General features: G+C 48.2%; 50 protein-coding genes, 1 tRNA gene, 1 pseudogene and 1 riboswitch (1 of these 53 running past the window's edge). Of the genes and pseudogenes, 22 read left to right on the top strand and 30 right to left on the bottom strand.

What is annotated here, in order from left to right:
* Positions 1 to 316: the final stretch of an FUSC family protein gene (locus Q4Q54_RS16340; protein WP_311988993.1), read on the top strand. The gene continues 803 nt to the left of window position 1, outside the view; 316 of the gene's 1119 nt are visible here — the last part of the coding sequence; its start codon lies off the left edge, out of view; the stop codon is at positions 314 to 316.
* 133 nt (positions 317 to 449) lie between these two features.
* The gene (locus Q4Q54_RS16335; RefSeq protein WP_311988992.1) at positions 450 to 2504 is read left to right on the top strand and encodes a M14 family metallopeptidase; all 2055 of its coding nucleotides are present in this window, start codon (positions 450 to 452) and stop codon (positions 2502 to 2504) included.
* Positions 2505 to 2529: 25 nt separating this feature from the next.
* On the opposite strand, the gene Q4Q54_RS16330 is transcribed toward Q4Q54_RS16335, so the two are convergent.
* Positions 2530 to 3297: a class I SAM-dependent methyltransferase gene (locus tag Q4Q54_RS16330; protein ID WP_311988991.1), complete on the bottom strand. Its 768-nt coding sequence runs from the start codon at positions 3295 to 3297 to the stop codon at positions 2530 to 2532.
* A 285-nt stretch (positions 3298 to 3582) separates the two neighbouring features.
* Between Q4Q54_RS16330 and Q4Q54_RS16325 the strand changes: the two genes are divergently transcribed.
* Positions 3583 to 4368, top strand: coding sequence for a hypothetical protein (locus Q4Q54_RS16325; RefSeq protein WP_311988990.1), 786 nt, complete (start codon positions 3583 to 3585; stop codon positions 4366 to 4368).
* Between the two features lie 543 nt (positions 4369 to 4911).
* Here Q4Q54_RS16325 and Q4Q54_RS16320 read toward each other — a convergent pair.
* The 5 genes from Q4Q54_RS16320 to Q4Q54_RS16300 form a co-directional block, all read right to left on the bottom strand.
* Positions 4912 to 5466, bottom strand: coding sequence for a transglycosylase domain-containing protein (locus Q4Q54_RS16320; protein WP_259214517.1), 555 nt, complete (start codon positions 5464 to 5466; stop codon positions 4912 to 4914).
* Between the two features lie 94 nt (positions 5467 to 5560).
* Positions 5561 to 6049, bottom strand: a complete 489-nt coding sequence (locus Q4Q54_RS16315) for a DUF3806 domain-containing protein (protein WP_011982082.1) — start codon at positions 6047 to 6049, stop codon at positions 5561 to 5563.
* An 83-nt stretch (positions 6050 to 6132) separates the two neighbouring features.
* The gene (locus tag Q4Q54_RS16310) at positions 6133 to 6561 is read right to left on the bottom strand and encodes an SPOR domain-containing protein (protein WP_311988989.1); all 429 of its coding nucleotides are present in this window, start codon (positions 6559 to 6561) and stop codon (positions 6133 to 6135) included.
* A gap of 308 nt (positions 6562 to 6869) precedes the next feature.
* Positions 6870 to 7328, bottom strand: a complete 459-nt coding sequence (locus Q4Q54_RS16305) for a GIY-YIG nuclease family protein (protein WP_311988988.1) — start codon at positions 7326 to 7328, stop codon at positions 6870 to 6872.
* A gap of 11 nt (positions 7329 to 7339) precedes the next feature.
* Entirely contained in the window at positions 7340 to 9475 is a 2136-nt protein-coding gene (locus Q4Q54_RS16300; protein WP_311988987.1) for a S9 family peptidase, read from the bottom strand.
* A gap of 167 nt (positions 9476 to 9642) precedes the next feature.
* A riboswitch (FMN riboswitch) is annotated at positions 9643 to 9872 on the top strand.
* 189 nt (positions 9873 to 10061) lie between these two features.
* On the opposite strand from Q4Q54_RS16300, the gene ribB reads away from it, so the two are divergent.
* Positions 10062 to 10715, top strand: coding sequence for a 3,4-dihydroxy-2-butanone-4-phosphate synthase (ribB, locus tag Q4Q54_RS16295; RefSeq protein ID WP_311988986.1), 654 nt, complete (start codon positions 10062 to 10064; stop codon positions 10713 to 10715).
* A gap of 440 nt (positions 10716 to 11155) precedes the next feature.
* On the top strand, positions 11156 to 14380 hold the full coding sequence (locus tag Q4Q54_RS16290; RefSeq protein WP_311988985.1) for an EAL domain-containing protein: 3225 nt from the start codon (positions 11156 to 11158) through the stop codon (positions 14378 to 14380).
* Between the two features lie 94 nt (positions 14381 to 14474).
* Here the strand turns inward: Q4Q54_RS16290 and ftnA are convergent, their stop codons facing one another.
* A complete protein-coding gene (gene ftnA / locus Q4Q54_RS16285; protein WP_006083664.1) occupies positions 14475 to 15011 on the bottom strand; it encodes a non-heme ferritin in 537 nt (178 codons plus the stop codon).
* Between the two features lie 349 nt (positions 15012 to 15360).
* Here ftnA and moeA point away from each other — a divergent pair, with 349 nt between their 5' ends.
* From moeA to Q4Q54_RS16265, 4 genes are all read left to right on the top strand, one after another.
* Complete coding sequence (gene moeA / locus Q4Q54_RS16280; protein ID WP_311988984.1) at positions 15361 to 16614, top strand: molybdopterin molybdotransferase MoeA; 1254 nt, start codon at positions 15361 to 15363, stop codon at positions 16612 to 16614.
* A gap of 10 nt (positions 16615 to 16624) precedes the next feature.
* Complete coding sequence (gene moeB, locus Q4Q54_RS16275; protein ID WP_311988983.1) at positions 16625 to 17392, top strand: molybdopterin-synthase adenylyltransferase MoeB; 768 nt, start codon at positions 16625 to 16627, stop codon at positions 17390 to 17392.
* Between the two features lie 99 nt (positions 17393 to 17491).
* A complete protein-coding gene (locus tag Q4Q54_RS16270) occupies positions 17492 to 18154 on the top strand; it encodes a Bax inhibitor-1 family protein (RefSeq protein WP_115335965.1) in 663 nt (220 codons plus the stop codon).
* A gap of 17 nt (positions 18155 to 18171) precedes the next feature.
* Positions 18172 to 18429, top strand: coding sequence for a DUF333 domain-containing protein (locus Q4Q54_RS16265; protein WP_259582584.1), 258 nt, complete (start codon positions 18172 to 18174; stop codon positions 18427 to 18429).
* Between the two features lie 73 nt (positions 18430 to 18502).
* On the opposite strand, the gene rlmF is transcribed toward Q4Q54_RS16265, so the two are convergent.
* Positions 18503 to 19594 (bottom strand): 23S rRNA (adenine(1618)-N(6))-methyltransferase RlmF, encoded by a 1092-nt coding sequence (gene rlmF / locus Q4Q54_RS16260; RefSeq protein ID WP_311988982.1) that lies wholly within the window; start codon positions 19592 to 19594, stop codon positions 18503 to 18505.
* A gap of 58 nt (positions 19595 to 19652) precedes the next feature.
* On the bottom strand, positions 19653 to 20075 hold the full coding sequence (locus Q4Q54_RS16255) for a flagellar basal body-associated protein FliL (protein WP_012586415.1): 423 nt from the start codon (positions 20073 to 20075) through the stop codon (positions 19653 to 19655).
* A gap of 116 nt (positions 20076 to 20191) precedes the next feature.
* Between Q4Q54_RS16255 and Q4Q54_RS16250 the strand changes: the two genes are divergently transcribed.
* Positions 20192 to 20767 carry a chorismate lyase gene (locus tag Q4Q54_RS16250; protein WP_311988981.1) on the top strand — a complete coding sequence of 192 codons (576 nt, stop codon included), beginning with the start codon at positions 20192 to 20194 and terminating at the stop codon, positions 20765 to 20767.
* Positions 20768 to 20848: 81 nt separating this feature from the next.
* Here the strand turns inward: Q4Q54_RS16250 and Q4Q54_RS16245 are convergent, their stop codons facing one another.
* Together Q4Q54_RS16245 and Q4Q54_RS16240 are read right to left on the bottom strand one after the other, a co-directional pair.
* Complete coding sequence (locus Q4Q54_RS16245; protein WP_311988980.1) at positions 20849 to 23446, bottom strand: immune inhibitor A domain-containing protein; 2598 nt, start codon at positions 23444 to 23446, stop codon at positions 20849 to 20851.
* A gap of 316 nt (positions 23447 to 23762) precedes the next feature.
* The gene (locus tag Q4Q54_RS16240) at positions 23763 to 24356 is read right to left on the bottom strand and encodes a YhgN family NAAT transporter (RefSeq protein WP_011848195.1); all 594 of its coding nucleotides are present in this window, start codon (positions 24354 to 24356) and stop codon (positions 23763 to 23765) included.
* Positions 24357 to 24838: 482 nt separating this feature from the next.
* Here Q4Q54_RS16240 and Q4Q54_RS16235 point away from each other — a divergent pair, with 482 nt between their 5' ends.
* Both Q4Q54_RS16235 and Q4Q54_RS16230 read left to right on the top strand, forming a co-directional pair.
* Entirely contained in the window at positions 24839 to 26503 is a 1665-nt protein-coding gene (locus tag Q4Q54_RS16235; protein ID WP_311989002.1) for a metal transporter, read from the top strand.
* 61 nt (positions 26504 to 26564) lie between these two features.
* The gene (locus Q4Q54_RS16230) at positions 26565 to 27362 is read left to right on the top strand and encodes an NRDE family protein (RefSeq protein ID WP_311988979.1); all 798 of its coding nucleotides are present in this window, start codon (positions 26565 to 26567) and stop codon (positions 27360 to 27362) included.
* A 67-nt stretch (positions 27363 to 27429) separates the two neighbouring features.
* Here Q4Q54_RS16230 and Q4Q54_RS16225 read toward each other — a convergent pair whose 3' ends face one another.
* Positions 27430 to 27882 carry a YybH family protein gene (locus Q4Q54_RS16225; protein ID WP_012586411.1) on the bottom strand — a complete coding sequence of 151 codons (453 nt, stop codon included), beginning with the start codon at positions 27880 to 27882 and terminating at the stop codon, positions 27430 to 27432.
* Positions 27883 to 28011: 129 nt separating this feature from the next.
* Between Q4Q54_RS16225 and Q4Q54_RS16220 the strand changes: the two genes are divergently transcribed.
* Both Q4Q54_RS16220 and Q4Q54_RS16215 read left to right on the top strand, forming a co-directional pair.
* Positions 28012 to 28575 carry a lysophospholipid acyltransferase family protein gene (locus Q4Q54_RS16220; protein ID WP_311988978.1) on the top strand — a complete coding sequence of 188 codons (564 nt, stop codon included), beginning with the start codon at positions 28012 to 28014 and terminating at the stop codon, positions 28573 to 28575.
* Positions 28576 to 28602: 27 nt separating this feature from the next.
* Positions 28603 to 29226, top strand: coding sequence for a LysE family translocator (locus Q4Q54_RS16215; RefSeq protein WP_311988977.1), 624 nt, complete (start codon positions 28603 to 28605; stop codon positions 29224 to 29226).
* Here the strand turns inward: Q4Q54_RS16215 and Q4Q54_RS16210 are convergent.
* Positions 29223 to 30491 carry a mechanosensitive ion channel domain-containing protein gene (locus Q4Q54_RS16210; protein ID WP_311988976.1) on the bottom strand — a complete coding sequence of 423 codons (1269 nt, stop codon included), beginning with the start codon at positions 30489 to 30491 and terminating at the stop codon, positions 29223 to 29225. The genes Q4Q54_RS16215 and Q4Q54_RS16210 overlap by 4 nt on opposite strands.
* Positions 30492 to 30699: 208 nt before the next feature.
* On the opposite strand from Q4Q54_RS16210, the gene Q4Q54_RS16205 reads away from it, so the two are divergent.
* Entirely contained in the window at positions 30700 to 31278 is a 579-nt protein-coding gene (locus Q4Q54_RS16205; RefSeq protein ID WP_311988975.1) for a TonB-dependent receptor, read from the top strand.
* A gap of 36 nt (positions 31279 to 31314) precedes the next feature.
* On the opposite strand, the gene Q4Q54_RS16200 is transcribed toward Q4Q54_RS16205, so the two are convergent.
* Positions 31315 to 31707, bottom strand: a complete 393-nt coding sequence (locus tag Q4Q54_RS16200; RefSeq protein ID WP_311988974.1) for a DUF1090 domain-containing protein — start codon at positions 31705 to 31707, stop codon at positions 31315 to 31317.
* A 233-nt stretch (positions 31708 to 31940) separates the two neighbouring features.
* Here Q4Q54_RS16200 and Q4Q54_RS16195 point away from each other — a divergent pair, with 233 nt between their 5' ends.
* Positions 31941 to 32567, top strand: coding sequence for a DUF3157 family protein (locus tag Q4Q54_RS16195; protein WP_311988973.1), 627 nt, complete (start codon positions 31941 to 31943; stop codon positions 32565 to 32567).
* A 138-nt stretch (positions 32568 to 32705) separates the two neighbouring features.
* On the top strand, positions 32706 to 33701 hold the full coding sequence (locus tag Q4Q54_RS16190; protein ID WP_311905780.1) for a DUF481 domain-containing protein: 996 nt from the start codon (positions 32706 to 32708) through the stop codon (positions 33699 to 33701).
* On the opposite strand, the gene Q4Q54_RS16185 is transcribed toward Q4Q54_RS16190, so the two are convergent.
* Together Q4Q54_RS16185 and Q4Q54_RS16180 are read right to left on the bottom strand one after the other, a co-directional pair.
* Positions 33684 to 34136: a VOC family protein gene (locus Q4Q54_RS16185; protein WP_311905779.1), complete on the bottom strand. Its 453-nt coding sequence runs from the start codon at positions 34134 to 34136 to the stop codon at positions 33684 to 33686. The two genes, Q4Q54_RS16190 and Q4Q54_RS16185, sit on opposite strands and share 18 nt — an antisense overlap.
* A gap of 18 nt (positions 34137 to 34154) precedes the next feature.
* Complete coding sequence (locus Q4Q54_RS16180; protein WP_311988972.1) at positions 34155 to 34793, bottom strand: MliC family protein; 639 nt, start codon at positions 34791 to 34793, stop codon at positions 34155 to 34157.
* A gap of 402 nt (positions 34794 to 35195) precedes the next feature.
* Between Q4Q54_RS16180 and Q4Q54_RS16175 the strand changes: the two genes are divergently transcribed.
* Both Q4Q54_RS16175 and Q4Q54_RS16170 read left to right on the top strand, forming a co-directional pair.
* The gene (locus Q4Q54_RS16175; RefSeq protein ID WP_311905777.1) at positions 35196 to 35831 is read left to right on the top strand and encodes a hypothetical protein; all 636 of its coding nucleotides are present in this window, start codon (positions 35196 to 35198) and stop codon (positions 35829 to 35831) included.
* Between the two features lie 206 nt (positions 35832 to 36037).
* The gene (locus Q4Q54_RS16170; RefSeq protein WP_311988971.1) at positions 36038 to 37372 is read left to right on the top strand and encodes a M48 family metallopeptidase; all 1335 of its coding nucleotides are present in this window, start codon (positions 36038 to 36040) and stop codon (positions 37370 to 37372) included.
* Positions 37373 to 37510: 138 nt separating this feature from the next.
* On the opposite strand, the gene yedF is transcribed toward Q4Q54_RS16170, so the two are convergent.
* From yedF to fdhD, 3 genes are all read right to left on the bottom strand, one after another.
* Entirely contained in the window at positions 37511 to 37744 is a 234-nt protein-coding gene (gene yedF, locus Q4Q54_RS16165; RefSeq protein ID WP_006084883.1) for a sulfurtransferase-like selenium metabolism protein YedF, read from the bottom strand.
* Complete coding sequence (yedE, locus tag Q4Q54_RS16160) at positions 37744 to 38958, bottom strand: selenium metabolism membrane protein YedE/FdhT (RefSeq protein WP_311988970.1); 1215 nt, start codon at positions 38956 to 38958, stop codon at positions 37744 to 37746. Before yedE ends, yedF begins: the two co-directional genes overlap by 1 nt.
* Before the next feature lie 113 nt (positions 38959 to 39071).
* Positions 39072 to 39908: a formate dehydrogenase accessory sulfurtransferase FdhD gene (gene fdhD, locus Q4Q54_RS16155; protein ID WP_311988969.1), complete on the bottom strand. Its 837-nt coding sequence runs from the start codon at positions 39906 to 39908 to the stop codon at positions 39072 to 39074.
* Positions 39909 to 40049: 141 nt separating this feature from the next.
* Between fdhD and Q4Q54_RS16150 the strand changes: the two genes are divergently transcribed.
* Positions 40050 to 40144, top strand: a tRNA-Sec gene (locus Q4Q54_RS16150).
* A 93-nt stretch (positions 40145 to 40237) separates the two neighbouring features.
* On the opposite strand, the pseudogene selB reads toward Q4Q54_RS16150, so the two are convergent.
* The 9 genes and pseudogenes from selB to hutC form a co-directional block, all read right to left on the bottom strand.
* Positions 40238 to 42031, bottom strand: a pseudogene (selB, locus tag Q4Q54_RS21670) (selenocysteine-specific translation elongation factor); the annotation flags it as partial.
* 2 nt (positions 42032 to 42033) lie between these two features.
* Positions 42034 to 43455 carry an L-seryl-tRNA(Sec) selenium transferase gene (gene selA / locus Q4Q54_RS16135; protein WP_311988967.1) on the bottom strand — a complete coding sequence of 474 codons (1422 nt, stop codon included), beginning with the start codon at positions 43453 to 43455 and terminating at the stop codon, positions 42034 to 42036.
* Positions 43456 to 43512: 57 nt separating this feature from the next.
* Positions 43513 to 44421: a formate dehydrogenase accessory protein FdhE gene (gene fdhE / locus Q4Q54_RS16130; protein ID WP_311988966.1), complete on the bottom strand. Its 909-nt coding sequence runs from the start codon at positions 44419 to 44421 to the stop codon at positions 43513 to 43515.
* Positions 44421 to 45062 (bottom strand): formate dehydrogenase subunit gamma, encoded by a 642-nt coding sequence (locus Q4Q54_RS16125; protein WP_006084873.1) that lies wholly within the window; start codon positions 45060 to 45062, stop codon positions 44421 to 44423. The genes fdhE and Q4Q54_RS16125 overlap by 1 nt, the downstream gene beginning before the upstream one ends.
* A complete protein-coding gene (gene fdxH / locus Q4Q54_RS16120) occupies positions 45059 to 45970 on the bottom strand; it encodes a formate dehydrogenase subunit beta (protein WP_310795622.1) in 912 nt (303 codons plus the stop codon). Before fdxH ends, Q4Q54_RS16125 begins: the two co-directional genes overlap by 4 nt.
* A 2-nt stretch (positions 45971 to 45972) precedes the next feature.
* A complete protein-coding gene (fdnG, locus tag Q4Q54_RS16115) occupies positions 45973 to 48987 on the bottom strand; it encodes a formate dehydrogenase-N subunit alpha (RefSeq protein ID WP_311988965.1) in 3015 nt (1004 codons plus the stop codon).
* Positions 48988 to 49698: 711 nt separating this feature from the next.
* Positions 49699 to 51240 (bottom strand): histidine ammonia-lyase, encoded by a 1542-nt coding sequence (gene hutH / locus Q4Q54_RS16110; protein WP_311988964.1) that lies wholly within the window; start codon positions 51238 to 51240, stop codon positions 49699 to 49701.
* A 52-nt stretch (positions 51241 to 51292) separates the two neighbouring features.
* Positions 51293 to 52960: a urocanate hydratase gene (gene hutU, locus Q4Q54_RS16105; RefSeq protein ID WP_311988963.1), complete on the bottom strand. Its 1668-nt coding sequence runs from the start codon at positions 52958 to 52960 to the stop codon at positions 51293 to 51295.
* Positions 52961 to 53115: 155 nt separating this feature from the next.
* On the bottom strand, positions 53116 to 53823 hold the full coding sequence (gene hutC, locus Q4Q54_RS16100) for a histidine utilization repressor (protein WP_259521658.1): 708 nt from the start codon (positions 53821 to 53823) through the stop codon (positions 53116 to 53118).
* 233 nt (positions 53824 to 54056) lie between these two features.
* Between hutC and hutI the strand changes: the two genes are divergently transcribed.
* Complete coding sequence (hutI, locus tag Q4Q54_RS16095; protein WP_311988962.1) at positions 54057 to 55283, top strand: imidazolonepropionase; 1227 nt, start codon at positions 54057 to 54059, stop codon at positions 55281 to 55283.
* 114 nt (positions 55284 to 55397) lie between these two features.
* On the opposite strand, the gene Q4Q54_RS16090 is transcribed toward hutI, so the two are convergent.
* The gene (locus Q4Q54_RS16090) at positions 55398 to 56150 is read right to left on the bottom strand and encodes a siderophore-interacting protein (protein ID WP_311988961.1); all 753 of its coding nucleotides are present in this window, start codon (positions 56148 to 56150) and stop codon (positions 55398 to 55400) included.
* Positions 56143 to 56712 carry a MarR family winged helix-turn-helix transcriptional regulator gene (locus Q4Q54_RS16085; protein WP_311988960.1) on the bottom strand — a complete coding sequence of 190 codons (570 nt, stop codon included), beginning with the start codon at positions 56710 to 56712 and terminating at the stop codon, positions 56143 to 56145. The genes Q4Q54_RS16090 and Q4Q54_RS16085 overlap by 8 nt, the downstream gene beginning before the upstream one ends.
* Positions 56713 to 57384: 672 nt before the next feature.
* On the opposite strand from Q4Q54_RS16085, the gene Q4Q54_RS16080 reads away from it, so the two are divergent.
* Positions 57385 to 57671 (top strand): hypothetical protein (locus tag Q4Q54_RS16080; RefSeq protein WP_311988959.1); only part of this gene is annotated, 287 nt, incomplete at its 3' end.

The raw sequence follows: 57671 nt of genomic DNA, 5'->3' as shown, positions 1-57671 counted from the left end.
TCGCGTCGCCGCCGAGCTTACCGCCCATCTTCAAAGGCTGAGTGAATTTGTCGCAGGTAAAACCGCATTTTTACCCACGCTGCCCACCGCCCTAGGGCAAGAGTTGCAACTCAGATTACAGCTCAGCTTGGCCGCTCAGACGCCGAATTCAGCCCCTTTAGCAAATGAAGTCGCGCAAGGATTTGCCCTCACGGGATACGGCTGGCTTATCTATCAACTCGCCATCGCCGTCGAAGCCCTCTACGCCGATATCGAGATTATCGAAATCGCCTATAGCGGACAAACCGTGTTACACAAAACTGCCAAGCGTTCATAAGCCGTTACCACGGGGAATCACAGCTAAAAATCACTCTCGCGAACCAAGATAACCCCTTGACCGCCCTTGCGTTAACGGGGCGTTTAATGAAAAGATACCGTCCTAATAAAAATTCGATATATGGACTTTTTTCATGCGCTTATTTTCCCTCTCCGTTATCGCCATTGCCTGCCTTTCTGCGGGCAGTCTCTACATTGTCGATGCTGTTGCCAACGAGGCAAAAACCTTAGCCAAAACAGCTCAAGCATCTGCTGAGTTGTCGGCCTCAACGCCAGTCGCTGCGGCGCAAACCGTCACCGACAAAACGCCAGTTGAAACCCCAGTAGCAACAGCGCCACAGGATGTGAATCCGGCTGCGAATACCCAAGCAACCGAACCCGCAGCGGATGTCGTAACCGATGCGGCCGCTGTAGCGCCAGAGCCCGCGCCTATCCCTGAGCGAGCCAACACCTTTGTCAACGATGCGATTTTACCGCCCAGCATCACTTGGCATGGCGCCAGCGAATCGCTCATGTTAAGTGTTGATAGCGAGTGGGCGACGCCGTTTGAGCAAAGTGGCGGTATTGAAAGTCCAAGCTACGATGCCACTATCGCTTGGCTCGACAAGCTGGCAGGTGAGACAGATAAATTACAAAAGGTTAGCTTAGGCAAGAGCCCACAGGGGCGCGATATTTGGATGTATATCGCCAGCAGTGAAGGCATTAATGAGTCGGCACGCCTCAAGCAAAACACTAAACCAACTGTGTTAGTGCAAGCGGGGATTCATGCCGGAGAAATCGACGGTAAAGATGCCGGCATGATGCTGCTACGCGACATTATTAAGGGTGATAAAAGCGCCCTGCTGGATAAAGCCAACCTCTTGTTTGTGCCTATGTTTAGTGTCGATGCCCATGAGCGCAGCGGCGAATTTAATCGAGTGAATCAACGTGGCCCTGTGAATATGGGCTGGCGCACTACCGCAAATAACCTCAACCTTAACCGTGATTATGCCAAGGCCGATACCTTAGAAATGCAGCACATGCTGCGCGCAATCAACGTGTGGCAGCCTGACTTGTATATCGACGTGCATGTCACCGACGGCATAGATTATCAATACGATGTCACCTTTGGTTATAACCTTGCCCAAGGGTTAAGCCCAGCCAGTTACCGCTGGCTCGAAAACAGCTACAGACCCGCAGTTGAAGCGGCATTAACCGAGCAAGGCCATATTCCCGGCCCGCTGATTTTTGCCGTGGATAACGCCGATATCACCAAAGGCATGTCGCTGTGGAATCCTAGCCCACGCTTCTCTAACGGTTATGGCGATGCGCGCCATTTACCGACTATTTTGATTGAAAACCACAGCTTAAAACCCTTTAAACAAAGAGTGCTCGGCACCTATGTGATGCTAGAGCAAACCCTCAAAACCGTGGGTGAACAGGCCACTAAACTGAAGAGTGCGATTCAGGAAGATAAGTACCGCGCTTCGCCGCTGATTACATTAACGTGGAAATCGGCACCGCTCGCAAAAGGTTGGGACTTTAAGGGCATCGACTATCAACTCGAAAAGAGCCCTATCAGTGGCACTGAGGTGGTGCGCTGGAACGGTCAACCTAAGCTGTATCCAAATCTGCCTGTGATCGCCGAGACAGTGCCAGATATTAAAGTCACTCGTCCGAGCGCTTACTATATTCCGGCGCAATGGACGCAAGTGATTGATCGCCTAAACATACACGGCATTCGCATGACGCGCCTGACCAAACCGACAGAGCTTAAATTACAGCAATACAAACTGAGTAATCCCGTGTTTAACACTAAGGATTTTGAGGGCCATCAAACGGTCAAAGCCGAGTCAGAGTTGACGAAAGTCAGCACCACTCTGCCCGCTGGCACCATTAAAATCAGCACAGATCAACCGCTGGGCGATCTGGCGATTTTACTGCTGGAGCCGCAATCGCCAGATTCTTTGCTGCAATGGGGTTTCTTTAATCCTATCTTCACCCGCACTGAATACATTGAAGATTATGCGGTTGAGCCGCTGGCGGCCAAGATGCTAAAAGATGATCCTAAGCTGCAGGCTGAGTTCGACAAGGCACTGACCAACGCCGAATTTGCCGCCGATCCCGAGGCACGCCTGCGCTGGTTCTATGAACGCAGCCCTTACTACGATAACCGCTACCTTAAGTATCCGGTTTACCGTAGTCGTTAATCCTCGCCATCACAAACGGCAAGGATTACGCAGGCTTACGAGCGCTGATGCTATACACTAAGGGCACATTCTGCCCTTGGTGTGTTAACACATAACGACCATCGGCTTGCGCTTCGAGCCCTTCGAAACAGTTGTACGGGCTGAAATCGAATTCGTGGAAGAACTCCAACACTAAGCCCGCCTGCAATAACGCATTGATCACTTCCGATAAACTGTGTGACCAACACATTAAGGTTTGCTGATCATCACCGGCATTTTCGGTATAAGTGCCTTCCTGCTCTATATCTGGCTCACCCCGATTAAAATAGCTATAACCATCGAACAACTGCTGCGCCGGATGAAACTCGGCCATGTAAAACTGTCCGCCTGGCTTTAAACAAGCAGCAACCGTCTGCGCCCACAGGGTTAAATCCGGCAGCCACACAATGGCACCATAGGACGTAAACACAATATCTTGCGGCTCAACCTTGCTCGCCACACTGTAAACATCGCTACAAATAAACTCGGCGGACAATTGTGTCTGCTGCGCCAACTTTTGTGCTTCATCAATCGCCACCTCAGACAAATCGACGCCCAGCACTTTAGCGCCCATGCGCGCCCACGACAGGGTATCTAAGCCAAAATGGCATTGCAGATGCAGCAAGCTTTTACCAGCCACATCAAGCTCGCTAAGCTCGATTTCCCGTAATGAAGTATTCCCACGCAGGAAGCCCGCCACATCGTAAAAATCCGAAGTTAAATGTACCCGAGTGCGCGTATCCCAAGCCGTCTTGTTCGTCGTTAAATAATCCATCTGCATCCCTTCTTATGTTTTTTGTATTTTTTGTATTGTCTGTATGTTTGCCCAGCCAGACCTATGAGGCTCAAGCTAACTCAATAAATGAGCAATTTCACTAATCTGTGAGTAAAACCCTCATTCGGCGGACATGTCCGCACCGCAAAGTACGGACACTTTTAGCTTAAATAGTTGATTATAAATGAAACTTAAAATTGGCATGGGCTGTGCAATGTCTTATCCATCGCAAGACGACTCAGCACTCACACGAATAACGAGTGCCAGATAAACAAGGAAGCTAACATGTCACTACGTCCATTTATGTTCACCCTCGCGTTTATATTAGTGTTTACCGCAGGGGTATCGCTCACTGGCTGCATTATTAATGTCAACGCCGCTGGCATGCCCGATTTAGACCACCAGCAACGCGAACTCACCCTCGATAGCCAAGACTTGCAAGGCCTGATTGCCGAGACTGGCGCAGGCAGCCTCGAAATTATCGGTGTCGAAGGCCTAACCCAAATTAAACTCGTCGCCGACATCTATAGCAATAAGGACGGCAACGACGACAGCAAAGTCATTCTCACCCTTGAGAAAAAGGCCAACAAGGCCAAGCTCAAAGCCGATTTTGAACAAAGCGGTTTTAATAATTACTCGCCCTACATCGATCTAAAACTGCAAGTACCTGCGAATTTAGCACTGGATATCGATGACGGCTCAGGCGCCATTTTGATCAGCAAGATGACAGCAGATATCAATGTCAAAGACGGTTCAGGTGAACTCATCATCAACGGCGGTAACAATGTCAGCATTGATGATGGTTCAGGGGACATTGAAGTCAGTCAAATCAACGGCAACCTCACGATTGACGATGGCTCAGGCGCAATCAAGGTGACTGATATTCGCGGCAATATCGCCATCGATGACGGTTCAGGCAACATCGAAGTCGCCAATGTGCAGAGTCCTGTGACCATCACAGACGGATCAGGCGACATTAATGTCTTTAACACTAAGGGATTAACGATTCTTGCGGCAGGTTCTGGCGATGTGAAATTTAACAAAATCGACGGCCCAGTAAGCATGGAATAACGCGCCATTTACTACCCTACACCCAAAGATTTTACCTACTTCCCGGCGTAGAGACTGATGTTGCAACGGTTCCCAGCCAAGATGTCAGTCTTCTACCCACCCTTTTAAGCGTATGCCCGACTTATGCATTTATGCCACTAACCCCTTGTAGTGGCATTTTTTTTAGCTCTCTATTCATACTTCTCCAACCACAATGCAGGCCAGTCTTTGGTGACGACCAAAGCTTAACTAATTGATTTATTATAAAAGTTAATCGTTAAGGTATTAAGCACTATCATTCCAGTGACTCGCCGCCCTTTCGTTTAACAAGAAGCGTCCCTATAGGCTCGACGGCGGCATCTGCTGCATACGGAAGTGCGAATGCTGCGATCACATGGATGTGAAAGAGCGGCCATGCCACCAACGGTCACTTCCATGACAGTGCTTAATTCCTTTAATCCACTCACACCTTAATGCCCGAATTTTACATACATAAATACAAAAACTTTAATCGTGAGTAACTCATTTAATTTTTGCGCCGAAGGTGTTCGCTTGAATGACTGGCTAGGAGCCATTCTCCAGCTTAGAAAGCAAATATTCACGACGCTTTGCAAGACGCTCTGAGCCCTTTGCAAAGATGCTTGGGGCATATGGCAAGGCAGCAATTGTGGCAGCCTCTTGAGGGCTTAATGCAGAAAAAGGCTTATTGAATATTACCTGAGCGGTAGAGGAAAAGCCCTTTAAGTCTTTGCCAGTATGCACTTGAGCCAAATAAAGAGTTAATTGCTCTTGCTCTGTAAGGTGAATCCTGACCAACTGTAGCCACAGAAATGACTCAATATGCCAGCCAACCAATGACTCGGGTTTATGGCTGATATTTAAATTATCAATAATTAACCTTGTAACCAGCCAATCAAGATTCTCGCCTGCGGATGCACGAACGAGCTGCACGATTAAAGCTGGAGGCTCACTTTCTTCTGTAGTAGCCACTTGGATGAGTCGAGTTATTTCCCCACGGTGAGGCTGAAAGCAAAAAATATCATAAATTGCAAAACTTACAGACAGCAGCATCACAACGATAGCTATCGCCCAAGAAGAGATTTTAAGGCTTAGTCTCATTGTGGCTCCTAAAATAAATCCTACTAATTTAAAACAACAAATCTTAGTTGGAGGCTAACGATTGGACTATTAAGGTTGGATGCCGAATGTCTTGTTATTGCTTACCAACAACTGCTGAATAGTATGTTGCGATATTAGCTTCTTCACCAAGATAAATCCGCTTACTCACATTTGTAACTGGCCAGATTATTGGTTTGTTTTCTTTTGTACCTAGTGCGAAATGTTGCCGCCCATCAATTTCAACGCCACCCCATACAACATCTGCGTGATTTTTACGGTAAACCTCGCCAATATAAAAACCAAATATTTTTGCATAATCATTTACCTGCTCCGCAGGCATATTGCTCGCACGTGCATAATTGCTTAAGTTTGCAAGAATTGGCTCTAATTTAAAGATACTTTCATCTGACCAATCTAATATTAAGTTGAATTTCCGCCCAACAAAATCAACACAATCTAGTGAAAAAGCCTCTGCAAGCTTGGATACATTTGGATCTGGGGTAAAATTTAAATTCATATCCTTTGCCTGAATAGAAGTAACAAAAAGTAATGTTGTAATTACGGTCATAAATTTTTTAAACACATGGCTTCCTTAATAAATATAACGCCACTTAATCGGCTGGCTTGGAGTGCCAGCGGAAAACAAGTCTAATTAGCATATGCTAATCAGATATAGCAGACTTGTACATGACCTAAGCGCTCCCTGACTTTAAAAATATCTTTGCCTATAACAAAGACCCTGTACCTTAGGTCATTGGCCATTTTGTAGGCAGAAATATCATTTCTTATCGATTTGATGCTAATTGAAACAAGCTTATCTTCTAATGCAATTGCATCAGATTCATATTTGAAAAAGCCGACTATGTGCCAATGTTTTTGCTTTAACACATAGTTGAAAAAATATCTGCAAGCTTCTTCTTCGTTTTCTGATATAAAGATAGGCTCAGAATCACAACCTCTCTCAGAATAGAAAATGGCCCATTTAGCACCTTTTTTATCTAAGCAGAAAGCGCCATCACCTCTGCCCAAGATGGCAAAGTTACTTGCATTGCAACCTTCGGCGAGCAATTTTTCTTTTAACTCTAATGCTTTCATAATTAATGCCTAACGCGAAAATTCAGTGGCGCGATTGAGCACGTTCTGTGGAGACCAGAAGGTCTGGAACGAACTGGAATGCCTTGTTATGTAATGCCTGCGCAGATGGCACCTCTGTCTCGGCAATGGACACAGGATTATGATCTGGCTGACAGGATACTCTATGATTAACTGGATTAAGCACTGTCATGGAAGTGACCGTCCGTGACATGGATGTCACGATCGAGCATACAAGGACGTACTTGCTGCGAGTCACTGGAATGACAGTGCTTAATCATTCCTCGTCACAGAACAAGTATGATGCAGTGTTAACGCTCTAGTAATCCACGCCCTGACTCAATCAACGCCAGCTTTTGACTGCGACTCAGCTTTTTAACTGCAATCTCACGCCGCAGTGCATCGCCGTGACTACCAACCTGCTCTTGATACATCAAGGTTAACGGACCTTTACCGCGCAGATACTTAGCGGATTTGATGCCACCCGACTGATGCTCGCTAAAACGTCGCGCCACGTTGGTGGTAACGCCTGTGTATAAATGCCCATTGGCACAGCGGACTAGATACAAATACCAGAGGGATGATGACTTTATGGGTGTAGGCTTCAGAGGTGCAGATTTTAATGGTACGGGATTCAGCGAAGCTTCTGTAACAACATTTTTGGTTGCGACAGCGCTAGTCACTGGGGCAAGTGTGTCTGCCACCAGTGACTCATGTTGCTGTAAAGCGCCTATGTCCGTATTGCCTAGGCTGACGGCTGATTCGGTCACTTACGAATAACCTACTTCGCCATACCTAACAGACTCAAGAAGAATGCATATTCTTGGGCTGTGTCTTGGTACTGGCGATAACGGCCACTCTTACCGCCGTGGCCGGCTTCCATATCCACGTTAAGTAACAAGACTTTATCGTCGCTCTTGTACCATTGGTTTTTAACATCACGCAGCTTAGCCACCCACTTGGCGGGTTCAAAATACTGCACTTGCGAGTCATGCAAACCCGTAGTCACTAACATGTGTGGGTATTCTTGCTCGCTAACATTGTCGTAGGGCGAGTAACTCAGCATGTAATCGAAATAGGTTTTCTCGTTCGGATTGCCCCACTCGTCGTACTCATTGGTCGTCAGCGGAATCGACTCGTCCAGCATAGTGGTCACCACATCAACAAACGGCACATGGGCGGCGATGGCAAAATACTTGTCCGGCGCTTGGTTAGCAATTGCGCCCATTAGCAAACCACCCGCACTGCCGCCAGATGCGACAACCTTGTTTTTATCGCCATAACCTTGTGCCGTTAATGCCGTAGTTACATCGATAAAATCATTGAAGGTATTTTGCTTATTCAACAGCTTACCGTCGTCATACCAAGGGCGACCGAGCATTTCTGAGCCGCGCACATGGGCGATGGCATACACAAAACCGCGATCGAGCAGACTGATAACGGATGAAGAAAAATCAGGTTCAACAGTGTAACCGTAAGATCCATAACCATATTGATACAGAGGGTTAGTGCCATCTTTCTTGAATTTATCTTTGCGATACACCAAAGAAACGGGCACTTTCACACCGTCGCGGGCAGTCACAAACACACGTTCGGCACGATATTGACTGGCATCGAAGCCGCCTAAGACTTGATCTTGCTTCAATAAATCCCGTCTATCGGGATTCACCAGCGAATATTCGTATACGGCTTCTGGCGTTGTCAGGCTAGAGTAGAAAATGCGTAACTTATTGCTGTCTTGCTGAGAATTAACATCTAACCCCATCACATAGGCAGGCTCATCAAAGCTCAATTCGAAGGGCTTTTGACCGTTGAATGGCATCACTTTAATGCGCGTTAGGCCATTTTCGCGGGTCTGAATAATCAGATAGTCCTTGAGCACTAACTCGTCTTCGATACGGGCATTGGGGTTATGCGCAACCACTTCTTGCCACTTAGATTTGTCCGCCGCATCTTTGATGGCAACTTTCATCAAACGGAAGTTTGTCGCCTGCCAGTTGGTAAGAATGTAATAAGTATCACCCAGCTTAGACACACTGTATTCGTGACCTTCTTCCCGCGCTAACACTGGCTTGAATAAACCCAAAGGATCCTTGGCATCGAGCACTGACACTTCGCTCGTTGTGGTGCTCTCTTGGAACAACACAATTTGCGATTCATCTAAGGTTTTTCCCAGCGAGATATAAAAAGAATCGTCTTGTTCTTCATACACTAACACATCGCTCGACTGCTTAGTGCCCAACTCATGGCGATACACTTGGTAGCCAAGTAAGGTCTGCAAATCTTTGGCGATATAGAACACATGTTTGTTGTCGTTCGCCCACACCACTCGACCTTCAGTGTTTTCAAGCACGTCGACGATCATGTCACCCGAGGCCAAATCTTTAAAATAGATGTGGTATACACGGCGGCTGAGGACGTCTTCGCCAAAGGCCAACATGGTTTCATCTGGGCTGACACTCGCGCCGCCTAAGCCATAAAACTCATGGCCCTTAGCTCGCTCGTTAACATCCAGCATCACTTGCTCAACGCCATCGGCGCCCTTACGGCTGATTAGCGGATATTCGCCGCCTTCTTTATAACGACTGTAATAACTGTGCTGGTGCCATTGGTACGGCACACTGGACTCATCGGCGACTAAGCGCTCGGTTAATTCTTTAAAAAGGCCATCTTGTAGCGGCTTTAAGGGTTTAAAATAGGCCGCAGTGTAGCGATTCTCGGCTTCGAGATGGGCCAACACTTTAGGATCTTTGCGTTCATCGTCACGCAGCCAATAGTAATCATCGGTGCGCGTTACGCCATGCAAGGTCATCACATGGGGAATTTTTTCAGCAACTGGGGCGGGTACTTGCCCTTTTGAGGTCGAACAACCGGATAACAACATGGCAATACCTAAAGTTAGCAGCAGAGATCGCATTTATACGTCCTTGTGACGTCCATAACGACCGTCGCAGAATGCAACGGCAAATAAATTAGCATGATAGTGGTCAGGTGTGCACTAGCGCAAACATTGAACGCGAGAAGTTGCCATTCGCGCTAAATAAGAGCAACATAACCGCGTTTTTGAGCGCAAACAGCTCAAAAGCAAATTCTCAGGGCGGGGTGAAACTCCCCACCGGCGGTAAATGGGTAACGCTAAGTGATTATTTTACTGAGCATCCCCAAAGCCCGCGAGCGCCCGAAATCACTTTCGGGGTCAGCAGATCTGGTGCCTTAGATTTTGCCTAGTGCAAAACTGACTATTCCAGAGCCGACGGTAATGGACTGTGTGCTTTAATGGCGACAGTGCTGAGTCCGGATGGAAGAGAATGTAAGACAACATTGTGTTATTTAAGTGCAACGCGCTTATGTATTGCAGTGTTAGCCTCATGTTTTGCAATAACTTCACCCCAAGTGAAGCCATATTGCTACAGCAAAATCGAGCCATTAGGTTTGATTAAGTTGTATTTCTGCACGCCCTGATTCTGGATATTCCAATGTCGTATTTTTTAAGGATATTAACCATGAATCAGTCTTTACTTGCTCCTTTTGGTACTGCTATCGAACGCGTTGAAGCGGGTCTTAATGCCCTGCGTCAAGGCCAAGGTGTGTTAGTTGTCGATGACGAAGATAGAGAAAACGAAGGCGATTTAATTTTCGCTGCCGAGACACTGACGAACGCTCAAATGGCCATGCTCATCCGTGAATGTAGCGGTATTGTTTGCCTGTGTTTACCCGATGCAAAAGTCAAAGCCCTCGAATTGCCCCCTATGGTGGAAAACAACTCGAGCCAATACGGCACTGCGTTTACTGTGAGTATTGAAGCTAAAGTCGGTGTGACTACAGGGGTTTCTGCCGCCGATCGCGTGACCACCATTAAAGCGGCGATTGCCGATGGCGCTAAGCCAAGTGATCTCGCTCGTCCTGGCCATGTGTATCCACTTCGCGCCCAACCGGGTGGGGTATTGACCCGCCGTGGTCACACTGAAGGCACGATTGATTTAATGCAACTCGCGGGTTTAAAAGCCGCTGGCGTATTGTGTGAAGTCACTAACACCGATGGTACTATGGCGCGTTTACCCGAAATTATCGCCTTCGGCGCACTGCACAATATGCCTGTGCTGACGATTGAAGACATAGTGGTCTACCGTAAATCGTTATTGGCTAAGGTCGGTTAAGTCAGACCTCAATGGCCTAAACTTAGGTCATTAGCTAAAAAATAAAGGACGTTTCGCTGCGGCAAACGTCCTTTTTATTGGGCGTTATTTGCAGCCCAACTTCGCCTATCCCACTTTTTAGATCTTCCCTAAATCACTGCCCATGAAACATGAAATAAAGTCATTCTTTCGAATGATTAAAAACAGCCTCACATCACAGACAAATGAAATGTTTGTTTGATAGGCACAAAATATACTAATAAAAATAGTTGTTTAGCTCAATATATAACAATTTGCTTAATTTCGTGACCTAGATTAGATATCCATAAACTAAAGGTCGCGGTGACTGGCCGCCTATGTTAAATATTCTCACCCTGTGCCTAGTTCCATTTTCAACTCAAGTTCAACGTGATGACGTTGAATTTCTTTTTTGACTAGGCGAACGAGTGGAGTGATCTTTAATGCCGTCAGCGCTACACCACCTCAGTTTGAAGCAAAAGCTCATTCTGTTTTCGCTTGTCCCCCTGTTGATGATGAGTTTTTTTATTCTGACTCGCATGCATGGCTTAATAAATGAATCACACTCGGCCAAGCACAACCATCTTGCGGTGCAGGCGACGGTACACATCACCGAATTACTGTATCAGTTGCAGAATGAATATGGTCTGAGCACCAACCAACTGCCCACCGATAACGCGCTAGTCACGCAACAACAGGCGACCTCCAAAGCTCTCGATACGTTACTTAACAGTGAACCTTTAGCCCACCTCAGTGAGTCGCTCGATCCTAAGAGTATTGAAGCCAGTCAGATGAACGCATTATTAGATGCCATCACACTCACAGGCCACAGACTCGCCAACGCACGGCAAACCCTTGCGAGCGAAACACAAGGCTCGTTTAGTGATCTCTATAGTCAACTGCACACTCAGCTATTACAGCTCATTCAACTATTGCAGTTACAAACCAACGAAATCAGCCAATCCCGCGCCTATACCGATTTAATAAACTTGCTGATGGTGCAAGAACTCGCCGTAAAAGAACGTAGCGCGATCAATCATTTGCTGCTCAGCGACTCACTCAATCTGAATGATTACCGCACCATAGGCTCCTTCATGTATGAATATGGCCGAGCTGTAATGCACGCGAGCAGTGCCGCGATTTCCGATAGAAAATCGTTACTGAAAAACCTGCAAGATTCGCCAGAGAATCAACGTATTCTGCAAATTAGCCAACAAATCGAGCAACAAACCCGCATTAGCGCACTGGCACAGAATATTAATGCCAACTTAGGTTACGGTGGCTTAATGGGGAGTTTTCAGGACTATCTGCTGAAGGGCGATGACGTTTCACTGCAAAAATTTAATGATGCGCTGGCGAACATTCACCTCAACTTAGATGAACTCAATCACGAAATTCACTTTCTCCCCGAATTTAAGTCGGCGCTGAAAACCATTGAAGACAGCGTAGATCAATACCAGTTCAGCATGGTCAAGCTAAAGCAACTGCGGCAGCAAGGCTTGCCGATGGCGGAGATCAACGCCATCGCGCAAGTCCCAGCCAGTGAGGACAAGTTAAGCCAAGCGATGACACAGCTGTTAATGCCGCCACATCCGATTGACAGCCAAAAATGGTGGGCGCTCACCACCCAGCGTATTGAACAACTGCATCAACTCGCCAAAGACATCACCCAAACCATGGCGCAACAGAGCGAGTATCAACAAAACCAAGCCCTGACCTTCCTCGGCCTGTACTTGTTATCAGCCCTGTTCACCGCAACCGTTACACTCTGGCTCGGACAGAAGATCATTCGCAACTTTATGGATAAAATCACTAAGATTGCTAATGACATGCAGCAAATGGCGGAAGATCCCAAGCTCAATATCAATATCCGCGTCTCAGGTACTGATGAACTGGCTCGCATGGCCCGCGCCATGAACCGGATGATCAGCGAACGGCAGAAGGCGAACCATGCTCTCACCCGCGCCGCTGCGGTATTTGACTATTCTGCCGAGGGCATAATGGTGACTGATGCCGATAACCATATCGAACTGGTCAATCCGGCTTTCTGCAATATTACTGGCTATACATTGGAAGAAGTGAAAGGCCGCAGTCCATCCATCCTCAGTTCTAGCCGTCATTCGCAGCACTTTTACACCACCATGTGGGAGTCGCTGCAAACAGAAGGAAAATGGGAGGGCGAGGTTTGGAATAAGCGTAAAAATGGCCAAGTGTATCCCGAGTATCTAGCCATTACTGTGGTGCGAAATGAGCAAGGACAAATAATCCAACACATTGGTTTATTTATGGATATCAGTAAACGTAAACAATATGAGCAAGATCTTTGGTATCAAGCCAACTTCGATGCGTTAACGGGGCTGCCTAATCGTAAGTTGTTTAATGAGCGCCTGCAGCACGAAATCCATGTGGCGCAGCATGACTCACGCAAACTGGCAATTCTGCTGATTGACTTAGACCAATTCAAATACATCAACGATGTACAAGGCCATGCCACGGGCGACTTATTACTTAAAGATGTGGCCAAACGCTTAGAAGGCATTGCGGGTAAAACCGACTTTATCGCCCGCATCGGGGGTGATGAATTTGTGCTTATATTGCCGCGACTGACTAACGAACTCGCCATCGAACACATGGCAACGCGTATTATCGAAACCTTAGGCATGCCGTTTGACTTAAATGACCGTGAGATCCAGATTTCAGCCAGCTTTGGTATCGGCGTCTATCCCGAAGATGGCCTCGATGTCAGCTCACTCACCCGCAATACCGAAACCGCCATGTATCAAGCCAAAGACGCGGGACGGAACAATTTCAAATACTTTACCGCGGGCATGAATGAAGCCATGTTCGCTCGGATGGAGTTAGAGCAACGCCTGCGCCGCGCCGTGGCACAAAATGAATTTGCCCTGCATTATCAACCCATAGTGGATATGCAAACTGGAGTCGTCTGCAGCGTCGAAGCCCTTATCCGCTGGCAAGACCCTGACTTTGGCCTGATCCCACCGGATCAATTTATCCCGCTGGCCGAAGAAACCGGACTGATAGAACCTATGGGCGAATGGGTGCTCAACCAAGCCATGCATGATCTCAGGCAGTGGCAGAAAAGTGGCTTAAAAATCAATGTCGCGATTAATGTTTCCGGTCGCCAATGTATCAACACCCGCGGCATGGGATTCGACCAAGTGCTGCAGGAATGCTTTAACCGCCACCATGTGAACCCGCGCAATGTGCATATTGAGATCACAGAAAGCATGCTGATGGGCGATGCCAGCCACTGCTTGAGCACGCTCGAATCGATTCGCCATTTAGGCTCGCAAATCTATATCGATGACTTTGGTACGGGTTATTCTTCCCTGAGTTATTTGAAAAAATTCCCTATCTCAGTAATTAAAATCGATCGTAGCTTTGTGGAAAATGCCCTCGAAAGTAATGCTAATGCGAACTTAGTCAAAGCCATCGTCATGATGGGGCAAAGTCTCGAAATGGAGTTAGTGGCCGAAGGCATAGAAACCGAAGCCCAGTGGCACTTCCTGCGGGATCTAGGTTGCCACTTCGCTCAAGGATATTTGATCTCTAAACCACTGCCCTTCGACGAGATCACCCCCTTGCTGCACATCAAGCACACAGCACTGCTCAACCACGATTACCAAGATAGATGCATGAATATCTAAGATGCTGAAAGCTAGCAACTAATAGCAAAAAGAATTGAAGAATAAATAGCAAAAAAGCAGCCTAGGCTGCTTTTTTGTGGCGAATAAAACGCGCTTAAGCCTGTGGTTGGCCTTGACCGTTCATTATGCTTTCGCCGCCCTTAGAGGCTAACTTAGCTAAATCTTTATCGATAAAGAACAGTGCCTTACCATCTTCACCCACTAAACGTATTTTATCGACAATCGACTTGAACAGCTTTTCTTCTTCGTGCTGCTCGGCCACATACCATTGCAGGAAATTAAAGGTTGAGTAGTCTTGGTTAGAAAAGGCTGCATGGGCCAAGGCATTGATCTGACTGGTGATCAACTGCTCATGTTCATAGGTGAGTTCGAACAGAGCTAGTAAAGAACTAAACTGTGACTGCGGCGCTTCGATCGCCCCTAACAAAGGTAAGCCACCGGTTTCACTCACATAAGTGAACAGACGACGCATATGGCCCATCTCTTCGTCCGCGTGCTCACGCATAAACTTAGCTGCACCTTCAAATCCCTGATCTTCACACCATGCGCTCATTTGCAGGTATAAATTTGAGGAGAAGAACTCCATATTAATTTGTTCATTCAACTTTTCGATCATAGTGGCTGACAGCATAGTAAATCCTCTTTTGCATTCGAACTGAATCATGGGGCACATTGTCATCAAGGGGGTCGACAAAAGCAACAAAATTTACCTTTAGATTTTTAGCTAAGTTAATGATTCATTGATAAAAATGATTTTCATTTGTCCAGCGACTCGCGTTCAGCCTTCGACTTAGCAGCGCAAATTGCGTTACTTCTTGCTAGGTTATCATCCAAAGTGGCAGGAAAAACTGACTGGCCTATCACAGAAACTCACATGCAAATCATAGCCATCGCCGATCACCGTGGCATAATAACCAATCATAGTCAGGTGGAAATTCATTCAGCGTCATCACGACCCATTGCATATAAGGCAGACCCTCATGTCCGTAAAAGCCGATCCTTGTTCGCAACCTAGCTTAATGCATCCAGATCAAGCTATTCCCCTTTTGCTCGAACAAGTTAGCCCAGTGTCAGACACCGAAGTCGTATTGCTTCCCCATGCCCTTGGCCGCGTCCTTGCGGAAGATCTCGCTTCCTGCATCGACCTGCCCCCCTTCGACAACTCCTCAATGGACGGTTACGCCTTCCGTTTTGTCGACTTGAATACACAAACCAATCGCACCTCATTACGCCTTATCGGCACTTCGTTCGCCGGCCATGGTTTTGAAGGTGAAGCCAAACCTAATACTTGCATACGGATCATGACGGGCGCACCCGTGCCTGCGGGTTATGACACAGTGCAGATGCAGGAAGAAGCCGAAGTTGAAGGTGAGATTATTCATATTCGCCACCCTAAGGCACAAGGCGCCAATGTGCGTTGCCGCGGCGAAGAGTTGACCCAAGGCACTAAAGTGCTCACTGCCGGTATTGCAATTGGCGCCGCCGAGCTCGGCGTGTTAGCCACTATTGGTATCAGCCAAGTGCGAGTCTATCGTCAACTTAAGGTAGCGTTTTTCTCCACGGGTGACGAACTGCGTCCTGTTGGCAGCGAACTCGCGCCAGGGCAAATTTACGATTCAAACCGTTACTCGATTCAAGGTTTACTCAGCCGCGCTAATGTGGAATGGCTTGATTTAGGCGTAATAGCCGATGATCCTGAAGCCATACGTCAGGCATTTCGCCAAGCCGCCAGCCAAGCAGACATGGTGCTGACCTCGGGCGGCGTGTCGGTCGGCGAAGCGGATTTCACGAAACAAATTCTCGATGAAGAAGGCAAAATCACCTTCTGGAAACTCGCCATCAAACCAGGCAAGCCTTTCGCCATGGGCAAAATTGGCAAGGCGGTATTCTGTGGTTTACCAGGCAATCCCGTGTCTTCTATGGTGACGTTTTACAAACTCGTTTGGCCAATACTGAACAAGATGCAGGGTTTAACCCCAGTTGCACCTTTGATGTTAGACGCCACTCTGACAACACCTGTGCGTAAACAACCGGGCCGCGTCGAATATCAACGGGGCATTTTAAGCCGTAATACACAAGGTAAACTCGAGGTTGCCATTACTGGTAGCCAAGGTTCAGGTATGTTGACCTCAATGAGCCTAGCGAACTGTTTCGTTTTATTGGAACAATTCCAAGGGGATACTGCCGCTGGCACCCAAGTGACAGTCGAGCCCTTTAACAGCGTGCTCTGCTAGGAAAATCTCAATGAATGTGCCTGAAGATATTCTCAGCGACAGCGAACTCTTAAGATACAGCCGTCAGATCTCCATCAAAGCCATGGATATCGACGGCCAAGAACACCTAAAACAAGCGAAAGTGTTGATGATAGGTGCAGGCGGATTAGGCTGCGCCGCAAGCCAATACCTCACAGTTGCGGGGATTGGCGAGCTGACCTTGGTCGATTTTGATCACGTTGAACTCTCTAACCTGCAGCGCCAAGTGCTGCATCAAGATGCCAATGTCGGCCAGCCAAAAGTCGAATCGGCCAAACAGAGCCTGAGTCAGCTCAATCCCTTTATTAAGATCAACATTATCAATGCAGTATTAGATGATCATGAGATTGACGCCCTTGTCGCCAATCACAATCTAGTGCTCGACTGCACCGATAATGTCAGTGTGCGCGAACAACTCAACTTCAGCTGTTTTAAGCATAAAGTGCCCTTAGTCTCCGCAGCGGCAATTCGCATGGAAGGCATGGTCACAGTGTTCGATTATCACAGCGAAACACCTTGTTATCATTGCTTTAGCGCCCTATTTGGCGAGCAACAACTCAGCTGCGTCGAGTCAGGCATACTCGCGCCTGTCGTCGGCATGATAGGTTGTTTGCAGGCTGTTGAAGCCATCAAGGTCATCACTGGTATGGGTAAAACCTTAGCGGGCCGCATTTTGATGATCGATGCGATGACGATGGAGTTTCGTGAGATGAAACTCCCGAAACACGCCAACTGCAGTGTCTGTGGTACTCAGGCTTAAGATATTCTCGCTTGAAAAACGGCTTTACTTGCCTTAACTTAGCTCGACGCTGGTGAGGCTGAACGACCAGTTAATATAAGGAAATCACAAGGAAAACATATGGATTCGGAAAACAGTGTATTTGATCGCATGACCACAGACGATCCCATCGTTGGCGCAGGCATGTACAACCTCGTTATCGGCCTCACGCTGATTTGGGGTTTTGCGGTTAACTATTGGATGGTCACCAATATCGACCCAGAAGCGATTGCCAGCGTGAATCCTTGGATTTTCTTTATCGGCTATTTTGCCTCCTGTTTTTTCGGGATTTATCTGTTTCAAAAATCGAGCAATCCCGTGGTCAGCTTTATTGGCTACAACTTTGTAGTCGTCCCCTTCGGCTTAATTATCAATATGGTAGTCAGTCAATACGACCCTGAATTAGTGACGGAAGCCATTCGCATTACTGGCCTAGTAACCATTGCCATGATGTGTTTAGGCACACTCTTTCCCGCCTTTTTCCAGAAAATTGCCGGTGCACTCACGATTGCTTTGTTGCTGGTTATCGTAGTCGAGCTAATTGAAGTGTTTATCTTTAATACTCACCACGGCATTTTAGATTGGATAGTGGTGCTGATTTTCTGCGGGTATATAGGTTACGACTGGGGACGGGCGAATCAGATCCCTAAAACCATAGATAATGCCATCGATAGCGCTGCCGCTTTGTATATGGATATCATCAACTTATTCCTACGCATTCTGCGAATTTTAGGGCGTAAATAAGTCACCAAGGAGTGTCTATGAAAGTCCTATTACCGCTTGCTGCAACTTTACTGCTGGCAACTGTGGCACTCGTGGGTTGCGGCGAAGCTGAAAAGCCTGCTGCGCAAGTTAAAATTGCCAATCCCGCCTCTGAGTATTGCATCTCCCAGGGTGGTAGCTTGGCAATAGAGAAAACCGCCGAAGGTGAGCATGGCATCTGTACCTTGCCAAACGGTGAAGCCATGGAAGAGTGGGCGTTATTCCGCCGTGATCATCAGGAAGAAAAGCCGCAGTAACAGTGGTTATTTTTACCTTTAATCAAAACAGGCGCCATTGGCGCCTGTTTTGTTATTAAGTAAACTGAAAATCTTAATTGGCTAAGTGTTCAGCGCGCCAGATTTTGCGCTTAGCGGCCGACTGAAAGCTCCACGCTAAGACCCGCGTAATTTTATTGCCTTGCTGCATTTCAATCGTCTTCACTGTATCGACGTTCAACTGTGCTAAGGCTTGATAACAAGGTTTCAGGTTTTCTTGCTTCGACACTAGGCTAGTGAACCACAGGCATTGGTCTGCAAACATCTGACTCTCACGGATCATGGTCGCCAAGAACTGTCGCTCTCCACCTTGGCACCAAAGCTCTGCCGCTTGGCCGCCGAAATTCAGCTTAGGTGCAGCCTTTACTGAGCTCCCCCGATTAAGCTGTAGATTATTCACCTTACGCTTTGTACCTTCGCTCGCTTCGGCCATAGAGGCATGAAATGGAGGATTACACAGGGTGAGCTCAAAATGCTCTTCGGGCTGAACAATTCCCTTGAAGACCGCCTTGTCATCCGGCTGTAATCGTAAACTTATCCGCCCTTGCAGCACTGGATTTTGCTCGATAATACTCTGCACATTGGTGAGAGAATGGGCATTGATATCCGAGGCAACATATTGCCAGCCGTACACTTGGCAGCCCAATATGGGATAAATACCGTTTGCGCCTGTGCCAATATCCAGCACCCTCACCTTATCCATGGCACATGACTTATCGCCTTCGGCTAACAGATCTGCCACGTAATGCACATAATCGACGCGACCGGGAATAGGGGGACAAAGTGCTCCCTGAGGAATATCCCAAGAACCAACTCCATAGTGATGTTTGAGTAGCGCCGCATTGAGGGTTTTAACTGCCAGCGGGTCGGCAAAATCTATCGATAGCGCGCCATAGGGCGTGGGCCGCACAAAGGTTTTCAGCTGAGGGAATGCACTGATTAGCGCTGGAAAATCATAGCCATTCAAGTGGGCATTACGCGGATGCAGGGCTTTTTTGATTTCAGCTCTGGGTTTGTCTTTGCTTGGCTTTGCTCTGCCTTCAGGTTTAGCCTGCTTGGGTGCTTTAACTTTTTGGCGGATGTTAACTGCACGGGTTGCGGTTTTCGCAGTCGCTGATGGAACGGATTTCACGGCAGGTTTTGACATAGCAGCTCTTGTAACGCAATGGGCCGAAATAAGTCAGCCCATAGAATAGGACAATGAATTAATCGTACAGATAAGAGGTAAAGAGTAAGTTTACAATCAAGGCTTTACCCGCTTCTTTGGTGAGCAGATTATTGACCATATCGAAGCACTCACGACGGATTTCTTCACGGCCAGTGAGTGACTTAATCTTTTCTTCCGATTGATTACCTAATACTTCCACAATCGCGGCGCGTAATAGCGGATCGTGACGCTCAACTGTGACCAAATCATCTGGGCTCTTAACCATTAACTCGACGCTGATCTTCACAAACCCTAATTTCTTACGGTTAGAAATGTAGTTAGTGACGATTTCAGGCTCAAAACCATAGTAGGCGTACTCCCCCGTAGGCGTCGCCGCAGGTGCCGCTTCTTTTTCATCGGCCGCATAAACACTGAAAACACTGGTAAACAGGATCAGACAGACTGAGAGTAATTTTTTCATAGCGGCTTACGGCTCCCTAAAAACAATAATGGTAATGGAAGAAACTTCCCAATCTATCTGCTCGCGTCGCGACATGCTAGACTGCCGACGTTTGCCTATATTGTAACGAGTATTTAATGAATGTGACTAGCTTAAGCTTCCCCTATGGTGAATCTATTCAGTGGTTTTGTGCCGAAAGCGCCAACAAACTCCCCAAATCGCCCTTGAAAGAATGGTTACTTGCCACTGGCAGCCTAACTCAAAAACTCAAAACTTGCTGCACTCAATTTGAAGTCAAAGTCCTTGGCGAAGGACTGCATGCGCCCTTAGATGGCGAATATCCCCAGCAAGGCTCAGTATGGATCCGCGAAGTGTTACTTTGCCTCGACTCAATCCCTTGGGTGTTTGCCAGAACCTTGATCCCCGAAAAGTTAATGGCCGAGCGCCAAGCGGATTTTTTAGGGCTGGGCACCCGCCCCTTAGGTGAACTACTGTTTAGCCAAGATCATTTTGTCCCTGGCAGAATCGAAGTCGCCAGTTTTGAGACCTGTAGCCGCCTCGCGCATTTAGCCGAAAGTTTAGATCAGAGTGTCGAACATGAACTCTGGGGACGCCGCCGCTATTTTCATCACGGTGAACACGAAATGATCGTCAGTGAAATCTTTCTGCCTGCGGCCGAGCAAGCTATCCGTAAGCTTGAATCCGAGCTTTAGCCAAAGCTGCACTAATGACTGATGACAAATAAAAATGCCTCTAAATTAGAGGCATTTTTGATCTGCTATTACGCGATTCACTTAGCGAATATTTAACTGACGACGCCAAGTCAATAAGCCAAGGAAAGCAAGGCTCAACCAACCTAGACTACCACCGCCAGAACTTTCATTCGCCGGCGGAGTCACCGGAGGTGTGACTGGCGGCGTAACTGGTGCAGTAACGGTCACTGTCAGACTACTAATATCTTTAGTATTTTGCGCATCAGTTACTGTAAGCGTCACAGTATAAGAGCCTGCGCTTGCGTAGGTATGGGTTGGCGAAGCCGCTGCACTTGTGGTGCCATCACCAAAATCCCAAGCGTAGGTTAATGCTCCCGCACCACCATTGACATTACTGGTGAAGTTTACAACTAATTGATTGACTGTATTAGTAAAACTGACTGTTAACGGCGCTACAGCATCAGAATTTGCATTTGCTAACCGAATAACCGCTGTGCTGTTATTACTGGCTTGCGATAGTACCTGCATCGTCAAACCTAACTGCTGCAATACCATACCTGACTGGGGTTGTAGCGGCGCACTGTAATCTAGACTATCATCAAATAAACTGACAGCATCGCGATTATTGTCACCTGCATAGAAGGTTTGTTTTACTGTGCTAAAGGCTGCATCGCGGATTTGTACCTCGGTAGAGCGAGTGCCAATCAGGTTTTGGTCAGCATCAATCACGCCAATCAAGCCATGGCCCGCATGATCCGAGACATTATTGTCACTGTAACCAAAATCTTCTAACCAGACTAATACACCAGGATCAAAACTTGCCACGTTTAAGCCAGCATCGACACCGTTATGGCTACGCAGTTGGATAAGATAGCGAGATGCTGGCCCAGGACGTGAGTCCTTAATCCGACTATAACCATAGAACGTCACTTTATCCGCAACTTCGGCGTTATCACTATAGAACTCAGTGGTATTTTGTTTAACGCTGATGTTATCGAGGGTGATCCCTGACCCTCCGGTATAGTCATCGGTGACATAATTGATCTCGACCGCAATCGTTTTCCCTGAATAGGCAGATAAATCATACTCTAACGTTACCCAAGCATCATTGCCTTCCGCCTGAGCAATCGCAGACGACTCGCCAGTAATAATATGACGAGCGCTATTTACCCCATTGTTAAACTTAGTGTAATTACCCGCAATAGCCTCACCATCCACTTTCACTTGCATGTAGTCATAGTCACGTTCAATACTCCAACTGGCTTTCATACTCAGGATCAGTTTATCTGTCGTGACTGCGGGCAAAGTAACATTGAAATTCATGCTGTTATTCAGCATATCCCCTTGACCAGAATAATACTGATAACTGCCCTGATAAGGTGTTTTAAAGGGGATTGGCGTTGGAGGAAGTGGAATGGAGATCTGGTTAACCGCCTGATGATTAACCGCCTCATTCAAGGTCACATCCATGCCAGATTTTGGAATACTATCTAAACTGATTTCACGTTCATTCAACCACTTACCTTTATATCTTTCCTGTAGGTAAGAGCGCGCATAGGGACTAAAGCCACTCGGCTGGGCACCAGCGATAGCGCCAGCCCAACTTCCACCAGACATCAAAGACCATAACCCTACAGGCGAGCCGTCTTTATTATCATTTTCAGTGGTATCGTATTCATCTGGCAGACCTAAATCATGGCCAAACTCATGGGTACACACGCCCGTGGCCGCATCGATAGGCTGAATGGTATAACCGAATACTTTTTTATCCGTACCAGGAAGCGCATAGCCATTGGTTGCTTGGTCAACAAAAAATCGATGCGACCAAATTGCACTCGCGCCTAAAGCTCCACCACCGGCTTCTTCACCTATGCTAGAGTGGAAAATCATCACATGGTCGATAATGCCATCGGGCTCGTTGTAATTACCGTTGTTGTTCAAATCATTTTGGTCTTCAACATCATAGCTAGCCAACTCTGCAGGAGACATATTCGCGACGGCTTGAGATACGGCTTCTTTTACCAATTGTTCGACCTGTGAATCACTACGAGTATCTGGATCATTAGCACCATAGTATTCGGCATTTTGTGAGGCGGGATACCAACCCTTTACGTCCCCAGTGAAGGAGAAAGTTTGCCCAGAAACCGCTTGATAATATTGATAGCCCGAATCTAACGTCTGCCCCTGTGGACCGTTAAAGCCTGTCGTCGAAAAGAGTAATGCCTTGTAGTGGGACGCAGGATAACTTGGGTAATACATGGCTGTATCGCCCGCACTTAAGCCATTGTTATCATGTTTTAAATCAGGGAAATCCACTAATACAGTGAGTACTTTAACGGTTTTTTTTACATCCGCATCAACCAGCAAACGCTGTGCGGGTGAGCGCATCATTTGCGATGACTTCGCTCTTTGCAGACGCGCATGCTCGGCTTCAACTTCGATGCGCGGCGCCTTAGGTTGAGTCAAGGTGGCACGATGAATATACGCTTCTATCGCTTCCTGCTTGACGCTATCACTGGCATCGGCGGCCACTTCGCCACGTTTAATCAACCAATATAAAATTCGATCTTTATTAATCACACCCGCATCTGCAGGCGTATGATTCGGAGCCGCAATACTCGCGCCGCTAATCAATGCCAACATCAGTCCAAACGCTGTCACGCCTTTTGCACTTCGCATTTTTAACATCCTTACTGTAACAGCCAACGCCATTCTATTTATTAAGACTAGTGTCTCTTTGTATTAAGACAAATTTGCCTTTATGAGTCATCTACTCAGGGTTTATCTATCTCAAGATAGAGAGACAGAGTTTTTGACATTATCAGCACTGCGTTGAAGTAACAACTTGATACATTACTTCGCTGGCACGATTTACACTTTTGTCAGCGTTTATTCAGCAAACCTCTATGCTGAGGGCATTCCAGCCAAATCCCTGCCATAAAAAAACCGCATTAACAGCGTTAATGCGGTTTCGTTTTAAGCGAGCGAGATAAATTTAGCCGGCGGTTTTTAGATAATTTGAAATACCGTCGAGGAACATTTGTACTGAGATCATGACCAATACCATGCCCATCAAACGCTCAACCGCAGTGAGGCCTTTTTCACCCAGCACACGGGTGAAGAGTTTATAAAACATTAAGATCACTGCGCTTGCCCCCCAAGCAGACACTAATGCTATGGTCCAATCGCCCATGCGTGAGCTATCTGTGTGTGCCAGTAGAATCAAAGCGGCAAGAATCGATGGACCTGCCATCAAGGGAATGGCCATAGGCACGATAAATGGCTCTTCTCCCGCGGCTAATCCAACGACACCACCGGGTTGGGGGAAAATCATTTTAATCGCGATAAGAAACAGAATAATCCCGCCCGCGATACTCACAGACTCAGAGCGAAGATTTAAGAAACTTAAGATAGCCTCACCCGCATAAAGGAAAGACAGCATGATCACTAAGGCGAAGAGTAACTCGCGGATCAATACCTTACGACGTTTCTTGGGATCGATATGCCGTAGAATCGACGCAAAAATCGGCAAATTCCCCAGGGGGTCCATGATCAAAAACAACATTACCGCAGCAGAAAATATATCCATTTAACGTATCAACACCCAAGCCAACATAAGCCCATATTATATACCCAAACAACCTGAAGATGCAGGATTCAGCGGGAATGTAACGCACTTTAGGCAAGGCGGTTATTTGCGGACCTAGTGGGCTAAGTTAAAAATAACCAACACGGCATAAAGTACGTTACAACCCGCCGGAACGGAGCGCCTAGGGAGCTCCACTTCCGTGTTGCAACAATTCAAAAGGTGGCCGACATTCTGTCATTGATGCGCCTTGAATTGAAGCACCCTCGGCGCTCTGAAACTCGTATCTTCAGGTAGCTTGGGTATAGTACCTTTTCTCGATGTTGAACTGAAAATTTCTCCGCTAAATGGCTAAAGTGAATAAAATTCGCCCCCGAAAATCCCAGCGCAAAATGTCAGTTTGGTAAATTGCCAGCAAGTCACTGCTCACTTTGACTTACAGCTGGTATACTATGGCGTTTTTTCAGCAAATTTCCGTGGAATCCATGCTCTATCTTCTTGCTAGCTGTATCGCACTCTTAATTGGACCACTGTTTTATCGCTACTTTTCATCGGGCAGCGGATTACAGAAGGGGCTCGATGGCTTTATATTCGTCTCATTAGGCGGATTAGTGCTGATCCACATCTTGCCAGAGCTACTTCAGCATGGCGGTTTGTTAGCCGTAGTCTTTGTATTCCTAGGTATCTGGGGACCGACCGCTAGCGAGCGCCTTTTCCACCGTTATTCAGAAATCACCCATAATCTCACCTTATCCCTAGGGATTGGCGGCTTGCTACTGCACACCATCACAGACGGTGGCGCTATGGTATTGGCGCAGCAAGATGGCAATTCGATTTTACTCGCACTCGGGGTCATTATGCATCGCCTCCCCGTCGGCCTCGCCATTTGGTGGTTACTCAAACCTCAAGTCGGCACCCGCTGGGCTAGCTTAGTGCTGGTCGCTATGATGCTGCTTACGGGTGTAGGTTACTTTGCAGGCGAGCAATTAATCACTCAGCTCAGTTTAGAGAATACCGTTTATTTACAAGCGTTTGTTACCGGTTCTATTTTGCATGTGGTGCTACATCAACCCCACGGTCAACACGATACCGACAAGCAAGGCAAATACGAATACCAAGCTGGCATAGGTAGTTTGCTCGGCATAGGCTTGCTCGTGATGCTGCTATTAATGGATTCTGGCGGCCACGAACATGCCCACCATGATCACAGCACAGAACAATTAATGACTTGGCTACTGACACTCGCGCCCATATTACTGCTGAGCTATGGTGCGGCTGCGCTGCGCTTCAAATTCGGTTTAACACCGCAGGATAGCAGCTTAGCCCGCCGCTGGTTTCAACGCTTAGCGGGGCCAGAAGCCTTAGTGATCACCGCCCTGTTACTCGGTCCTTGGCTAGCGTTATTCCAGTTACTTGTGGTCTTTATTCTTAGCGCTTATTTAAGCCACGCTAACGTTACTATTACCGATCCACACACTAAATTACCTAACAATGCCCTGCGTTTCGGCTTTGCACATTTAGTCGATCGCAGCGCACCGTGGATTTTACTCAGCCTAGTCCTAGTGAATTTAATCGGCCATCCTTCGGTGCCATTAAGCAATCCGCTGCTGCAGGTTATAGTGCTGTTGCTCGTATTTTTACCTATGCGTTTCTGCAACTTAGGCGCAGCGGTGCTGGCTCTTGCACTGGCCTATAGTGGCTGGAGCCCTATCGCGATTATCATGCCGCTGATTGCCGCACCAGTGCTTAACATAGCGCAGCTTAAGTTAATGACATGGCCACAAAGGGCAATATTACTGAGTATTATTGCGCTGAGTTTAGTCGCTGCACTGCGTCTACCACTGTGGTTCTCGCTGTTCACTTTACCGGAAGTGGTGAACTTAATCGCGCTGCTGATCCTGTCGGGATTATTTGCCGCCAGCTTACTACGCTTAGGCCCACGTAAATTTTTACGCCGCTTAATGCTGAGCAAGCCGGTAGCGAACTCGCATAGTCATTCACACGCGCATGGACATTCCCACGAACATGCTCATAGCCATAGCGCTTCGCACGCATCTGTTCAAAGCACGACTGAAATACCTAGTGCCCATGATCATTCCGATGAACATACACACGAAAAAGCAAAAGCGGATAAGCACTCGCACCACTAACACTGTTCATTTGTGAGCAGACAGGCTAAGTTAATCTACCTTTGGATTAATTTAGCCTGCTATGTGCATACTCTTTGTCGCCATTAATGCCCATCCTAAGTATCCCTTAATCATCTGTGCCAACCGTGATGAGTTTCACCATAGACCGACCGCGCCAGCACACTTTTGGCCACCGGAAGAAAACATACTCGCAGGAAAAGATCTGCAGGCGGGCGGCACTTGGTTTGGGGTGAATAAGCAGGGACAAGTCGCCGCTGTGACGAATTTACGCGTACCGCAAAAGCCCCCACAAGCCATGCGTAGTCGTGGTGAACTCATCACTATGACACTCAACTCTGGGTCGCTCGTGTGCCCGAATTGGCTCGTTGAGCACAGTGACAATTATCAACCATTCAATCTCATCTTCGGCCAAGGTACTGACTTATATTGTTTTAACAGCATCAATAAAGACACAGTTAAACTCGCCGATGGGTTTCATGCCATTAGCAATGGCGCACTCGATGATATTTGGCCGAAAATGGCGAAGGGACAACAAGCGCTAGAAACCTTGATAAGTCAGTCAGACAACCTAGAAGTGCAAGCGCTGTTACAGCTGATGAAAGACGACTCCCAACCACAAGATAATGAATTGCCGAACACGGGAGTGGGGATAGAGTGGGAACGGCGCTTAGCCGCAATTTATATTCGTCACCCCGACTATGGTACGCGCTCCACCAGCATTCTACTTGAGGATACTGAGGGCGGCATGCATTTCACCGAAGTGAGATACGACGGTAAAGGTAGACAGCTCGGACAGCAGGATTTCCATTTAACCTTGCCCGCCGAGCCACCCGCTAAGCCAGACTGTTTACTATCGTAAAGCTCACCTTCAGTGCTGAGTTAAACGCGCACTTTAGTCAGCGCTGTTGTTCAATTAAAGCAGTAGCTTAGTCCGAACTGTGATCCATAGTGATCACCCAGCGATCGTCAATTTTCTCAATCAACAGGGTAAACACGCCCGTTGGAGCATCTTTTATCCGGCGTAAATCCCAGCGCCCAACGACCATAGCGGCGTAATTACTGAGCATTTTGATTTCTTTGATCGTGAACTTCAGCTCACCAAGAGCTTCTTTATTGGGATAATTTTTCTTATAGGCAGCGAGCGTATCCTCCCAACCGAAACGGAACTTACCGTTAGAGACAAAGCGCAATTGCTCGCTCTTCCAGTAACCTTGCATATAAGCATCGAGATCGCCGCGATTCCAGGCGTCTTCTTGGCCTTTGAGCATCTGCGTAATTTCATCCGTCGGCACCGCACTCACATGGAAAGTCACTAAGAGTAAAAGTGCCGCAAAAACACGCTGCCAGCTAACCTTGTTTAATAGTCCATTTTTCAACATAGTATTGTTCCCCCACAATCAGGTTAAACTGTACTATAGCGAATTCAGCACAGACTATCTTGCTAAAGCCAATTTAAAATCTAAAAAAGCTGATGATATTATTAATTTTTCGACTCTGGGCACCGAACTATGTTTACACCACTTTGCCGTTGGCTACTTAAGCTTTCAGGCTGGCAGATAGAAGGCCAACTGCCCGACTGCGCTAAATACATCATCATAGTCGCACCGCATACCAGTAACTGGGACTTCATTGTGGGTATCTTAGCTCGTGGTGCTCTGGGCACTCGCATTCACTTTCTCGGTAAACACCAACTCTTTATCCCGCCTTGGGGCTGGTTCTTCCGCGCCATTGGCGGCAGCCCAGTGGATAGACGCAAAAACAATAACTTAGTCGATGCTGCCGTACAGCTGTTTGAATCGAAAAACGATTATAAGCTAGCGTTGGCGCCCGAAGGCACCCGTAGCCCAGTGACCCGCTGGAAGTGCGGCTTCTACCATATTGCCTGCAAGGCTCACGTACCTATCACTCCTGTTGGCTTAGACTTTAGCCGCCGCACTGTCGTTATCCGTACGCCATTGCAGCCTAGTGGTGATATCGCGACCGACATGCACGAGATTTTAAGCTTCTATCGCACCATTAAAGGCCGTCATCCTAAGGTGATCCCTGATTTTGTGGCGAGTGCGAAGCATTAATCTTTCCCCCTATTTAGAGCGGCACACATGCAACCCGAAACTTGGTTACTCTATCTCTTGGCCATTGTATTGATTGGGATCTCACCCGGCCCCATCGCTATGTTGTCTATGTCCCACGGGATCCATTTCGGCAAGATGCGCAGCATAGCCACAGGCCTTGGCAGTGTGAGTGCCGCTTTAGTCTTAATGATGGCGTCAGCGGCGGGATTAGGCGCCATTATCAGCACCTCAGAATACGGTTTTACCTTGCTAAAATGGTGCGGTGCAGCCTATTTAGTGTTTTTAGGCATCAAGCTGTTGCTGACCAAGAACCAAGGTCAACCCCTTGAGATCAACCTATCAAAAGGCAAAGGCACGCCAAGGCAACTTTATCAGCAGGCGTTTCTAGTGGGGATCAGTAATCCCAAGGATTTACTGTTTTTTGCCGCGCTGTTTCCGCAATTTATCAATCTTGCCGCGCCGCAATTACCGCAACTTATGATACTGGCAGCCACTTGGGCAATAGTGGATTTTAGCTTTGTGATGATTTACGCCAGCATGGCCAATGTGCTTGCGCCCAGCCTAAAGGCGAGCAACAAGCTGCATTGGTTTGACAGAACCAGCGGCGGTGTATTTCTTACCTTAGCCGCGATTCTGATCAGTCGAGACTAACCCTCGACCTTCACCGATTTTAAGCTGCGAATATCGTTACCCGTTGGCGCTTGGAAAGCCTGCAGACCAAACTCAGGTAATATTGCAAAAACATGGTCGAAGATATCCGCTTGTATCGCTTCATAAAATGCCCAGCGAGTATCGTTAGTGAAGATATAAATCTCGATCGGTAGACCCTCTGTGGTTGGCGCGAGCTGACGCACCATTAGGGTCATGTCCTTGTGCACTTTATCGTGACGCTGTAGGTATTCCTGCAGGTAAGCGCGGAAGGTGCCGACGTTAGTCAAATGGCGACCATTCACTTTCATATCAAGGTCAGAGACTCTGGCATTCGCCTCGCGGATTTCGTTGATTTTGGCAGGGAAATATTCTTTTAAGCAATTGATCTTACTAAGACGTTCGTGCTCTTCCTCGCTCAAAAACTTAATGCTGTTGATGTCGATATTAACAGCGCGTTTGATCCTTCGCCCACCCGACTCAGACATGCCCCGCCAGTTGCGAAATGCATCCGACACTAAGGCATAGGCGGGGATCATAGTGATGGTTTTGTCCCAGTTACGCACTTTAACTGTGGTCAGCGAGACTTCTTCTACCGCACCGTCGGCGCCGTATTTGTCCATCTGGATCCAGTCGCCCTTGCTCACCATACGGTTAGCCGCTAACTGAATGCCCGCCACGAAACCTAAGATAGTGTCGCGGAACACTAACATCACAAAACCCGTCGCCACACCTAAGCCGCTGAGGAAGTACACAGGCGACTGATCGGCCAAGATGGAGATAGATACGATAATACCGACAAAGAATAAAAACAGCTTAGTTAACTGCACAAAGCTTTTAACGGGTAAACGCCGACTCACCAGATTCACATCTGAAATTTCATCGACCGCATCTAAACCCGCATAAATAGCGCGGATCATCAGCACCACCAGCCAAATACTCAGCAGCCGATCGACTAAATTACTTAAGATTTGATGTTCGGTTAAGGCGATGGGCACTAATAGATTGAGCACGATTGCAGGCACTAGCATGGCCAGCTTTTCGAGCACCTTGTAACGCATGAACACATCGTCCCAAGTGACTTTGGAGCGCAGGATCACCATGTTGACCGCACGTATGACCACGCGTCGAACAATGAAATAAGCAATGCCCGCGAGCAGTAAGCAGGCAATGATCATGATGCTGGTTGATATGCCGTCCGAGGGTTGGCTATCAATCCCAAAACCCGCTAGCCATGCCGAAATTTCGAGCCTTATTTCCTGATCCACAATTCCACTCCAACGTAGGCGCTAGCGCAACAAACCCATACAAAGGTAACCGCCGAGTTGACCTCGGTTAATGTCACCCTAGAAAATACTGATATCCAAACACAATAAATTTACAAACACTTATTTTAAAAGAAATTTTAGCATTTTGAATTGACCGAGCACAAAGGAAAATGAACAATCTTCAACCTGTTCCCAAGGAAATCATCCCATGAGTCGTTATTCATCTATGCTAGCCTGTCTTAGCTTTGGACTATTGAACCTAAGCCAACCACTTCAAGCTGCCGAATATAGCACTTCGAAGCCATTGGTGATGTCAGATAAATCAGAGAAAACCGCCAATCCTTCTTATATCGCCCTCATGCTGGATTACGTTCCCGCCGCAGACAATCTCTACGGCATTACATTAGCACCCTATCATTTCGATAATAATTACCAGCAATGGGGCTATTACCTCGGCTATGCCCGCAGCCGAGAAACCGATGTAATAGTGCCAGAACCAGCGCTGTCATATCGCCAAGAAAGCCTCTTTCGCTTAGGGTTAAGCTACAGCCTCACTGCCGACTTAAGCTTTTATGCGGGCGGCAGCGGCTATATCAGCACTGTGTCTTACACGAATAATATTTCACCCAAAATTGTCGATGGCAAACCCACATGGGAAGAAGATAAAACCACCCGTTGGGGCGCAGAAGCTGGGCTAAGATACCGCATTACAGAACATTTCATCCTGAGCGCGGGCTATAACTCCAGTACAGAATCCACAGTTTTGAGCATAGGTTACGCGGGCTAAGCCTAATGCTTATCCAAACGACTGAGCCTAGGCGACTTATTGGGTTAGCTCGGCTCGCGCCTTAGCAAGCTCCAATTCCACTTCGGCGACCTTATTGCGTTTCTTATTGATTTTATCCATAGAACGACCTTCTTCTATGGCTTTAGCCAACTCGTTTTGGCGCTCAGTCAGTTTTTCTTCTAAAGCCGCAACTTTAGCGACGCGCTCGGCATATAAACTGTCGTCATCACAATGGGTTGAGACTTCGTCATAGGCCTTTTCGAGCCCGTCAACTTTATGTTTATTACCCGCTGCTTTGGCTTGGGCTAGTTCAGCACTGATGGCTTCTAACTTAGCCGCGCAGCCGACTTTAGGGGCTTCATCGGCCCATGCTGCCGCGCTCAATGCCAAGCTAATAACGACGCCATAAATTCCATGTTTAATCTGCATATTAATCTCCTCTCGCTTAATTCATTGATCATTGCCGCTATCTGACTGTGTCCTGTCACCGCGCTATCAATATAGTGCCACACTCAGTGAACTCAATCTGTATTCGAGTCAGTATCTTCCAGCTAAATCCACTTTATTCTTCAAAACACGACTTAGACAGTGACTAATATGCGGCAAATTGTTTATGTTAGGGCAGAATATTGACTCAGACGGATATCGGAGCCAGAAAATTAATGCAAACTTCATTACGCCTTAGCGCACTTAGCTCATTGTTATTGCTAACATCATCGGTTATGGCCGTCGACGTAGCTCAAATCACCCTAGAAAATGGCGCCCAAGTCAGACTCAAAGACGACTTTACCTGGGAATATGTGATCACAGAAACCAAAGCTGCGCCCAATGCCTTAGCAGCGACGGCAGTGAGCACCTCAAGCAATATTGCCAGCGTCCCAAGTGTTGCTCTCGCCACTCAAACTGTGGCTGCGCCTATTACCACCTTGACTGCCACCGCAATTGCCCAACCTGAGCTACTAGGCTCAACCGGTAAAGATGGCATCAAAGTCAGCTTTGCCGAAGGTCAATGGAAAGGCGATAAACTTGGACTCAGTTTCGATCTTGCCAGTACCAGCAATGAGCACGTGACCTTAGTCGAAGTCGAGGCCAGCTTCTTCGCCGATAATGGTACTTTATTAAAAACCGAAAAACTCGAAGTCTGGGAAGCCATTTTCCGCATGCCAGAAACCTATCTGCGCAAGGGCGAGCAGCGCAAAAGCAGCGTGATTTGGGTCGAAGGTATAGATAAAGCCCAATGGCAGAAGCAGCTAATTAACCTCAAAATCACCGAAATTAACTCCCGCTAACACGGCGAATAAGTAAGGGATTGCGAGCCAGTTTTCAATCCCTTATCAGTACTTTTAGCGAATGTTATTGCTTTGTAGTGCTAGAGTTCAGGTAGAATAACCACACACTAACGCCCTTATTTTGAGCTCACAAGCAAGATGCATAATCTGATATCCAATCCAGCATTGTACCTTGCTGCTACGCTCTGTAGTCTCAGCCCCTTGTGCTTAGCCGATACGGTTTTCTTGCTCAATGGCGATAAAATTAGCGGTGAAATCAAAGAATTCAACGATCAAGATTTAATCATCAAAACCAGCTATGCCCCTAAGATTGCCATTCAGCGCAGTGCTATTCTCAGTTTTGAAGTCTCAACGCCTAAACCTTGGAGTGTCGGCCGCTCAATACAGGACATCAGTATTCAGGCTTCTGAACAACATGGCATGGTATTGATTAATCACCAACAAACCCCAGTGGATGAGCTGAGATTTTCCCAACACTATACGGACTCAGCTTGGAATTATAACGGCAGCGTAGAAACCACACTCGATGTCACTAAAAACAAGAAAAATAGTCAGAAGCTACATATCAAAGGCGATATCACAGCGGAAACCTTGCAATGGCGACACACTATTAAGACCGAAGTACGCTACGAAACCGAAGATGATTTAACTAAGCGCAATACCCTCGAAGGACACTACTCCTTAGACTATCTAATCAATGAGCATTGGCTGTTACGGCAGGAAAATTTTTATCAAGAGGACAAACTCGGCACAGATACCCATAGCTTCTATGCCGCACTCGGCCCAGGTTATCGTTTTTGGGGTGCGGGCCGTGACAAACTCGATTTTGTCGTAACCTACAACCATTTTTGGCTTGGACAACAGTCTTTTAAGCTAGAGCTTAACGCTTGGGCAGCATCGCTTAATTATAAACAATATTGGTTTGATGGCATTTTAGAGTCCTACGCCGATCTGCAAATTGCCTTCCCAGATATACCAGCGATTGATTACATCTCAAACTCGACCGTTGGACTTAAATATCTGCTCACTCAGCGGATTTATTTGTCATTTAAATATGACTTCAACGACACTCAAACAGTGATAGGTAATACCAGAGATACCAGTTACACCTTAGGATTAGGGGTAAACTTCTAATCCTGAATCCTGATACGCTAACCTGTACGCCATAGGATGCCCATCATTCAATTGCAGTAAATCCCATAAGTTACCGTAGAGATCTTTAAACACAGCGACTGTGCCATAGTCTTGCTCTTGTGGCTCGCGCGCAAATTCGACGCCATCGGCGACCATGCGGCGATAATCACGCCAAAAGTCATCAGTATTCAAGAATAAGAACACCCGACCACCCGCCTGATTACCGATAAAATCGAACTGCTCTGGCTTAGAAGCCCGGGCTAACAAAATAGACGCGCCCTTAGAACCCGGCGGCGCAACGACGACCCAGCGCTTATCTTGCTCGGCTTGATAAGTGTCCTCGACTAATTCGAATTTTAATTTATTAACATAAAAATCAATCGCCTCATCGTAATCTCTTACGACTAAGGCGATATGCACTAGAGCTTGTTTCATGGCAACCTTAAATCAATCCTATTTGGTCACCAGTTTACACGTCATTTCTGGCGCTTCGAAGCCCCAAACCACTTTCGCTTCGCCTTGATGTTCCCAAAGACTTTCATTGCGGCCTTGATACTTAGCACCACTGCCGCTGGGTTGTGCAAACATCAATGAAGTACTATCACCATGTTCAGCAATTAGAGTCGCGGGTTCGGTTTTAAAATAAGTTACTACGACTTCATTAGCAGGACTGCCGTCACAGGCATAAAACACTGGGCCGGTCATATCGACTAAACGGTACTGCGCCTGCAGTTCGGCAATACGGGTTTGATAGCTAGCTTCAATACACGCGTGTTTATCCTCGCTCTTCCAGCACTCATTACGGCCTTTCACCCAACCACGCTGCATCGCTTTTAAAGTCGGTGGCTGTTCATTTTTTGCTTTTTCAAGCGCTTGGCTGTAAACCTCAGCTAACTGATTATCGAGTTGGCTCAGTCCCGCATCCTTACAAACCATAGCTTCGATACTGCCCGCATTGACTTTTGCGCAGTCAAAGGAAGGCGCATCGGCCGCCATGGCGCCTGTACTTAACGAACTCACCATCACAACGGCGGTGCAATACCTAGTGAAGCCCAGTCGATTATTCAACATCTTATTGATTAACTTTACCATCTCAATTCCTTTATATTCTGTGGTTTACTTCAACGCTTGCCATAGCTAACCCTAGATCGGCTTAACCTAACCTGACTCAAAGAGTCATGCCTTAAATTGCATTCAAAATAGTGTAAAAATCGTGATTAAATTCACCTTTATCTCGACCCCACAAGCACTTCATTCTAGTGCTAACAATCAAATTCGGCGAAAGAAATACATCGACTTAGCCACCCGTGTCCACCAGCTTGAACGGACACATTAGCGGACACTCTTACGCCTTCTCGGCAACAATGCGCGGACACTTAAACAATTATTACATTGATAAGTAAGATTAAATTTTTATGGCACAGATTCTGCTGTGGCAGGTTAATGCAACTCTGGCATAACCCGCCGATCCACACAGCCATACAAGGAAACACTATGAATACGCGCACTCAACTTATGGGCAGTCTGTTTATTCTCGCTCTGATCCCAACCGCCATTTGGGCGACTCAAACAAAGAGCCAAGCAACGAGCAGCAGTGCCGATGGAGGTATATCAGTCATCAGCAAATCGGTGCTCAGCCAAAGTCAGCCAGATTTCTCATGGATTTATGTTCAGCAAGATGGCGAAATGACTATTGGCGCTGGTCACAGTGACGATTGGGAGCAACTTGAACGCCAAGGTAATCCTTATCATACCGATTACCTATGGGTGAAAAAAGCAGGCACGCCTTATGTCATCACAGATCCCGCCATAGTGGCGCAAATAAAAACCGCCATCATGCCCATGCAGCAACAGGGTGAGAAAATGAAAGTGTTAGGCGAACAGATGCAGCAAAAAGGCGACGCGATCAACAGCCAAACTCAGCAACTTCTACTCAATATTGCGGCCGATAGAGAAGATCCTCAGATACAGATGGAGATCGACAACCTGAGCACATCAATGGATATGCTTAGTCAACAAATGGATGAGCTAAGCAAAGTTCATGAAAGCCTTTCCAATACCGCAGAGAAGCAAATTGTCAGCCTCGCTCAAGCAGCCATTAAAGCGGGCACGGCGATAAAGGCACCTTAACCGCCTTTGAAAACAGCCAGCACATTTGCCAACAGGCTAAAAGCCGCAAGATCCTGACACAAGCTTCCTACCCCAGTTGCGCTTAATGCTGATTTAACCGAATCACAGAACGGTTAATTTTGGCATTACGCGTGATAGTGGTTGAATTTTCGAGCGAAATTGACTATTTTCACGCCGCTTGTCACTTCACTAGGAAAAGGATCAACATGGAACAAGTTATTACCCCAACCGCAGGGAAAGATAATCCCATCCAAATGACAGATATTGTCTATTCGAAGGAAAAATCGCTGTTCACTCTGTTAGCGATTATCTCAGGGATCGTCTGGGCAGCATTGATCATAGGTACTTTGGGCATGGCCCTGCTCTATGTGTTGATGTTTTTCATTATTTATCTTTTCAGCCACTCCGCTTTTATTAGCTACCTAAAAGGGACGGCTGTCGAAATCAATGCTGAGCAATTCCCTGAATTACATAAACAATATTTAGCATGCTGCGATCGTTTAGAAATGAAAGAGCCACCACGAGCTTACTTGTTGGCCGCCGATGGCATGCTCAACGCGCTGGCAACCCGCTTCCTCGGCCGTAACTATATAGTGCTATTTTCATCGATTGTGGATGCGCTTGAGTCCGATAAAGATGCACTTAACTTCTATATCGGCCACGAATTAGGCCATATTCGTCGCAATCATATTGGCAAGGCCCCCTTTTTAGTCTTCGCCACTTGGTTGCCTTTAGTGGGTGCGGCTTATTCTCGCGCCTGCGAATATACCTGCGATCTCCACGGGTTACGTTGCTGCAACAGCTTACATTCTGCCACCAATGCCGTCGCCGTATTAGCCGCTGGCGTAGAGCAATGGAAACGTATGAATGTGGATCAATATATCCGCCAAGCTCGCGAATCGAGTGGTTTTTGGATGTCACTGCACGAGCTTAACGGCAGCTATCCTTGGCTGACTAAACGTATGGCAAGAGTCGACGCCAAAGCGCAGGGAACGGAATACACGCCGCCATCACGCAGTGCATGGGCATTTGTATTTAGCCTCTTTATGCCACGCATGGGCACAGCAGGCGGTGGACTCATTATTTTTGCTGCGATTATTGGTGTTGCCGCCGCAGTTGCGTTGCCAGCGTACAAGCAATATCAAGAAAAGATGAGTGCCGCCACGAGTTATGAAGCCCCGGCCGCAACCGAAGCGACACCAGCAGCTATGACTGTGCCTGACGCAACACTCGCCATTGCCAGTATCGATCAGCAGCACCAAGCATTAACGCCGATCACCGACATCTTAGCCGGTTACTATCAAACCAACAAAGCTTGGCCAACCGAATTGGATGTGCTTGGACTCACGGACGAGCAGATTGCGAAATTTAATTTGTACACAGATGGCATAGTCGGCTTTGTCGGAGGCGAAGCCCTCGGTGATTATCAAGGCTACGAAGTCTATCTATCGCCACAAGTTGATGAGCAAAGCAATATCACTTGGGTATGCAGCAGTAGCGACATTCCCGACGAATATCTGCCAATAGATTGCCAAGGCTAAGCCTGAGTTAACTCGGTTAGATATCGACTACAGGAAACTTTTCAAAAGGAAGTTAATTGTATTTCCAAAGGAAATAGAAAAAGGCACAAACTTATGTTTGTGCCTTTTTCAGTTTTACGCCTCAGTGAAAATCAGTCACTAACGCTGGATCAGATAACGAATCGTTGGTCCATTCTGCTCAATTTCTAACACTTTATAGCCATGATTTTTAGCATCGAGAGGAATATTATTGATGGACTGCGGACAGTCACTGATCACCTCGAGAATTTCACCGGGCTTTAACTTAGGCATAGCTTCAAGGGTGGCCACAGCAGGATAAGGGCAAGGTTCCCCCACCATATCGAGTTGATAATCTGGAACATATTGATTCATTACGCCGCCTCCGCTAGCAATTGTTCATCACGCTTCGCCTTGCGAGCAAAGAAACGTTTTTCCCATAACAACATAGCGCCAAAGGAAAGTCCCAGCAGCACATAGGTCAGCAATAAACCGCCTTTATCACCAAAGCTGGTTAATAAATTCACTTTGTCCCAGTTGGTCGCTAAAGGTTGAGCTAGGTCATCCCAGTAATACGCCAGTAAAGTCGAACCTAACACGTTGCCTAAACCGACCCACCAGAAATGCACTTGGCCTTCAACTGCACGGTACATCCAGCCCGTTTCACAACCACCAGCAAGCACAATACCAAAACCAAACAGCAAGCCGCCGATCACCGCATTAGGACCCGCCCACATGATTTTGGGGGGCACACCCAGTTGCACATAGCTGTAAATGCCTATCGCACTGACCGCCATACCTAAGATAATGGCCTTCGCCATGTGAGTACGACCAGTGATCCACATATCGCGGAACGCTGAGGTAAAGCAGATTTGTGCCCGTTCAATTAACAGACCAAATCCGACTCCGCAAAGCATAGCTATGCCGAGTTTAGGCGCATTGAACATAGTCAATAAGCCCCAACCGACGATGCCGACAAACACTAACATACCGATGCGGAAACGACGTCGAGCCTGATTTTCATCCTGCTTAATCGAAGTCGCTTTATTTACCTTCTTCAGCTTAACCGGAATACGGAACATAGGCAGTAAGGTAAATCTTGCACCAAAGTAAGAGCCCGCAGCGGTCGCCAGAGCAAAGAACCAAGCATGCAAAGAGAACTGCGGAATACCCGTGAAGAAGGCTGCAAGGTTACAACCCATAGCCAAACGCGCACCAAAGCCAGCAATAATGCCGCCGATCAGTGCCTGAGCAATACGGATACGGCTCTGTGGCATACGCAATTTGACGTTATTGGCCCAGAGTGCCGCCGCAATACAGCCACCAAACATACCGATGATCATCATGCCGTCGATGCGATCTAAAGGAGATCCCTGTAAACCTATCACTTTGAAATAACCCCAGGTTTCAGGCTCTGCACCTAAAAACTGCATCAAATGTCCGCCCCAACGGGTAAATTCCCCCGTCACCGCCCAGAAGGTGCCAGTTAAGCCAAAATAGTAAGTAGAAAGGATACCGGCGGCAATTACCGCGGGCATAGGCGCCCAAAAACGGACTAAATATTCTTGTTTAAATTGTTGCCATGTCATGTCATTACCCTAATGAACGAGACTATAAAAAAATAAGCACAATGCGCTTATAACCTTTATGCCACAATGATTTAGGTTGTTATATACAACGCCAATCTTAAGTGGCCTCACGCTTAAATGGCTTTGGCTAAGCTAGCGCAGTGCTGTCCCAACAGTCGATAACCGTGGGTGTAGAGCGCTGCCCTGCCATTGCGGCAAAAACCGATAAGCGTGATATTGCTTTTCTCTGCTAATTCCAACGCCAGTGAAGTCACGGCGGACATAGCAAACAGAATTTGGATATTGGCACTGGCGGCCTTTTGCACCATTTCGAAACTGGCACGGCTGGTGAGCAATACGGCGACAGGACGCTGTGCCTTACACATTGAGAATCCGCCGATTAATTTATCCAGTGCAATGTGCCGACCAATGTCTTCAAAGGCGGCGATGATTTGTCCATCTTGATCTAAGCCCATGGCCGCATGCGTTGCACCCGTGAGCTTAAAATGTTGTTGATTATCTTTGACTTGTTCGAGGGCAAACTGCAGGTGATCGATATTAAATCTGGCGTCCGAGTCGACGCGGATAACGGGCTTAACCGCCTCTTCCAACTGAGCCACACCGCAAAGACCACAGCCAGTTCGCCCCGCCATATTGCGCCTGTGCTGCTTGAGTTCCATAAAGCATCTTTGGGTGATTTCCACTTGAATAAGCACGCCTTCGGGAGTGAATTCGAGATCCACGCCTTTAATTTCATTCACATGGGAAACAATCCGCTCCGACAAGGTAAAGCCAATGGCAAACTCTTCGAGGTTTTCGGGGCTGGCTAACATCACAGTGTGTGAAATGCCGTTGTACACCAGTGCCACACGCACCTCGTTGGCGACATAATCGGTCAAATCCGATGCCTGTCCCAGCTCTAACAGGACTACGTTTCTCTCTGTAACCACAGCGTGTGAATGATATTCCATAGCGCCCTCTAAAAACTACAAAACCAAATAAAAACAATTAGTTTGATAACAATTTAAGACTTGTATCACAAACCCATAAACTAAATACGAATCGCCTTGAATCATCTTTACGCATTTTCTACTATCCCTAGGTCTTCTATTGGAAGAACGTCGTCTCCGGTGAGGCGTCCGGATTTCAAATCCGGGTAGGGCTGCCAGCAGTCCTGGGTAGGTTCGACTCCTATGTTCTTCCGCCAATTCTCATGGGAATAAAACAGTTCCCCATCCCGGATCTCCCGACTGTTACTGCGATACTTCCTACGAGTAAAACCACTGCGGTCAAAAAACTCCAACAGCTGAATACTGACCTTACGGCCAAGGCCAATTAGATCCTTAAACTCTGCGGTTTCAAGCTTGCCGTGGGTTTCCACATGCTCACGCACCAAATTGGCGTAATGGCACAACTGCTCGCTCAGCAGATATCTGTCCTTCACCACCGCGGTAATAAAGCCCTGTTGCACCAGTTGAAAGCACAGCAATCTGAGTTTGGCGGGCTCGAGTTCCAGATATTCCCCCATCTCAGTCACCCACACAGGGGACGTTTGCTGCGCCAACCAAGGAGCCAAGCGTTGCCAGCACTGCTGCGCCTCGCTATCGAGGACAATTCTGTGATCCGCCAACTGCAGCAAGGCACCGCGCAGCACCATCTGCCCATCTTGGCAGAGGCTATCGAGCACCTTATTGGCAAGCTCGTTGGGTAATATGCTGTGGCTCATACGTTGCAGACGATTACGCCCAAGCCCTAATTGGTCGGGATGCTGTTGGTGATACTCACGTAACAGCTCGATAAACTGCTGTTTTTCTTGCTCAAGTAACTGAGTCGATAGCCCATAGGTACCGAGACGAGTCAGCCCCGCCTGCGCCAGCATAGCTGCGAGCCCTTCATCGGTTAGCTGCCAGCGCCAACGGATTTCATCAATACTGAGCGCCTCACTCTGGCCGAGTAACGCCAGCACATTCACCGGATTGGAGAGCTTAGCCAGTTGTTGCAACTTGCTGACACGCTCCGGCGTACGCTTCTTACGATTGGGGACTTTTACTGCCAGCACCCGTCCCGCACCCAGCGTTTGCTTGCCGCCAATATGCCTGAGCACTATCGGATCGTCCTGACACAGCAGCAGCGGCTTATCGAGTACAATTTCGGCCAGATAACGCCCCTGCTCATCGGCTTCATCCAGAAGCGATACTCGCCCTAAGGTATGCTCGGCGCCGTGGTGACAATGCACATTTTGCCAATGGCTGATGGGTTCGAAACTGCGAATTTGCACTACGGGTCTGGCGCACAGCTCAGCCTGAGGCAGGTTGCTTAACCAGTCGCCGCGGGCGGGCGCCCTGTGGTTATCGACACCGGTAAGATTTAAGGCGACCCGAGTGCCACTTAAGGCCCTGTGGACTTCCATCCCTTGGCAGTGAATGCCGCGCACCCGTAATTTTGCTTTTTGCCCAGAGCTGTAGAGGCTATCGCCGATACACACACTGCCGCTAATCACAGTGCCAGTGACCACACAGCCGGCGCCTTTAACGCTAAAGGCGCGATCGAGCGTCATCCTAAAGCTGCTGGCATCTTCCGCTTGGGTCGATTGCTGCTCGGCGATCTCTAAAATATGTTGTTTAAGGGTGTCTACCCCCGTATCGCCTGCATCATTCGCGCAAACCTCAAATACGCCACTGGCCTCGATACCGTATTCGGCAAGCAGCGCGATTCCCTCTAGGATCAACTTGGCGGCGGTTTGGTCATCGACCAAATCCCGCTTGGTCAGCACTAAGGTCAAACTTTTTAGCGGTAAAAGCGCGAGGATTTGCAGATGCTCGCGGGTTTGCGGCATCACGCCGTCGTCACAGGCCAACACCAGCAGCGCGTGGCGCACATGGCTCACGCCCACCAGCATGTTATTGATGAATTTTTCATGGCCGGGCACATCGATAAAGGCTAAACGAGAGCCATCTCGCAGTGGCATAAAGGCGTAACCGAGATCGATAGTCATGCCACGGCGTTTTTCTTCGGGGAGCCTGTCGGTGTTCATCCCCGTCAAGGCACGGATCAACGTGCTCTTGCCGTGGTCGACGTGGCCCGCGGTGACCATAATCATAGCTGCACACCTAAGGTGCTGAGTTCAGCCAATAATTCGGCCTCATCATCGATACCCCGCAAGTCGAGACGAAGTTGATCTTGGGTCATTCGACCAATCACAGGCCGCTGCGCCTGCTTAAAATGCTGCTCGAGCAGCGTTAGACTGCCGCCCTCTTGCGCGTTAAAGCACAGGGCGATTGAGGGTAAAAAGGTGTCTGGCTGCGAGCCGCTACCGACTTGGGTTTGGCACTCCACTAGCTCTATGCCATAGCTCGGGGCAAACAGTGGCGCTAAGGCGCGCTGCAGGCGCTCACCAATCTGGCGCAACTCTGCTTGGCTGCGGGCAAACTTGGCCATAATCGGCAGTTCCCGATCTAAGGTTTCGGGGTTGAGATAGTGGATCAGCGTCGCCTCGAGCGCCGCTAGAATCAGCTTGTCGCAGCGCAATGCACGCTTGAGCGGATGACTTTGAAGCTTATTAATTAACGCCTGCTTACCGACAATCAGGCCCGATTGCGGGCCGCCGAGGAGTTTATCGCCAGAGAAGCTAACCAGATCAACCCCATCCGCCAACATGGCTTGGGGGGTTGGCTCTTGTTTTAGGCCAAAACGGCGTAAGTCGGTGAGTGAACCACTGCCAAGATCCGAGATCAGCGCAACCCCACGATCGCGGCAGAGTTGGCCTAATCTGGCCTCATCCACCGAAGCGGTAAAGCCACTGATATGGTAGTTGCTGGTATGCACCTTCATGATGGCAGCGGTATTCTCAGTGATCGCCTGCTCATAGTCCTTGAGGTGAGTACGATTAGTGCTGCCGACCTCCACTAAGGTGCAGCCCGCTTGGCGCATAATGTCAGGAATGCGAAAGGCGCCGCCAATTTCCACCAGCTCGCCGCGGGAGACGATCACTTCTTTACCCGCTGCGACCGCCGACAACATCAGCAACACAGCGGCGGCGTTGTTATTCACCACGCAGCAGGCTTCAGCCCCTGTTAAGCGCTGGATTAACCCACTAATGGCATTATCCCTATGGCCGCGCTCACCCGCTGCCAACTCAAATTCCAGCGGCGTCGGATAACGCATCACAGAGGTCACGGCACGAATGGCCGCTTCAGACTGCTGGGCGCGGCCAAGATTGGTATGCAGTATGGTTCCCGTGAGGTTCCACACGGGTTTTAGACTATGGCTATAGTCCTTAGACAATTGATCAACCAAATATCCGTTCAATAATGACGGGTTAGCACACCAAGCGGGTAAACGTCGCTCCTGGGCTATCAGCTCACGCGCCGTGCGTAACTGGCTATCCAGCGCCGCCTTTACCGCCGCTTTACCATAGCTTTGCAGCAGGGGCGCCAATATCGCATCGGCGAGCAGACTGTCCATCGACGGCAGCGCGCGGTACAGGGCTTGGGGTGTATCGGGTACTTGGATCATCATTTGTATCATCTTGATAAATATAAGGGGAAGGACTCAGTGAGCCCTTCCCGACTTTGGTTATTGCTCAGTTTCGTGGGCCAGCAGCAATGGATTGACCGTGGTCGCCCCAAAGCCCTTGGCATTTAGCTCACTGTCGAGCATCAAGGTCGCTAAGTCGTCGGCCGCCACATCCATCAGCGGTGACTTTTCAACGAACAGCATCTTAGTGTAACCATGGCATTCGTCGCAGCTCTCGATACGCACCTGCGCATTGGCATCGTCAAATGACCAAAGGGTCATCTCCTTATCCTGACCACAGCTAGTGCAATGGGCACGAATGTAATGCCATTCGCTCTCACACAAACTGCAATGCAGATAACGCAGACCCGCCCTCGGCTCATCCACGATTACGCTCGCGACCGGATGACAACCGCAAATCGGACATAGGCTTTGCTGCGCCACCTTGCGTTGGTCTATTCGTTTGATCACCATAGGCGCCCAGTGGGACCAGTAGACCCCCATCGCCGCCCAGATAAACAAACTGAAGCGCGCAGGCACTGCGCTCATATGTCCCTGACGCAACGCATTGCCCCACGAGGTGAGTTGTTCTGGAGATTGCTGCATCAACAACCGCAGCACTCGCGCCATATCCTCATCCACCTGCGGCAACAAATCACTTAACAGTTGCTGTAGCAGTCCTTGCCAATAGCTATCTGCCTCTGAGCCCAAGCGGGAAAGCGGAGTCGCCTCATCTTTCCCCCAAGCGAGCAGTTGACCGAAGTCAGCCTCCGCCGCCAATCTGGCCTGAATCGCAACCACACGGCGGCATAGCTCAAAGTAGTCGGCCAGCGGCGAGTCCTTGGCCAACGACAACAAACGCTGCGCCCGTCTGTGATACACAGCTTGGGGATCTGCCGCTTTTAACGGTTTTAGTTCCAGCGGCGATTCGCTGCCGGGGACCAGAGGTATCTCGGCTGTATGACTCATTATTTTTTCTCCACGTCCGAATGTTCATCCAACATCACAGGGTGATGTTTGCGGCACCAAGCCTTAGAGACTTTGCCGTAAAGCATGCCCGTGACCGACCCTTCCACCCATGTCGCCATCCAGAAATGCACCATCACAAAAATCAACATGATGAGCGCACAAATGGCGTGCAACAGAATGGCCCAACCCACTACTGTGGCGGAGAAATAGGGCGCAAAATACGGTTGCCACATGATGATCCCCGTCACGGTTAAAGTGACAGACGTCAGCACGAAAGCGCGAAACAATACCTTTTGCCCTGGGTTGTAATGGCCGATAGGCGGGATTTTCTCCTCGTTCTCGAACATCACATCCTTGATGGCGAGCATCCAAGCGAGATCGTGTTTTTCCCATTTGTTGTGTTTGTAGTAACGCACCAACATCAACATCAGCGGTAAGCACATCATCAAGCCCGCAATAGGGTGAATAAACTTCGCCAATTGCGGTGTGCCCGCTATCGCCCCCAACCATTGAAACGACGGATAGAAGAAGGAGAAGCCAGTGAGAAAGGTCACTAGGCCAACTGCGACAATGAACCAATGACAGATGCGATCGAACAGCTTGTGACGCACTATCATTTCTTGCTTATCATGCTTGCTCATTTGTCGGCCTCCTCTTCCTGCTTAGCCTCTTCCTCTGGCGGTTGATAACCCGGCTGGTCCTCTTCCACTATGTTGCGACCGACGGTAATCTTATGCAGACAAGCGACAGCGGCAGTGGCAAGAATGCCCATAGTGCCTAAAGGTTTGACCCAGTCTTGCCACAGAGTCAGTGACAGCGGGATCTGCGGGTTATCCGGCATGTTGTAGCTTTCGGGCTGATTGATATCGTGCAATATCATCATCATACCCGTACCACCTACACCCTCAGGGTTATAGAGTCCTGCCTTAGCGAAGCCCCTTTCCTTCAGTTCTTCGACCCGTTTTTGCGAGTAAAACAACATGTCCTCACGGGTGCCAAAACGCAGCGCCCCTGTGGTACAGGACTTAACACAGGAAGGTTCCAATCCCACGGCCAAACGGTCAGAGCACATAGTGCACTTGTAGGCCTTGTTGTCCTTAGGATCGATTTTGGGCACATCGAAGGGACAAGCACTGGCGCAATAACCGCAGCCGATACACTTGTCCGAATCGAAGTCCACCACACCATTGGCGTGCTGGATAATCGCGCCCGAGGTCGAACAGGCAGTTAAGCAGGCAGGGTCGGCACAGTGCATACAGGCCGAGTGGGTAAATTGCCAACGCAGCTTGTTGCTTTCCATCACCTCATGGAACTCCATCAGGGTCCAACATTGGCCCGATAGCGACATAGGGTTTTGGTAACTACCTTGGAACGTGCCCACTTCTTCCCGTAAATCATTCCACTCAGAACACGCCACTTGGCAGGCTTTACAGCCATTACACTTAGTGGCGTCGAACAGCTTGGCGACCTTTTCTGACGAATTACGCCCCTTTGCCGCAGGCGTCACCGCTGAAGTACCGGAGCGGCGGATAATGTCTTGTGATGCCATAATCAGAGCCCCTTAGCTTTAGTGATGTTAACCAAAAATGCTTTGAACTCAGGCACCTGTGTATTTGCATCCCCCACTTCCGTGGTGAGCACGTTACAGGAGTAACTCTTACGAGTGAGCGCATTATGGCTGCCGTGACGGGGTAACCCGACGGTATGAACTAACTGACCATTCACCTTTAACGGCTGCAGACGTTTAGTCACTAAGGCTTTGGTTTCAATGCTGCCACGTTTAGAGCTGACAGTGACCCAATCCCCATTGGCGATACCTTTTTCTGCCGCCAACATTTCATCGATTTCGACGAAGGTTTCCGGCATAGAAATCGCTGCCAAACGGGCATGAGTAGACCAAAAATTAAAGTGCTCAGTTACACAGTAAGTGGTTGCCACATAAGGGAAGTCCTTATGTGAACCTAAGGTTTCTTTCACACCTGGCAACATACGTACCGCAGGGTTACTGGTCACTTTGTGCAGCGGATTCACTCCAATAGGCGACTCCATCGGCTCGTAGTGCTCAGGGAACGGGCCTTCGGCCAACAACTTAAGGGCGAAGAATCGACCCACACCTTCGGGCTGCATGATGAAGGGGCCAGCGGATTCCTGTGGTGTTAACTTCATGTTGAAGTCGCCCACATCGATACCGTGCCACTTACCGTCAACCCACTCGACGATAGTACGTTTTGGATCCCAAGGTTTACCGTTGATATCGCAAGAAGCGCGGTTATACAGCACACGACGGTTTGCTGGCCATGCGAATGCCCAGCCCGGAGTGACACCTTTACCCGAAGGATCATGGTTGTCGCGGCGAGCCATCAGGTTGCCTTCTTCGGTCCAAGAACCCGCATAAATCCAACAGGCGCTAGCAGTACTACCATCGGCTTTGAGTTCAGAGAAGCTACTGAGCTGACGCTGAGTGACGAGATCCTTACCGTTAAGCTCGCGAGCAACTTCTTCGGCATGCGGCGAGTAAGGATTGTGGTAATCCCAACTTATCGCTTGCACTGGCTCAGGCAATTTACCGCCCTCTTGTTTGTACAGTTCACGCATCGCCATCAAGACGCCGGAGAGGATCTCAGCATCTGGCTTGGCTTCACCCGGCGGGTTAGCGCCCTTCCAATGCCACTGCATCCAACGTCCAGAGTTGACAATGGAACCTTCTTCCTCGGCAAAACACGTCGTCGGTAAGCGGAACACTTCCGTCATGATTTCAGCAGGATTCACCTCGTTGAAGCCATCGGCGTTTTGCCAGAAGGTTGCGGTTTCCGTTGCCAAGGCATCCAGCACCACCATGTACTTAAGATTACTCAGAGCTTTGAGTACCTTATTGCGGTTCGGCATGGAATTAATGGCGTTAACCCCTTGGATAATGTAGCCATTCACTTCACCGTGGAAAGCCATGTCTAAGTGCTTAGTAAAGTCGTACTGTTTATCCCACTTAGGCACCCAGTCATAACCAAAGTCATTTTCAACCGTGGCGTTATCGCCCCAGAAGCTCTTCATTTGTGAAATAAAGAATTTAGGGTAATTTTGCCAATAGTTGGTTTGACCTGGGCGCAAGGCGACAGGCGTGTAACGATCGAGATAGGTCTTAAGATCAGTGTCTTTTTCACTCGGTAACTTCAAGTAACCAGGCAAGCTTTGGCACAATAAACCCATATCGGTCGCGCCTTGCACGTTAGAGTGACCACGCAGTGCGTTAACGCCACCGCCCAACACCCCAATGTTACCCAGCAGCAACTGCACCATAGCCATAGAGCGAATGTTCTGCGCCCCTTTAGTATGGTGAGTCCAACCTAAGGCATACATAAAAGTGGCGGCTCTATCGTGGGTATGAGTGCTGCCAATTTGCTGGCAAACCATCTCATAGTCCGGAATCGGCGTACCGGTAATATTGCTTACTGTTTCAAAGTCATAGCGATCTACATGTTGCTTCATTAAGTTCCACACGCAGCGTGGATGCTCGAAGCTAGGATCGACTTTCGCGTAACCCTGTTCGTCTAACTCGTAGTACCAAGACTCTTTATCGTAGCTATCGGTTTCTTCATCGAAGCCGCTGAACAGACCTTCACTAAAGGAGAAGTCTTCGCGCACTATGTAACTGGCATTGGTATAAGCCTTCACATAGTCGTAGTTCACTTGTTTGGTTTCAATAAGATAGCGGATCACCCCGAGCAGGAAGGCGATATCTGTGCCCGAACGGATCGGCGCATAATAATCGGCCACAGCGGCGCTACGGGTGAAGCGAGGATCGACCACCAAAAGTTTAGCCTTGTTATGTTGCATAGCTTCTGTAACCCAGCCGAATCCGACAGGGTGAGCCTCCGCAGCATTACCGCCCATGATAATGATCAAATTAGAATTTTTAATATCGATCCAGTGGTTGGTCATGGCACCACGTCCAAATGTCGGAGCAAGACTTGCTACCGTTGGAGAGTGTCAGTTACGCGCAATAGTATCGATTGCAACTAGGCCCAGTGCCCGTGCAAATTTCTGGGTGATATAGCCGCCTTCGTTCGGCATCGCCGACGAGGTCATCATCCCAGTGCTAAGCCAACGGTTAACCGTCGTCCCGGCAGAATTCTTTTCAATCAAGTTAGCATCACGATCATCTTTCATCAGGCGGGCGATGCGTTGGTAAGCTTCGCTCCAGCTGATACGTGTCCATTCATTGCTGCCTGGCGCACGGTACTCTGGGTATTTAAGACGATTGGGACTATTGACATAATCCACTAGACCAGCGCCCTTAGGACACAAGGCCCCGCGGTTAACTGGATGGTCTGCATCCCCTTCGATATGGAAAATAGTTTGTTCGGCGTTTTTGCCGTTACTTCCTTTGCTGTACATCAGCAATCCGCAACCCACTGAGCAATAGCAGCAGTTATTGCGGGTTTCTTTCGCGCTAATGAGTTTGAATTCCCGAACGGCCGCATAGGCCTTTTCGGACATCAATCCCAACGCAGAAATTGCTGAGGTGGCAGCTCCGGCAGCACACAGTCTAAAAAACTGGCGTCTGTTCATTGCGTCCTCTCACACTCTTGTCGTTATGAGTCTAGTGGTTGCTGTGGTGAAAATTGCAACCGATCGAGTGGGCCCACTTAAAGACCACACTTAATTTAAGATTATCCTTAAAGAGGAAATAGATAACAAATTATGACATGAGATCGAGATCGCAAATAATCAATCACAAAACTTAAATCCAAATAAATAAATAATATTGAAATTAAAAACTTTAAATAATGTAAAAAACACTTAATTAAAGAGTTAAAACCCAATAATACCAAAAGGACAATTTGTCTATCAATGCAGGTCCATATTGTCCCACAACCTAACAATATGGTTATTAAAAATAGTTTTATATATTAAAATGTGTATAACGATGGCGGATAAAAACACAAAAGTGACGGTTCATTGAGGGGTAAGTAGCCACTGAAATTGACAATGTAAAGATCAGCGCAAAAAATGCAGAGTCGGCGGTGTTAAACACACCAAAATGGCAAAGATGAGGATCGAGCTAAAAAGGCAAAACACTCAAGAAAAAGGCAAAACACTCAAGAAAAAGGCATAAGAAATCCACTTATGCCTGCATTTTGTTTTATTTCAGCAGTTATGTTTAGCAAGTTGGGGAGTTAATCCTGAGTATTTCAGCAAAAGCGCCCCAATACACCCAACTCAACCGAGTCAACCGAGTCAACAACGGCTTAGTCGTTTACTCACTCGGAGCTAAAACGCTTAAAAGCTCGCTAGCGTTCCTGCTGGCAGGTAAGCGTTAAAACTCGCTGTATATAACAGGTCTGTCGCGGCTTCGATATCTGGTGCGAAGTACCTGTCTTTATCGTAATAGGCGACGACTTCACGCAATTCGGCCTTGGCTTTGGCAACCGCCGCGCTTGGCGTTAATGGCGCGCGGAAATCCAACCCTTGCGCGGCAGCTAACAATTCAATGGCTAACACACCACGAGTGTTTTCACTCATATCGCGTAAACGACGGGCCGCAAAAGTCGCCATAGAGACGTGATCTTCTTGGTTAGCAGATGTCGGTAAACTGTCTACCGACGCTGGATGGGCGTAGGTTTTGTTCTCGGATGCTAAAGCTGCCGCAGTGACTTGAGCGATCATAAAGCCTGAGTTCACGCCGCCGTTTTTCACTAGGAAAGGCGGCAGTTTCGACAGGCTAGAATCAATTAACAGTGCGATACGACGCTCGGCAATAGAACCCAGTTCGGCAATCGCAATCGCCAGATTATCCGCCGCCATAGCCACAGGTTCAGCGTGGAAGTTACCGCCCGAAATGATATCGCCAGTGTCTTGGAACACCAGTGGGTTATCGGTTACGCCGTTGGCTTCAGTGCCTAACACATCGGCCGCATGGCGAATTTGCGTTAAACAAGCACCCAACACCTGTGGCTGACAGCGCAGTGAGTAAGGATCTTGCACCTTTTCACAGTTAGCGTGACTTAAGCTGATCTCAGACTCTTCGCCCAATAGATGACGGAAAATCATGGCCGAATCGATTTGACCTTTTTGGCCGCGCGCCGCATGGATACGTGGATCGAATGGGCTACGGCTACCCATAGCGGCTTCGACACTCATGGCACCGACCACAGAACTCGCCGCAAACAAGTCTTCAGCGTGGAATAACCCTTCCAGCGCTAGCGCAGTCGAGGCTTGCGTGCCGTTAAGCAAAGCGAGCCCTTCTTTAGCCGCTAAATCGATTGGCTTAAGGCCGGCGATTGCTAAACCTTCGGCGGCAGAAATTAACTCACCTCGATAGCTCATTTCGCCTTCACCCAGCATAGGCAAACACATGTGCGCCAGTGGCGCTAAGTCACCCGAGGCGCCGACTGAACCTTTTTCTGGCACGCAGGGATAGACTTCGGCGTTCACTAAACTGATTAAAAAGTTAATCACTTCTAAACGAATGCCTGAAAAACCACGGCTTAATGAATTGATTTTTAACACCATCATCAAGCGCACTGTGGCGTCTTGCATGTATTGGCCCGTACCTGCGGCGTGCGACAACACGATTGAGCGTTGCAGCAATTGCAGATCTTCGGGCGCTATCTTGGTATTGGCCAACAAGCCAAAACCCGTGTTGATGCCGTAAACGGTACGGCCTTCATCCAGCACTTTTTGCACGATTTGCGCGCTGGTGTTGATGTCAGTAATGGCCTCTGGCGCGAGTTCGAGTGTTAGCTTATGACGGCTGATTTCGCGTAATTGCGCTAGGCTCAAGCTGCCCGGCGTTAACACTAAGTGATTCACAGATTTCATATTTTTAGCTCCAAGCTTTTAGTTATTATTGTTATTTAGTCGTTAGCATCGGCTAGTCTTGCATAGGTAAATCGAGGCCCTGCTCTTTGGCGCAGTTTTTCGCAATCTCGTAGCCCGCATCGGCATGGCGCATCACGCCTGTCGCTGGGTCATTCCACAGCACACGGCCAACCCGTTTTGCTGCCGCGTCGGTTCCGTCACACACAATCACCACACCCGAGTGTTGGCTAAAGCCCATGCCGACGCCGCCGCCATGGTGTAATGACACCCAAGTTGCGCCGCTGGCGGTGTTGAGTAGTGCATTCAATAATGGCCAATCAGATACCGCATCTGAACCGTCCAGCATAGATTCGGTTTCGCGGTTCGGGCTGGCAACAGAGCCAGAATCTAAGTGGTCGCGACCAATCACCACGGGCGCCGACAACTCACCATTTTTGACCATTTCATTAAAGGCCAATGCCAAACGGGCACGATCTTTTAAGCCGACCCAGCAGATACGCGCAGGCAGACCTTGGAAGGCGATACGCTCGCGTGCCATGTCTAACCAGTTGTGCAGGTGTGGATTATCTGGGATCAGTTCTTTGACTTTAGCGTCGGTTTTGTAGATATCTTCAGGATCGCCAGATAACGCCACCCAGCGGAACGGGCCAATGCCTTCACAGAACAGCGGACGAATGTATGCAGGCACAAAGCCAGGGAAATCAAAGGCGTTTTCAACGCCCATTTCAAACGCCATTTGGCGAATGTTGTTACCGTAATCAAGTGTGGCTGCGCCGGCAGCTTGCAGGTCGAGCATGGCTTGTACTTGCACCGCCATCGAGGCTTTCGCCGCTTTCACTACGCCCGCTTCATCGGTTTTACGCATGTCGGCGGCCTGTGCCATAGTCCAACCCTGTGGCAAATAGCCATTTAGCGGGTCGTGGGCCGAGGTTTGGTCGGTTACCACATCTGGTGTAACGCCGCGCTTAACCAGTTCGGCAAACACATCGGCGGCATTCGCTAATAAGCCCACAGATACTGGCTTGCCAGCTTGGTTCGCTTCTTCAATCATGGTTAATGCTTCATCGAGCGAAGTAGCTTTCTTGTCAACATAGCGGGTGCGCAAACGGAAATCGATGCGGGTCTCGTCGACTTCACAGGCTAACACAGAGAAGCCCGCCATAGTGCCCGCCAGCGTTTGCGCGCCGCCCATGCCGCCTAACCCGCCAGTGAGGATCCATTTACCTTTGGAGATACCCTCAAAGTGCTGTTTCGCTACAGACACAAAGGTCTCGTAGGTACCTTGAACTATGCCTTGAGTGCCTATGTAGATCCAAGAACCCGCCGTCATCTGGCCATACATGGCCAAACCTAACTTATCTAACTCGTTGAAATGCTCCCAGTTCGCCCAATGTGGTACTAGGTTTGAGTTAGCGATTAACACGCGCGGCGCATCGGCGTGGGTGCGAAATACGCCCACAGGTTTGCCCGATTGCACTAATAAGGTTTCGTCATCTTCGAGGCGTTGTAAGACTTCGATGATTTTGTCGTAGCAATCCCAATCGCGGGCGGCGCGGCCAATACCACCATAGACGACTAAGTCTTCTGGGCGCTCGGCGACATCTGGATGTAAGTTGTTCATTAACATACGCATTGGCGCTTCTGTGAGCCAACTCTTACAGCTTAATTGTGTGCCATGCGGTGCAATAATACGGCGGCTTGGGTCGTGGCGCTTATCCATTGAATTTTCCTCTTTCAACCTGTGGTGCTAACTCGTATTCGCTAAGTCGCTAATACGGGTTAGCACTATTGTTTTTATTGTGTTTTTATCTTTTAACTTATAAAGGTACAGCTATTAGAGTGACTGATTTACATCTGTTAATCACGCCACTGGCGTTACTTGCTAAAGGTTAAGTGGCCGCCGAGTTTAAAGCGGCTACCTGGATGAACTAATTTTGCGAAACTCACGACGCCTTGGCGTGACCAAGTGCGGCGTAAAATCTGTAAACAGGGCTCAGTGGCGGGGATTTCAAGCCTTTGCTGTAATTCGGCGCTGGCGATAATCGCCTCAATCGTGTGATGCGCCTCGGTCAACGGTGCCACTTGGGATAAATATTCGTGGGGCGTCTGCAAGGTAAAATCCTGCAATAAATAGTCGGGCACCAACTCGGGGTTCACGAAACGCTCCTCGACTTGCAGCGGTAAACCTTGCTCGCAATGCACTAAGATCGAATGAAATACCTTTGCACCGCGCTCAAGCCCAAGGGAAATTGCAATAGTCGTGCTGGCAACGGTTTGTTCTAACACCCATTGCTGTACGCTATAGCCGTGACCGCGGTCTTTAATCTCATCGGCAATATTACGAATCGCCAACATAGATGACTGGGATTTACGCCCAGCCACAAAGGTGCCAAGCCCTTGGGAGCGTTCGAGTACGCCGCTATCCGTCAGCTCAGTTAGCGCACGTCGCGCCGTCATTCGGCTGCAGGTAAATAAGTCGGCCAGCTGATTCTCGGAAGGCACGCGGGCGTTTTCTTCCCACTCGCCAGATTCGATAGAGGAAATAATGTATTGCTTAATTTCTGCAAACTTAGGAATAGCCAAAACACATCCTCTTAAATTCAGCTTCTTGTTCCTGTGCCCTTGCGAAAGTCATGCTTGCTAAAGGGGCGCAGACGAAGGCGACAAAGACACGGGTCTGTCATGCCACTTTCAAACGGTGAAAATAGCGGCTACAATCCTAGCTTGTATATACAAGTAAATACAAGCTAGCTCACATAAATTTAATAAACCGTTAATCACTTGGTTAACATCTGCCAGCACAGCGAGGGGAATACATGTCTTGGGATCAGGTTTGGATTGACGTTAACTTAGCCACAATGGACCCTTCCATATCAGCACCTTATGGCGCGATCACCAACGCGGCCATCGCAGTTAAAGATGGCAAAATTGCTTGGCTTGGCCCCCGCAGCGAACTGCCCGCCTTCGATGTGTTGTCCATTCCTGTTTACAGAGGCAAAGGCGGCTGGATCACCCCAGGATTGATTGATGCCCACACCCACTTAATCTTTGCCGGTAATCGCGCCAATGAATTTGAGTTACGCCTACAAGGCGCGAGTTACGAAGAAATTGCCCGCTCAGGTGGCGGTATTATTTCGACCGTTAAAGCCTGCCGCGAAGCGGATGAAGCAGAGTTATTTGAACTCGGCCGTCAACGCTTAAACGCGCTGGCCAAGGAAGGGGTGACTACGGTTGAGATCAAATCAGGTTACGGCTTAGATACTGAAACTGAATTGAAAATCCTGCGTGTCGCCCGCGAGCTCGGCAAGCATCACCACGTAGATGTGAAGACCACATTCCTTGGCGCCCATGCGATTCCGCCAGAATATAAAGACAATAGCGACGGCTATGTCGACTTAATTATCAATAAGATGCTGCCCGCCGTGATCGCCGAAAACCTTGCCGATGCGGTGGATGTGTTCTGCGAGAATATCGCCTTTAATCTTGAGCAAACCGAACGGGTACTCAGCGCAGCCAAAGCGGCGGGCTTAGAAATTAAACTCCACGCCGAGCAGCTAACCAATATGGGCGGCAGCGCACTGGCCGCACGTCTTGGCGCTAAGTCTGTGGATCATATTGAATACTTAGATGAAGCAGGCGTTAAAGCCTTAAGTGAAAGTGGCACCTGCGCCGTACTGCTGCCGGGCGCATTTTACTTTTTGCGGGAAACCCAAAAACCACCTATCGATTTACTGCGCCAATACGACGTACCTATGGTGCTCGCCAGCGACTTTAATCCCGGCTCATCACCCATCTGCTCGACCCTGCTGATGCTGAACATGGGTTGCACCCTATTCCGCCTAACCCCAGAGGAAGCGCTTGCGGGTTTAACAATCAATGCCGCCAAGGCACTAGGGATTGAAGATAACGTCGGCAGCTTAGTGGTCGGCAAACAAGCCGATTTTTGTCTGTGGGATATCGCCACGCCTGCACAACTTGCCTATTCCTACGGCGTGAATCCCTGCAAAGATGTAGTAAAAAACGGTAAGTTAGTTCATCAATAGAATGCGCGTACTCGCCGCAAATGTGCATAAGTAGCAAACAAAATAAGGTCGCAAAATCAAACTTGGCGACCTTATCTTGTTTAATGGCTCGGTTAGTTTAAAAAGGATTTAAGCTTAAACACTGGCCCCATTTTCTAACTGTTCATCTTCTTGTTTTAGCAGCTTATGCTCACCTTCGTTACAACCGATTTTCCAATAGCTCGAGGTATAAAAATGACTCTTAGGTAATGAATGCGCTTGCTTGAAGTGTCTTCTTAACGCGCGCATGCTATTAAATTCACAGGCAATCCACACGGCGGGCTCGCCAGTAAGCCAAGGTAATTGGGCAATTCGCTCGACCAAAGGGCGACCTTCGGGATCGGCCTCAGGATTAATCACCCAATGCAGCTCAACATTTTCGGGATGCACAAGAGGCTGAATGTCGGCTTCGCTTAGCACTTCAATCACAGCGTAACCCATTGCATTGTTTGGCAATTGTTCCAAGTTCACACTGATGGCGGGCAAGGCTGTCATATCACCTGCGAGTAAAAACCAATCCGCCTCAAAGTTGATCAGTTTTTTAAGTCCGGGTCCGCCAATTTGAATGAGTTCGCCCACCTGCACCGTTTTCGCCCAACTCGATGCGGGGCCGTCAGTATCGTGCAGCACAAAATCCACATCGATTTCATCATCGCGTTGCTGGCGGATAGTGTAAGTTCGCATTAATGGACGCTCACCCGCTTGTGGGAATAACAACTTGATATAGGCACTCTCTTGATCGACAGGAAATCCAGCCAATCCCGCACCGCCTAAGGTGATGCGTAACATATGCGGAGTGATATAAGTCGAGCGGATCACTTCTAGCTCACGTGGTGCAGGTTTATTCATTATGATTTTCTCCTATTGCGTTTTCTGCCGTTAAGCGCAACTCAATGGCTCCTTTTCCAGCCGTATCTTTTGGCTTACTAGATGGTCCTTTTTGAGTAAGGCAATCAGTTTCACTTTTGGCGGCAGCGGCATCATCCACACTTTTACTGATCCTATTGGCAAGTTTAATAAAAGTATCGACTTCGTCTGAACTGAGCGCCTGCGTCATGCGCGCTACGGTTTTACGTTCTGAGGCATTGATCTGAGTCATGATCTTTTCCCCCTCAGCCGTGGGTCGCAGCAACTGGCTGCGGCCATCCTTAGGGTTATCGATTTTAGTGATCAACCCACTCTGCTGTAGCTCATTAAGAACACGGGTAATTTGTGCTTTATCCCGCTGCATTCGCAGGGCGATAGACTGGGCCGTCGATTCAGGATTGCGACACACGCCCTTCAAGGCTCGGATATGAGTGACAGGTAAATCAATCTCTTGTGCAGCAATATCACTACGCAATTGCTTTTTGTAGGCATGCACTAATCTGTGCAAAGTTTCACTGAGTGACAATGAAGGCATAGAAGGCATAGAAGGCTCTCGATATAGTTGACTGTATCAACAATATCGAGATTGGTTGATTGTGTCAACTAAGCAACCATGTACTGAGTGTGCGGCAATGTGTAAATAATCAGAAAATGATTAAGCACAGGCTTTCCAGTGACACGCCATAAACTCATCCTTGAGGGCTCGACCGTGACATCCCTGTCACGAACGGTCACTGACAAACCAGTGCTTAATCTAATCAACTCCCGTGCATATTGATGACCTAATTTAGCCATCAGCCTGATGCAATTTGCGTTACAGGAAACTGCGCCACCATCACAAACTCGTTATGTTGATAATGTGCCGTCATGAAGTGAGCTTGAATCAGTTCTTAAGAGATTTGATTCATTTTAGGGTAAAAAAATGCCCTCCAATACCCGATAACAGGGCTTAAGGGCATGTTTTAGCGGAGTGATGAATCAGTCTGGTGTAGAGTGATTCACTAGCTGATTTTTGGACAAAACCGTATTGGCGGCTTTGCTAATTTAGTGGCCACACATTACTTTAAGTATGGGTGTCCTACGTCATATTGATAAACTTTGCAATACCAACACATTGGTATTTCATTGAGGCCTAGACGACCATTAAAGTGCTAATCTTGTTGCTTATTTAACTAAGCGTGTGGTTACGATGCACTTCAATTCCCAAAAGCACAATATGATAACAAGAACTCTATTTTTTATAGCGCTAATTCTATCAACAGTGGTAAACGCTTCAGAGAACTCTCAGACAACATCAAAATCGGCAGATGAACTTGCCACAGTAGAACAACTCTCAATACAGCTTAAAGAGCTTACAACAAAGCTTGAAGCTGTATCTAAAGATAATACAGAACTTAAAAATTCTATTATTCTAAATATTGAGAAAGCCCAAAAGCAATTTACTCAAATCAACAGGAAAAATACAGAGATAGCGCAATATCTTAAAGAACAAAACGTTGACTA

The sequence above is a fragment of the Shewanella sp. SP2S2-4 genome, from assembly GCF_031932025.1.
GTDB classification, from domain to species: domain Bacteria; phylum Pseudomonadota; class Gammaproteobacteria; order Enterobacterales; family Shewanellaceae; genus Shewanella; species Shewanella baltica.
Note: the sequence above shows the minus strand (reverse complement) of the source record. Positions and strands in the feature narration are given on the sequence as shown.

Coding starts and splice junctions, on each gene's coding strand:
- Q4Q54_RS16335 (WP_311988992.1), top strand. CDS start 450: ATGCGCTTATTTTCCCTCTCCGTTATCGCCATTGCCTGCCTTTCTGCG.
- Q4Q54_RS16330 (WP_311988991.1), bottom strand. CDS start 3,297: ATGGATTATTTAACGACGAACAAGACGGCTTGGGATACGCGCACTCGG.
- Q4Q54_RS16325 (WP_311988990.1), top strand. CDS start 3,583: ATGTCACTACGTCCATTTATGTTCACCCTCGCGTTTATATTAGTGTTT.
- Q4Q54_RS16320 (WP_259214517.1), bottom strand. CDS start 5,466: ATGAGACTAAGCCTTAAAATCTCTTCTTGGGCGATAGCTATCGTTGTG.
- Q4Q54_RS16310 (WP_311988989.1), bottom strand. CDS start 6,561: ATGAAAGCATTAGAGTTAAAAGAAAAATTGCTCGCCGAAGGTTGCAAT.
- Q4Q54_RS16300 (WP_311988987.1), bottom strand. CDS start 9,475: ATGCGATCTCTGCTGCTAACTTTAGGTATTGCCATGTTGTTATCCGGT.
- ribB (WP_311988986.1), top strand. CDS start 10,062: ATGAATCAGTCTTTACTTGCTCCTTTTGGTACTGCTATCGAACGCGTT.
- Q4Q54_RS16290 (WP_311988985.1), top strand. CDS start 11,156: ATGCCGTCAGCGCTACACCACCTCAGTTTGAAGCAAAAGCTCATTCTG.
- ftnA (WP_006083664.1), bottom strand. CDS start 15,011: ATGCTGTCAGCCACTATGATCGAAAAGTTGAATGAACAAATTAATATG.
- moeA (WP_311988984.1), top strand. CDS start 15,361: ATGTCCGTAAAAGCCGATCCTTGTTCGCAACCTAGCTTAATGCATCCA.
- moeB (WP_311988983.1), top strand. CDS start 16,625: ATGAATGTGCCTGAAGATATTCTCAGCGACAGCGAACTCTTAAGATAC.
- Q4Q54_RS16270 (WP_115335965.1), top strand. CDS start 17,492: ATGGATTCGGAAAACAGTGTATTTGATCGCATGACCACAGACGATCCC.
- Q4Q54_RS16265 (WP_259582584.1), top strand. CDS start 18,172: ATGAAAGTCCTATTACCGCTTGCTGCAACTTTACTGCTGGCAACTGTG.
- rlmF (WP_311988982.1), bottom strand. CDS start 19,594: ATGTCAAAACCTGCCGTGAAATCCGTTCCATCAGCGACTGCGAAAACC.
- Q4Q54_RS16255 (WP_012586415.1), bottom strand. CDS start 20,075: ATGAAAAAATTACTCTCAGTCTGTCTGATCCTGTTTACCAGTGTTTTC.
- Q4Q54_RS16250 (WP_311988981.1), top strand. CDS start 20,192: ATGAATGTGACTAGCTTAAGCTTCCCCTATGGTGAATCTATTCAGTGG.
- Q4Q54_RS16245 (WP_311988980.1), bottom strand. CDS start 23,446: ATGCGAAGTGCAAAAGGCGTGACAGCGTTTGGACTGATGTTGGCATTG.
- Q4Q54_RS16240 (WP_011848195.1), bottom strand. CDS start 24,356: ATGGATATATTTTCTGCTGCGGTAATGTTGTTTTTGATCATGGACCCC.
- Q4Q54_RS16235 (WP_311989002.1), top strand. CDS start 24,839: ATGCTCTATCTTCTTGCTAGCTGTATCGCACTCTTAATTGGACCACTG.
- Q4Q54_RS16230 (WP_311988979.1), top strand. CDS start 26,565: ATGTGCATACTCTTTGTCGCCATTAATGCCCATCCTAAGTATCCCTTA.
- Q4Q54_RS16225 (WP_012586411.1), bottom strand. CDS start 27,882: ATGTTGAAAAATGGACTATTAAACAAGGTTAGCTGGCAGCGTGTTTTT.
- Q4Q54_RS16220 (WP_311988978.1), top strand. CDS start 28,012: ATGTTTACACCACTTTGCCGTTGGCTACTTAAGCTTTCAGGCTGGCAG.
- Q4Q54_RS16215 (WP_311988977.1), top strand. CDS start 28,603: ATGCAACCCGAAACTTGGTTACTCTATCTCTTGGCCATTGTATTGATT.
- Q4Q54_RS16205 (WP_311988975.1), top strand. CDS start 30,700: ATGAGTCGTTATTCATCTATGCTAGCCTGTCTTAGCTTTGGACTATTG.
- Q4Q54_RS16200 (WP_311988974.1), bottom strand. CDS start 31,707: ATGCAGATTAAACATGGAATTTATGGCGTCGTTATTAGCTTGGCATTG.
- Q4Q54_RS16195 (WP_311988973.1), top strand. CDS start 31,941: ATGCAAACTTCATTACGCCTTAGCGCACTTAGCTCATTGTTATTGCTA.
- Q4Q54_RS16190 (WP_311905780.1), top strand. CDS start 32,706: ATGCATAATCTGATATCCAATCCAGCATTGTACCTTGCTGCTACGCTC.
- Q4Q54_RS16185 (WP_311905779.1), bottom strand. CDS start 34,136: ATGAAACAAGCTCTAGTGCATATCGCCTTAGTCGTAAGAGATTACGAT.
- Q4Q54_RS16180 (WP_311988972.1), bottom strand. CDS start 34,793: ATGGTAAAGTTAATCAATAAGATGTTGAATAATCGACTGGGCTTCACT.
- Q4Q54_RS16175 (WP_311905777.1), top strand. CDS start 35,196: ATGAATACGCGCACTCAACTTATGGGCAGTCTGTTTATTCTCGCTCTG.
- Q4Q54_RS16170 (WP_311988971.1), top strand. CDS start 36,038: ATGGAACAAGTTATTACCCCAACCGCAGGGAAAGATAATCCCATCCAA.
- yedF (WP_006084883.1), bottom strand. CDS start 37,744: ATGAATCAATATGTTCCAGATTATCAACTCGATATGGTGGGGGAACCT.
- yedE (WP_311988970.1), bottom strand. CDS start 38,958: ATGACATGGCAACAATTTAAACAAGAATATTTAGTCCGTTTTTGGGCG.
- fdhD (WP_311988969.1), bottom strand. CDS start 39,908: ATGGAATATCATTCACACGCTGTGGTTACAGAGAGAAACGTAGTCCTG.
- selA (WP_311988967.1), bottom strand. CDS start 43,455: ATGATGATCCAAGTACCCGATACACCCCAAGCCCTGTACCGCGCGCTG.
- fdhE (WP_311988966.1), bottom strand. CDS start 44,421: ATGAGTCATACAGCCGAGATACCTCTGGTCCCCGGCAGCGAATCGCCG.
- Q4Q54_RS16125 (WP_006084873.1), bottom strand. CDS start 45,062: ATGAGCAAGCATGATAAGCAAGAAATGATAGTGCGTCACAAGCTGTTC.
- fdxH (WP_310795622.1), bottom strand. CDS start 45,970: ATGGCATCACAAGACATTATCCGCCGCTCCGGTACTTCAGCGGTGACG.
- hutH (WP_311988964.1), bottom strand. CDS start 51,240: ATGAAATCTGTGAATCACTTAGTGTTAACGCCGGGCAGCTTGAGCCTA.
- hutU (WP_311988963.1), bottom strand. CDS start 52,960: ATGGATAAGCGCCACGACCCAAGCCGCCGTATTATTGCACCGCATGGC.
- hutI (WP_311988962.1), top strand. CDS start 54,057: ATGTCTTGGGATCAGGTTTGGATTGACGTTAACTTAGCCACAATGGAC.
- Q4Q54_RS16090 (WP_311988961.1), bottom strand. CDS start 56,150: ATGAATAAACCTGCACCACGTGAGCTAGAAGTGATCCGCTCGACTTAT.
- Q4Q54_RS16085 (WP_311988960.1), bottom strand. CDS start 56,712: ATGCCTTCTATGCCTTCATTGTCACTCAGTGAAACTTTGCACAGATTA.